Annotated in this window: 40 protein-coding genes and 1 pseudogene; 25 read left to right on the top strand and 16 right to left on the bottom strand. The window is 71.2% G+C overall.

All coding sequences use genetic code 11. The features are described 5' to 3' along the window. Window positions 1-177 precede the first annotated feature (177 nt). Both BIU98_RS12820 and guaB read right to left on the bottom strand, forming a co-directional pair. Window positions 178-1059: a hypothetical protein gene (locus BIU98_RS12820; RefSeq protein ID WP_139200724.1), complete on the bottom strand. Its 882-nt coding sequence runs from the start codon at window positions 1057-1059 to the stop codon at window positions 178-180. A gap of 188 nt (window positions 1060-1247) precedes the next feature. Further along, window positions 1248-2750 (bottom strand): IMP dehydrogenase, encoded by a 1503-nt coding sequence (gene guaB, locus BIU98_RS12815; protein WP_071276618.1) that lies wholly within the window; start codon window positions 2748-2750, stop codon window positions 1248-1250. Window positions 2751-2979: 229 nt separating this feature from the next. Here guaB and BIU98_RS12810 point away from each other — a divergent pair, with 229 nt between their 5' ends. The 12 genes from BIU98_RS12810 (at window position 2980) to guaA (ending at window position 16000) form a co-directional block, all read left to right on the top strand. Beyond that, window positions 2980-4407 carry a branched-chain amino acid ABC transporter permease gene (locus BIU98_RS12810; protein ID WP_368073043.1) on the top strand — a complete coding sequence of 476 codons (1428 nt, stop codon included), beginning with the start codon at window positions 2980-2982 and terminating at the stop codon, window positions 4405-4407. Between the two features lie 12 nt (window positions 4408-4419). Next, window positions 4420-5406 (top strand): branched-chain amino acid ABC transporter permease, encoded by a 987-nt coding sequence (locus tag BIU98_RS12805; RefSeq protein WP_071276616.1) that lies wholly within the window; start codon window positions 4420-4422, stop codon window positions 5404-5406. Then, window positions 5399-6412, top strand: coding sequence for an ABC transporter ATP-binding protein (locus BIU98_RS12800; RefSeq protein ID WP_254787896.1), 1014 nt, complete (start codon window positions 5399-5401; stop codon window positions 6410-6412). The genes BIU98_RS12805 and BIU98_RS12800 overlap by 8 nt, the downstream gene beginning before the upstream one ends. Window positions 6413-6510: 98 nt before the next feature. Beyond that, entirely contained in the window at window positions 6511-7236 is a 726-nt protein-coding gene (locus BIU98_RS12795; protein WP_254787913.1) for an ABC transporter ATP-binding protein, read from the top strand. Between the two features lie 321 nt (window positions 7237-7557). Next, window positions 7558-7740 (top strand): hypothetical protein, encoded by a 183-nt coding sequence (locus tag BIU98_RS18980; protein WP_071276612.1) that lies wholly within the window; start codon window positions 7558-7560, stop codon window positions 7738-7740. A 277-nt stretch (window positions 7741-8017) separates the two neighbouring features. After that, on the top strand, window positions 8018-9136 hold the full coding sequence (locus tag BIU98_RS12785) for a GuaB3 family IMP dehydrogenase-related protein (RefSeq protein ID WP_071276610.1): 1119 nt from the start codon (window positions 8018-8020) through the stop codon (window positions 9134-9136). Window positions 9137-9214: 78 nt separating this feature from the next. Further along, window positions 9215-11086: a glycerol-3-phosphate dehydrogenase/oxidase gene (locus BIU98_RS12780; protein ID WP_071276608.1), complete on the top strand. Its 1872-nt coding sequence runs from the start codon at window positions 9215-9217 to the stop codon at window positions 11084-11086. Between the two features lie 144 nt (window positions 11087-11230). After that, window positions 11231-11764, top strand: a complete 534-nt coding sequence (locus tag BIU98_RS12775) for a cation:proton antiporter regulatory subunit (protein ID WP_071276606.1) — start codon at window positions 11231-11233, stop codon at window positions 11762-11764. A gap of 5 nt (window positions 11765-11769) precedes the next feature. Continuing rightward, window positions 11770-13179 carry a cation:proton antiporter gene (locus BIU98_RS12770; protein ID WP_071276604.1) on the top strand — a complete coding sequence of 470 codons (1410 nt, stop codon included), beginning with the start codon at window positions 11770-11772 and terminating at the stop codon, window positions 13177-13179. A gap of 5 nt (window positions 13180-13184) precedes the next feature. Then, window positions 13185-13964, top strand: coding sequence for an SURF1 family cytochrome oxidase biogenesis protein (locus tag BIU98_RS12765; protein WP_071276602.1), 780 nt, complete (start codon window positions 13185-13187; stop codon window positions 13962-13964). A gap of 9 nt (window positions 13965-13973) precedes the next feature. Further along, entirely contained in the window at window positions 13974-14420 is a 447-nt protein-coding gene (locus tag BIU98_RS12760; RefSeq protein ID WP_071276600.1) for a DUF3817 domain-containing protein, read from the top strand. Further along, complete coding sequence (gene guaA, locus BIU98_RS12755; protein WP_071276598.1) at window positions 14417-16000, top strand: glutamine-hydrolyzing GMP synthase; 1584 nt, start codon at window positions 14417-14419, stop codon at window positions 15998-16000. Before BIU98_RS12760 ends, guaA begins: the two co-directional genes overlap by 4 nt. 546 nt (window positions 16001-16546) lie before the next feature. On the opposite strand, the gene BIU98_RS12750 is transcribed toward guaA, so the two are convergent. After that, complete coding sequence (locus BIU98_RS12750) at window positions 16547-17401, bottom strand: Bax inhibitor-1/YccA family protein (protein WP_071276596.1); 855 nt, start codon at window positions 17399-17401, stop codon at window positions 16547-16549. A gap of 296 nt (window positions 17402-17697) precedes the next feature. Here BIU98_RS12750 and BIU98_RS12745 point away from each other — a divergent pair, with 296 nt between their 5' ends. After that, window positions 17698-18942 carry a Gfo/Idh/MocA family protein gene (locus tag BIU98_RS12745; protein WP_071276594.1) on the top strand — a complete coding sequence of 415 codons (1245 nt, stop codon included), beginning with the start codon at window positions 17698-17700 and terminating at the stop codon, window positions 18940-18942. A 7-nt stretch (window positions 18943-18949) separates the two neighbouring features. Continuing rightward, the gene (locus tag BIU98_RS12740) at window positions 18950-19963 is read left to right on the top strand and encodes a LacI family DNA-binding transcriptional regulator (RefSeq protein ID WP_071276592.1); all 1014 of its coding nucleotides are present in this window, start codon (window positions 18950-18952) and stop codon (window positions 19961-19963) included. Between the two features lie 89 nt (window positions 19964-20052). On the opposite strand, the gene BIU98_RS12735 is transcribed toward BIU98_RS12740, so the two are convergent. After that, a complete protein-coding gene (locus tag BIU98_RS12735) occupies window positions 20053-20550 on the bottom strand; it encodes a hypothetical protein (RefSeq protein ID WP_071276590.1) in 498 nt (165 codons plus the stop codon). Beyond that, a complete protein-coding gene (locus BIU98_RS12730) occupies window positions 20547-21764 on the bottom strand; it encodes a hypothetical protein (protein WP_139200723.1) in 1218 nt (405 codons plus the stop codon). Before BIU98_RS12730 ends, BIU98_RS12735 begins: the two co-directional genes overlap by 4 nt. Before the next feature lie 157 nt (window positions 21765-21921). On the opposite strand from BIU98_RS12730, the gene BIU98_RS12725 reads away from it, so the two are divergent. Continuing rightward, on the top strand, window positions 21922-22950 hold the full coding sequence (locus BIU98_RS12725) for a glycerophosphodiester phosphodiesterase family protein (protein ID WP_071277059.1): 1029 nt from the start codon (window positions 21922-21924) through the stop codon (window positions 22948-22950). A 27-nt stretch (window positions 22951-22977) separates the two neighbouring features. Here the strand turns inward: BIU98_RS12725 and BIU98_RS12720 are convergent, their stop codons facing one another. After that, a complete protein-coding gene (locus BIU98_RS12720; RefSeq protein WP_071276586.1) occupies window positions 22978-23508 on the bottom strand; it encodes a hypothetical protein in 531 nt (176 codons plus the stop codon). A 153-nt stretch (window positions 23509-23661) separates the two neighbouring features. On the opposite strand from BIU98_RS12720, the gene BIU98_RS12715 reads away from it, so the two are divergent. Then, the gene (locus BIU98_RS12715) at window positions 23662-26118 is read left to right on the top strand and encodes an ATP-dependent helicase (protein ID WP_071276584.1); all 2457 of its coding nucleotides are present in this window, start codon (window positions 23662-23664) and stop codon (window positions 26116-26118) included. 242 nt (window positions 26119-26360) lie between these two features. Here the strand turns inward: BIU98_RS12715 and aqpZ are convergent, their stop codons facing one another. The 9 genes from aqpZ to BIU98_RS12670 all read right to left on the bottom strand — a co-directional run bounded on the left by aqpZ (window position 26361) and on the right by BIU98_RS12670 (window position 34641). Further along, window positions 26361-27146, bottom strand: coding sequence for an aquaporin Z (gene aqpZ / locus BIU98_RS12710; protein WP_083393229.1), 786 nt, complete (start codon window positions 27144-27146; stop codon window positions 26361-26363). A 181-nt stretch (window positions 27147-27327) separates the two neighbouring features. Then, complete coding sequence (locus BIU98_RS12705) at window positions 27328-27960, bottom strand: pyridoxal 5'-phosphate synthase (RefSeq protein ID WP_071276582.1); 633 nt, start codon at window positions 27958-27960, stop codon at window positions 27328-27330. Window positions 27961-27978: 18 nt separating this feature from the next. Then, on the bottom strand, window positions 27979-28698 hold the full coding sequence (locus tag BIU98_RS12700; protein ID WP_083393228.1) for an NUDIX hydrolase: 720 nt from the start codon (window positions 28696-28698) through the stop codon (window positions 27979-27981). Continuing rightward, a complete protein-coding gene (locus BIU98_RS12695) occupies window positions 28695-30284 on the bottom strand; it encodes a nicotinate phosphoribosyltransferase (protein ID WP_083393227.1) in 1590 nt (529 codons plus the stop codon). The genes BIU98_RS12700 and BIU98_RS12695 overlap by 4 nt, the downstream gene beginning before the upstream one ends. Beyond that, complete coding sequence (locus BIU98_RS12690; RefSeq protein ID WP_071276580.1) at window positions 30281-31126, bottom strand: hypothetical protein; 846 nt, start codon at window positions 31124-31126, stop codon at window positions 30281-30283. The genes BIU98_RS12695 and BIU98_RS12690 overlap by 4 nt, the downstream gene beginning before the upstream one ends. Window positions 31127-31170: 44 nt before the next feature. After that, window positions 31171-32061 (bottom strand): oxygenase MpaB family protein, encoded by an 891-nt coding sequence (locus BIU98_RS12685; RefSeq protein WP_175481360.1) that lies wholly within the window; start codon window positions 32059-32061, stop codon window positions 31171-31173. Between the two features lie 28 nt (window positions 32062-32089). Continuing rightward, the gene (locus BIU98_RS19505; protein ID WP_071276578.1) at window positions 32090-32374 is read right to left on the bottom strand and encodes a hypothetical protein; all 285 of its coding nucleotides are present in this window, start codon (window positions 32372-32374) and stop codon (window positions 32090-32092) included. A 37-nt stretch (window positions 32375-32411) separates the two neighbouring features. Beyond that, a complete protein-coding gene (locus BIU98_RS12675; protein ID WP_071276576.1) occupies window positions 32412-32828 on the bottom strand; it encodes an ester cyclase in 417 nt (138 codons plus the stop codon). Window positions 32829-33015: 187 nt separating this feature from the next. Then, window positions 33016-34641: an ATP-dependent DNA helicase RecQ gene (locus BIU98_RS12670; protein WP_071276574.1), complete on the bottom strand. Its 1626-nt coding sequence runs from the start codon at window positions 34639-34641 to the stop codon at window positions 33016-33018. A 272-nt stretch (window positions 34642-34913) separates the two neighbouring features. Here BIU98_RS12670 and sucC point away from each other — a divergent pair, with 272 nt between their 5' ends. From sucC to BIU98_RS12625, 9 genes are all read left to right on the top strand, one after another. Beyond that, on the top strand, window positions 34914-36083 hold the full coding sequence (sucC, locus tag BIU98_RS12665; RefSeq protein ID WP_071276572.1) for an ADP-forming succinate--CoA ligase subunit beta: 1170 nt from the start codon (window positions 34914-34916) through the stop codon (window positions 36081-36083). Between the two features lie 11 nt (window positions 36084-36094). Continuing rightward, window positions 36095-36982 carry a succinate--CoA ligase subunit alpha gene (gene sucD / locus BIU98_RS12660; protein ID WP_071276570.1) on the top strand — a complete coding sequence of 296 codons (888 nt, stop codon included), beginning with the start codon at window positions 36095-36097 and terminating at the stop codon, window positions 36980-36982. Window positions 36983-37092: 110 nt separating this feature from the next. After that, the gene (locus tag BIU98_RS12655; protein WP_139200722.1) at window positions 37093-39141 is read left to right on the top strand and encodes a CshA/CshB family fibrillar adhesin-related protein; all 2049 of its coding nucleotides are present in this window, start codon (window positions 37093-37095) and stop codon (window positions 39139-39141) included. Window positions 39142-39254: 113 nt separating this feature from the next. Then, window positions 39255-41246: a DUF6350 family protein gene (locus BIU98_RS12650; RefSeq protein ID WP_071276566.1), complete on the top strand. Its 1992-nt coding sequence runs from the start codon at window positions 39255-39257 to the stop codon at window positions 41244-41246. A 39-nt stretch (window positions 41247-41285) separates the two neighbouring features. Continuing rightward, on the top strand, window positions 41286-41879 hold the full coding sequence (gene purN, locus BIU98_RS12645) for a phosphoribosylglycinamide formyltransferase (protein ID WP_071277049.1): 594 nt from the start codon (window positions 41286-41288) through the stop codon (window positions 41877-41879). After that, a complete protein-coding gene (purH, locus tag BIU98_RS12640; protein WP_071276564.1) occupies window positions 41876-43501 on the top strand; it encodes a bifunctional phosphoribosylaminoimidazolecarboxamide formyltransferase/IMP cyclohydrolase in 1626 nt (541 codons plus the stop codon). Before purN ends, purH begins: the two co-directional genes overlap by 4 nt. Window positions 43502-44034: 533 nt before the next feature. Next, window positions 44035-45843 carry an ABC transporter ATP-binding protein gene (locus BIU98_RS12635; protein WP_071276562.1) on the top strand — a complete coding sequence of 603 codons (1809 nt, stop codon included), beginning with the start codon at window positions 44035-44037 and terminating at the stop codon, window positions 45841-45843. A 92-nt stretch (window positions 45844-45935) separates the two neighbouring features. Then, window positions 45936-47744, top strand: a complete 1809-nt coding sequence (locus BIU98_RS12630) for an ABC transporter ATP-binding protein (protein ID WP_071277047.1) — start codon at window positions 45936-45938, stop codon at window positions 47742-47744. 119 nt (window positions 47745-47863) lie between these two features. Further along, window positions 47864-48289 carry a DUF805 domain-containing protein gene (locus BIU98_RS12625; protein ID WP_071276560.1) on the top strand — a complete coding sequence of 142 codons (426 nt, stop codon included), beginning with the start codon at window positions 47864-47866 and terminating at the stop codon, window positions 48287-48289. 87 nt (window positions 48290-48376) lie between these two features. Here the strand turns inward: BIU98_RS12625 and BIU98_RS19500 are convergent. Continuing rightward, a pseudogene (locus BIU98_RS19500) lies at window positions 48377-48821 on the bottom strand (hypothetical protein); the annotation flags it as partial.

The following is a 48821-nucleotide window of genomic DNA, read 5'->3' as shown; positions in this document are numbered from 1 at the left end:
GTCTCGCGCAGACAGGGGTGTCTCGCGAGGAGGTCCGACACGCATCCGGGGTGGACTGCGGCGAGACGCCGGTGTCTCGCGCTGACGGGGGTGTCTCGCGGGCTGGTCAGGCGAGGGCACGGGATCGAGCAAGTAAGTCCGTGTGAGACAGGGGCGTCTCGTGTGGACGGGGGTGTCTCAGGCGGAGGGGCGGGCCCAGCCTCGGGAGAGGGGGAGCCCCGCGGCGACGAGGACCTCGGCGAGGCGGACGGGGTCCTCGGCGTCGCGCATGCCCCAGCGCGCGAAGGACTGCACGTCGGGCAGGCGGCGGAGGGCGTCCTCGCGGCGCTTCTCGTCCCACAGAACATCGCGGTCGTCGTACTTCACGCGGCCGTCGAACTCGCCGATCACCCCGGCATCTGGCCACCAGAAGTCCACGCGGAACCGACCCGCTGCCGTGGTGAACTCCTGCTGCAGGACGGGTGGCGCGACCCCGAGTCGTCGCATCGTCACCCGGCTGATCGACTCGCCGGGTGACTCCGACGCCCGGTCGGCGAACGCCAGAGCCGATGCCGCGGTCTGCGATCCACGTCGGCCTCGACGGGCGGTGACAGCGTGCGCGATGGCGTCCCGGTCGAGCTCGCCGCGCCGCAGCACGTGGTCGAGCACCACGACCGCGTGCTCGAAGGGAACGGCGTGCACGAGGTCGACCACCGTCCGCAGCAGCGAGGTCACACGGGTGCCGTCGAGGGACACCACCTCGTCCTCGGCGAGACGGCCCACGTGGCGGATGACGCCTCGGCCGCTGTGGGTCTTGCGGATCCGGGTGTCGATGACGTGGAGCCGCCAGTCAGGGTGGCCGTGGTCGGGGAGCTCCCAGAGCGCAGCGGCAGAACCGTGGGAGACGACGCCGTCGGCCTGCAGCGTGGCGGCGCGGGCCCGGACGACGAGGCGCCGACGCTCGAGCGGCCCGAGCGCGTCCCAGTCGCGGCGCTCGACGGCGGTGCCGTGGAAGAGCCGGACCGGGTCGACCAGTGCCGACGGCAGGCCGGTGAGGACGGTGGGTGCGGGATGCAGCATGGCCACGACGCTGGCGCAACCACCTGACGGGCGTGCGACGGATGGCGGAGGTGGGGAGAGCCTCCCGGCAGTCTGCTCCTGTGGAGGAGGACGCACCCGTCCACGCGAGACGCCCCCTGGTCGGCGAGGCGGTCCCGAGAAGGGCGGCGTCTCGCTGACGAGGGGGCGTCAGGCGTGTAGGTGGTGCGTCAGCGGCTGTAGTTCGGCGCCTCGACGACCATCTGCACGTCGTGCGGGTGCGACTCCTTGAGCCCGGCCGCGGTGATGCGGACGAACTTGCCGCGGGCCTTCAGCTCGGGGATCGTGCGGCCGCCGACGTAGAACATCGACTGCCGGAGCCCGCCGGTGAGCTGGTACACGACGTTGCCGACCGAGCCGCGGTAGGGGACCTGCCCCTCGATGCCCTCGGGGATGAGCTTGTCGTCGTTCGGGACGTCCGCCTGGAAGTAGCGGTCCTTCGAGTACGAGGTCTTCTTGCCGCGGGTCTGCAGCGCGCCGAGGGAGCCCATCCCGCGGTACGCCTTGAACTGCTTGCCGTTGACGAAGACCAGGTCCCCGGGGGACTCGTCGGTGCCTGCGAGCAGCGAGCCGAGCATGACGGTGTCCGCACCCGCGACCAGGGCCTTCGCGATGTCGCCCGAGTACTGGAGCCCACCGTCGGCGATGATCGGGACGCCGGCCTCTCGTGCGGCGAGGGAGGCCTCGTACACGGCGGTGACCTGCGGGACGCCGACGCCGGCGACGACGCGGGTGGTGCAGATGGAGCCCGGTCCGACGCCGACCTTGACAGCGTCCACACCCGCGTCGATGAGCGCCTGCGCGCCGGCACGGGTCGCGACGTTGCCGCCGATCACGTCGATGGCGTCGAAGGACGGGTCGGCCTTGAGCCGGCGGACCATGTCGAGCACGCCTTCGCTCTCACCGTTCGCGGTGTCGACCACGAGCACGTCGACGCCGGCGTCACGGAGAGCCTCTGCACGCTGCCAGGCGTCGCCGAAGAAGCCGATCGCGGCACCGACGCGCAGCCGGCCCTCGTCGTCCTTGGTGGCGTCCGGGTACTGCTCGCTCTTGTCGAAGTCCTTGACGGTGATGAGCCCGCGGAGCTTGCCGTCCGCGTCGACGAGCGGCAGCTTCTCGATCTTGTGCTGCGCGAAGATCGCGATCGCCGACTCGGGGTCGATGCCCTCGAGTGCGGTGATCAGCGGGGCCTTCGTCATGACGTCCCGGACGAGCGTGGTCTGCTGCTCGAACGGGGCGACAAAGCGCATGTCGCGGTTGGTGATGATGCCGACGAGGGTGCCGTCGTCCTCGATCACGGGGAGGCCGGAGACGCGGAACTGGCCGCAGAGCGCGTCGACCTCGGCCACGGTGGCGTCCGGGGTCGTGGTGACCGGGTTGGTGATCATGCCGGACTCGGACCGCTTGACCTTGTCGACGTAGGCCGCCTGGTCCTCGATCGAGAGGTTGCGGTGCAGGATGCCGATGCCACCCTGTCGCGCCATGGCGATGGCCATGCGGGACTCGGTGACGGTGTCCATCGCCGCCGAGAGCAGCGGGACACTGACGGAGATCCGCTTGGTGAGCCGGGACGCGGTCGACGCCTCGCTCGGGATGACGTCGGTGTGCCCGGGCAGGAGCATGACGTCGTCGTACGTGAGTCCGATGAATCCGAACGGATCCGGCTGGTCCATGGGTCCCCTTCGTGGGCGCGAGGCGTGTCGAGACACCGGACGCAGCGTCGGGTTCCGGATGGACCATGCTAACGCGGCAGCCACGATGCGCATTCCGGCTGTGGAGGACTTGCCGACTGTTCCTCCACAGCATCACAGTTGCGGCACGAATCACACAGGGAACACGTTGGAAACACGGGTGTCACAAAAAGCCCATAGGTTCCTCGGCATCCGAACGAGAGGCTCTTCCGTGGGATCCACAACTCCTGCGGGGCCGGCGCTGTTGCGCCGGTTCCGCCCCGGTGCGCCAGGTCGTCGCCGACTGGTGCTCGTCGTCGTGCTCGTCGCGGCCTTCCTGGCGACCTTCCTGATCGACTGGGCGGTGACGATCCCCGCCCAGGGCGCCACCCCCGCCGCGACGGCGAGTGCCAGCGCCAGCTCGGCCCCGTCGTCCAACCAGCCCTGCACCGTGAGCACGTCGAACGGCTGCATCCAGGGCACGATCCTCGACAGCAAGCGAGAGCCCGCCTCGGGTGTCGACGTCGACGTGGCGGGACCGTCGGGCTTCGCGGCGACCTCCACCACGTCCGCGCAGGGACGCTGGGCAGTCAGCGTGCCGGCAGCCGGCGAGTACTCGGTCACCGTCGACCAGGACACACTGCCCAAGGGCCAGTTCCTGACGAACGCCGCCGACGCCAAGCGCACCGTGCAGGCGAACCTCAACGCGAACGCCGGACAGATCTTCCAGCTGTCGGACCAGCAGGGCGCCACCACCTCGGACGCCGGCACGAGCATCACCGCAGCACGGGCATGGCAGCAGTTCGTGTCGGGCATCCGGCTCGGGCTCCTCATCGCCCTGGCGTCGATCGGCCTGTCGCTCATCTACGGCACGACCGGCCTGTCGAGCTTCTCGCACGGTGAGCAGGTGACCCTCGGTGGCCTGCTGGCGTACACGTTCGCGAACCAGCTCCACATGAACATCTGGGTCGCGGGGGTGGTCGTCGTGATCATCTGTGCGGCGAGCGGGTACCTGCAGGACATGGTGATCTGGAGTCCGCTCCGGCGCCGACGGATCAGCCTCACGCAGCTGATGATCGTCACCATCGGGCTCTCGATCGCGGCGCAGTACGCCTTCCAGTACTTCTTCGGCGCCTCGACCGTCCGCATCCAGCAGAGCAACCCCCAGACGGTGACGTTCGCCGGGGTGACGCTGACCGTGCAGTCCTACGTGGCGATGGGCATCGCGCTCGTCGTGCTCATCCTCACGGGGTTGTTCCTCGCGAAGACCCGCTTCGGACGGGCCACCCGCGCAGTGTCGGACAACCCGGCCCTGGCCTCGGCCTCCGGCATCGACGTCGACCGGGTGATCCGCTTCGTGTGGACGCTCGCCGCCGGTCTCGCCGGGCTGTCGGGCGTGATGCTCGGCCTCGTGCTCAACGGCGTCAACTGGCAGACCGGCCTGCAGCTGCTCCTGCTCATGTTCGCGGCGGTGACGCTCGGTGGCCTCGGTACCGCCTACGGCGCACTCGTCGGGTCGATGATCATCGGCGTCGTCGTCGAGCTCACGAACCTCGTGCTGCCGGGTGACTTCAAGTACGCCACCGCCCTCGTCATCCTCATCCTCATCCTGTTGTTCCGGCCGCAGGGCATCTTCGGCCGCGCCGAGCGGATCGGCTAAGGGAGCGCCGCCATGGACTACATCCTCAACCTCCTCAGTTCTCTGACGCAGGAGGCCCTCGCGCCCACGACGGCCGCGTTCGCGCTCGCCGCCATCGGGCTGAACGTGCACTTCGGCCTCACCGGACTCGTCAACATGGGCCAGGCAGCGTTCCTGCTGCTCGGTGCCTACGGGTTCGCCATCTCGATCACGAACGGCCTGCCCCTCGGGATGGCCGTCCTCGTCGCCCTGCTGGTGTCGATCGTGTTCGCGATCATCCTCGGCATCCCGACCCTCCGGCTCCGCGGCGACTACCTGGCGATCGTGACGATCTCCGGGGCGGAGATCATCCGGATGGTCGGACGCTCGAGTCTGCTGACCACGACCACGGGCGGCTCGAACGGCATCACCGGCTCGAGCTACCGCGACCCGTTCAACGCCCTGAGCTTCCTGCCCGACGGCACCACCACGATCCTGTGGTTCACGTACTCCAACAACGGCGTCAACGGCTGGTGGATCCGCATCGTCGGCTGGGGCCTCGTGGCCCTGTTCACGCTGGTGCTCTTCCTGCTCATGCGCAGCCCCTGGGGCCGCGTCGTGAAGGCCATCCGCGAGGACGAGGACGCCGTGCGCTCGCTCGGCAAGAGCGTCTACTCGTACAAGATGCAGGCGCTCGTCTTCGGTGGTGCGCTCGGAGCACTCGCCGGGATCATCTACGTCATCCCGAGTTCGGTGCAGCCGGACGCGATGGGTCGCTCGATGACGTTCTTCATCTGGACGGCGCTCATCCTCGGTGGGGCGGCGACGGTCTTCGGGCCGGTGCTCGGCGCCGTGCTGTTCTTCGTCGTGCGACTCGGCATCCGCACCCTCGCCGGGGACTTCATCCCGAACTCGATCATGAACGCGCAGCAGGCGGAGCAGTTCTCCTACGTGCTCGTCGGCGTCGCGCTCATGCTCCTCATCGTGTTCCGCCCACAGGGACTCCTCGGCAACAAGAAGGAGCTGACGTTCAGTGTCTGATCCGCACGCACCCGCGACCACGGTGTCGCACACGCCCGGGGCATCGAAGCCCGACGCGATCCTGACGGTCGACAACATCAGCCGGAAGTTCGGTGGCATGACGGCGGTCGACGTCGACCACCTCGAGGTCCAGCGCGGTTCCATCACGGCGCTCATCGGCCCGAACGGTGCCGGCAAGACCACGTTCTTCAACCTGCTCACCGGCTTCGACAAGCCGACGAGCGGGAAGGAGGCCCGCTGGCAGTTCAACGGCGCGACGCTCGGCAACACCGGTGCGGCGAAGGTCGCCCGGGCCGGCATGGTCCGCACGTTCCAGCTGACCAAGGCGCTGTCCCGCCTCACCGTGATGCAGAACATGCTCCTCGGCGCGAAGGACCAGCCCGGCGAGAACTTCTTCGCCGCGCTCATCCGGCCGCTGTGGTCGAAGCGCGAGAAGGAGATCACGGCGAAGGCCGAGGACCTCCTGGCCCGCTTCAAGCTCCTCGAGAAGAAGGACGACTACGCGGGCTCGCTCTCGGGCGGCCAGCGGAAGCTCCTCGAGATGGCGCGGGCACTCATGTCCGACCCGACGATGATCATGCTCGACGAGCCGATGGCCGGCGTGAACCCCGCGCTGACCCAGTCGCTCCTCGGCCACATCCAGTCCCTGCGTGACGACGGCATGACCGTGCTGTTCGTCGAGCACGACATGCACATGGTCCGGCACATCTCGGACTGGGTCGTCGTCATGGCCGAGGGCCGCGTCGTCGCCGAGGGTCCCGCCTCGACCGTCATGGACGACCAGGCCGTCATCGACGCCTACCTCGGCGCACACCACGACACCGACCTGGGCGACGACTCGCTCCTCACCGAGGAGACCTACGAGGAACTCGCCGGGGAGGTCGCCGACGAAGCGCACGCAGGACCCGGCTCGACCGCGGGCGCGCCCGTCGGCAACGCGCCCGGCACGACGCACACCACACCAGACGCGGCCGACGCCGCCGACGACGGGAAGGCCACCCGATGACCGACGCGACCAACGGGTCCCACGCGACGAGCGGCGCGGACGCGGGGCGAGCCTCCAGTCCGGCTGCGGCGTCCGGAACCGCGACCCTGGAACCGGTGATGCGGGCCAGCGGGCTCGTCGCCGGGTACCTGCCCGGGGTCAACATCCTCAACGGTTGTGACCTGGAGTGCTACCCGGGCGAGCTCATCGGGATCATCGGCCCGAACGGCGCCGGCAAGTCCACGCTGCTCAAGGCCCTGTTCGGCCTGGTCTCGGTCCGCGAGGGCTCGGTGACCCTCGAGGGCGACGACATCACGAACATGAAGGCCAACAAGCTCGTGCAGGCCGGCGTCGGCTTCGTGCCGCAGTCGAACAACGTGTTCCCCTCGCTCTCGATCGAGGAGAACCTGCAGATGGGGATCTACCTCCGGCCGAAGAAGTTCGCGGAACGGCTCGAGGTCATCTACGACCTGTTCCCCGTCCTCGGCGAGCGGAAGGGTCAGCGCGCCGGATCGCTGTCCGGTGGTGAGCGGCAGTCGGTCGCCATGGCCCGGGCGCTGATGATGGACCCGAAGGTGCTGCTGCTCGACGAGCCGAGCGCCGGACTGTCCCCGGTGCGCCAGGACGAGACCTTCATCCGCACCCGTCGCATCAACAAGGCGGGGGTGTCGATCATCATGGTCGAGCAGAACGCGCGACGCTGTCTCCAGATCTGCGATCGTGGGTACGTGCTCGACCAGGGTCGGAACGCGTACTCGGGCACCGGGCGGGAGCTCGCCGACGACCCCAAGGTCATCGAGCTCTACCTCGGGACGCTCGCCAAGGACGTCGACGCCGCTCGCTGAGTGGAGTCGACTGCCGGTGCCGCTGTGGGGGCGGTACCGGCACGAGAGGGGTCGTGCGAAGTCGCGTCAGCGCCGCACGGCCCCTTTCCCTCGTTGTGAGGGCTCTGTTCTGGTGGCGACCGGTCACGAATCCCCGCTCACGTCCGCCGAGCGGTCACGATTCGTCGGCCCGGAGGCGCGACACCGACGGCCTGCGACCGGTGGGCGCGGAACCGACGGGGTGTCGTGACCACTCGGCAGGTCGTGGGCCGGCGGCACGGCGGCACGGTGGCACGGCCTGGAGGCTCGGCTCGCCCCCGCCGAGCAGGTAGCGTTCCGCAGGTGGATCGGGTCTCGAGCATCGCGATGGACATCCTCGTGTGGGTGGTCTTCGCGGTGCTCTTCATCGGGGCGGCACTGCTCGTGAAGGTCGCGGCGCTCCTGCTCGTCGTGCTCGTCGTGTTGGCGCTCGGGCTCGGCCTGACGCTGCGCATGCTCCGCCGGAAACGCCGACGCCCGCGCTGAGCTGCGCCCCGCGGACGCCCGCCGCGCGCCCGGCGCCCGCCCGCCGCGCGCCCGCCGCCCGCCCGCCGCACGCCCGCCGCCCGCCCGCACCGTGCGCGGTCTCTCGCCCGGTGCCCCGTTGCCCACTCGGTGCGAGCACGTGTACGCGCACGGGGTGGTCAACCTCGCACCTCGCACCTCGCACCACGCACCACGCACCACGCACCACGCACCACGCACCCCCAGCCGCCCACCCGCACCCGGGCACGCCCACCCCCGCGCCCGCTAGGCTTGCCGGGTGAGTGAAGTCGAGATCGGTGCAGGCAAGCGCGGACGTCGGGCGTACGCGTTCGACGACATCGCAGTGGTCCCCTCGCGGCGCACCCGCGACCCGCAGGACGTCAGCGTCCAGTGGTCGATCGACGCCTTCACGTTCGAGGCCCCGATCCTCGCGGCGCCGATGGACTCCGTGTCCTCGCCCGCGACGGTGATCCAGATGGGCCGTCTGGGCATCCTCGGGGTGCTCGACCTCGAGGGCCTCTGGACCCGGTACGAGGACCCCGAGCCCTACTACGCCGAGATCCGGGCGCTCACCGACGGCAACGTCACCAAGCGCATGCAGGAGATCTACGCCGAGCCGGTCAAGGCCGAGCTGATCACCGCGCGCCTGGCCGAGATCCGTGCCGCCGGTGTCCCGGTCGCCGGCTCGCTCAGCCCGCAGCGCACGCAGGAGTTCTCGAAGACGGTCGTCGATGCCGGCGTCGACCTGTTCGTCATCCGCGGCACCACGGTGTCCGCCGAGCACGTCTCGCAGAACACCGAGCCGCTCAACCTCAAGAAGTTCATCTACGAGCTCGACGTCCCCGTGATCGTCGGTGGCGCCTCGACGTACACGGCCGCACTGCACCTGATGCGCACCGGTGCTGCCGGCGTCCTCGTGGGCTTCGGCGGCGGTGCTGCGTCGACCACGCGTGCGGCGCTCGGCATCCACGCGCCGATGGCGACCGCGGTGGCCGACATCGCCGGTGCCCGACGCGACTACATGGACGAGTCCGGTGGCCGCTACGTGCACGTCATCGCCGACGGCGGTCTCGACACCGCCGGCGACGTCGTCAAGGCGATCGCGATGGGCGCCGACGCCGTCATGCTCGGCACCGTCCTCGCCCGCGCCTCCGAGGCCCCCGGCGGCGGCTTCCACTGGGGTGCCGAGGCCCACCACCCGGAGCTGCCCCGCGGCCGTCGGGTCGAGGTCGGGACGATCGCCCCGCTCGAGGACGTCCTCAACGGCCCCACCCCGACGTGGGACGGCCGCGCGAACATCGTCGGCGCCCTGCGTCGCTCGATGGCGACGACCGGGTACTCCGACGTCAAGGAGTTCCAGCGAGTAGAAGTGGTCGTGGCGCCGTACCACCGCTGACGGCGGTGCGCCCGGTCCTCCGGGTGACGCCCGGCGCCTGAGCAGAGCACGCAGGTGCTCGGGTGCGCGGAGGCGACCATGGCAACGACGGTCTCAGGCAAGAAGGCACCGACGGGTGCGTTCGGCACGGCAGGGTTCGATCCTCGGGCGAGGCTCGGCCCGGACGAACGGGCAGCGGCCATCGAGACGCTGAAGACCAAGGAGCTCGACGTCCTGGTCGTCGGCGGCGGGATCGTCGGTGGCGGCAGCGCCCTCGACGCCGTGACGCGTGGACTCAGCGTCGGCATCGTCGAGGCGCGCGACTGGGGCTCGGGCACGTCGAGCCGGTCGTCGAAGCTCGTCCACGGCGGCATCCGCTACCTCGAGCAGCTCAACTTCGCCCTGGTGCGCGAGGCCCTCATCGAACGCGGCCTGCTGCTGCAGCGCATCGCCCCGCACCTGGTGAAGCCCGTGCGCTTCCTCTACCCGCTCAACCACCGCGTGTGGGAGCGCTTCTACATCGGCATCGGCATGGCGATGTACGACGCCTTCAGCTGGTCCGGCGGGCGTCCTCCCGGCGTCCCGCACCACCGGCACCTCACCCGCACGCAGGTGCTGAAGTCGATGCCGTCCCTGAAGAAGGACGCCTTCGTCGGCGGCATGACCTACTACGACGCGCAGGTCGATGACGCCCGCTACGTGTCCTCGCTCGTGCGGACGGCAGCCGCCTACGGCGCGCACGCCGCTGCACGGGTCCGCATCGAGGGCTTCATCAAGGTCGGCGAACGCGTCGTCGGAGCCCACGCGCACGACATCCAGACGGGGGAGCGGTTCGACATCCGCGCGAAGCAGGTCGTCAACGCGACCGGCGTCTGGACCGACGACACCCAGGCGATGGTCGGCACCCGCGGGCAGTTCAAGGTCCGGGCGTCCAAGGGCGTGCACCTCGTCATCCCGCGTGACCGCTTCCAGTCGAACATGGGCATGATCCTCCGCACGGAGAAGAGCGTGCTGTTCGTGATCCCGTGGGGCCGGCACTGGCTGGTCGGCACGACGGACACCGACTGGTACCTCGACAAGGCGCACCCGGCCGCCACCGCTGCGGACATCGACTACATCCTCGAGCACGTCAACACGGTCCTCCGGGTCCCGCTGACGCGCGAGGACGTCGAGGGCGTCTACGCCGGCCTCCGCCCGCTGCTCGCCGGCGAGTCCGACCAGACCTCGAAGCTCAGCCGCGAGCACGTCGTCACCCACACCGCGCCCGGCCTCGTCGTCGTCGCCGGTGGCAAGTGGACGACCTACCGCGTGATGGGCAAGGACGCCATCGACGAGGCCGTCGCCGCGATGGACGGCACGATCCCGGCGTCCACCACGCAGGACATCCCGCTGCTCGGCGCCGAGGGCTACCCGGCCGCGTGGAACAAGCGCGGTCGTACCGCCCGGTCGTTCGGCCTGCACAAGGTCCGCATCGAGCACCTGCTGAACCGGTACGGCACGCTGACCACCGAGGTGCTGCAGCTCGTCAAGGAGGACCCCGCGCTCGCCGAGGCCCTGCCGGGAGCCGACGACTACATCGGCGCCGAGGTCGTCTACGCAGCCTCGCACGAGGGCGCCCTGCACCTGGAGGACGTGCTCGCCCGCCGCACGCGGATCTCGATCGAGGCCTGGGACCGTGGCGAGTCCGCCGCCCCCGTCGCCGCCCGGCTGATGGCCGGCGTGCTCGGCTGGGACCAGGAGCAGACCGAGGCCGAGGTGGCGAACTACCGCAAGCGCGTCGCGGCCGAGCGCGAGTCCCAGCTCCAGCCCGACGACGAATCCGCCGACCGCGTGCGCCTCGAGGCGCCGGACATCGCGTTCGGCTTCGACGAGGACGACGTCGTGCCCGGCGGCGGCCGCAGCGACGGCGCCGAGGGCGCCACCGCGGACGACGAGCAGGTCGTGGGCGAGAAGACCACCGAACCCAGCTGACCGGCTGGGTACCCACCGGACGGGAGGCTCATGGCTGGCTGGCCACGAGCCTCCCGTCCGTCACATGGCCGGCCGACCTGTGGAGAACGGAATGGACGGTCCCCGGCGGTGGTTAGCATGGGAGTCCTGGGAAAGGGAGCCATCATGGTCGACGTTCATCGCGTCAAACTCCCCGGAGTCGGCGTACTGCACAGCTTCTACACCGACGACGGTGGCAAGTGCGGGGTCATCACGCACAGGTCGGGTCACTCCGACCTCATCTCCTTCGCCGACGTCTCGGACGGCGCCGACAAGTCGGAGAAGGTCTCGCTGCGCCTCAGCGACGACGAGGCCCACACGCTCGCCGAGCTCCTCGGTGGCACCCGCATCACGGAGGGCCTCGACAAGCTCGACGAGATCCCCGGCCTGTCCATCGACTGGTTCTCCGTCGACTACGAGGACGCCATCGCCGGCAAGCCGCTCGGCGACCTGCACGACTCGGGCTTCATCGGCCTGACCGTCGTCGCGGTCGTCCGTGGCGACAGTGCCAACCCCGCCCCCTCGGCCGACTTCGTCGTCTTCCCCGGCGACACCATCGTCGTGGCCGGTTCCCCCGAGAAGGTCACGAAGGCCTTCTCCTTCTACCGCAGCGGTGAGCTCGCGGCGGCTGCTGCTGCCGAGGCGCCGCCCGGAAGGTAACCGGCATGCACCTCGGTGGTGAGCTGCTCACCATCGGAGCCCTGTTCCTCATCGCCTACGTCCTCGGACGACTGGGCAAGCTGATCGGCCTGCCGGCCATCCCGATCTACATGGTCGTCGGGCTCATCGCGAGCCCGCACACGCCGTGGATCGGGCTGAGCGTCGAGTCGCACACGATCGAGCTGATCGCGACCTTCGGGTTGATCCTGCTGCTGTTCAACCTCGGGCTCGAGTTCGACCAAGAGGAGTTCTACGGCAACGCCGGCAAGCTCCTGGTCTCCGGCGGCACGTACGTCGCGATCAACATGGCCGTCGGCTTCGCGTTCGGGTTCTCCCTCGGCTGGGGCACCCGCGAAGCCCTGGTGATCGCGGGCATGACGGCGACCTCGTCGAGCGCGATCGTGACGAAGCTCCTCATCGAGCTGCGGCGGCTCGCGAACGACGAGACCCCGATGATCCTCGGGGTCACCGTGATCGAGGACGTCTTCATCGCGATCTACCTCGCGATCGTGTCCGTCGTGCTCTCCGGTGACACGAACATCTGGGGCGTGATCGGCAAGCTCGCGCTCGCGTTCGGCTTCCTCATCGTGATGTTCACCCTGGCGCGGTACGGCGGCAAGCAGGTCTCGAAGCTCTTCGCCACCCGTGACGACGAGCTCTTCACCGTGCTGTTCTTCGGCCTCGCGGTGATGTTCGGCGGCATCGGCGACCTGCTCGGCGTGACCGACGCCATCGGGGCGTTCGTCATCGGCCTGCTCTGCGGGGCGACGCGCTACCGCGACCGCATCGAGCAGCTCGCGCTCCCGATGCGTGACGTCTTCGCCGCGTTCTTCTTCGTCAACTTCGGCCTCGGGCTGGACATCGCGACCTTCGGCGAGGTGTTCTGGCCGGTGCTCGCCGCGATCGGCATGACCGTCGTGCTGAACGCCGTCGCAGGCCAGCTCGTCGCGAGGATGAACGGCTTCAACGTCCAGCAGGGCATCAACACGGCCGTGATCCTGGTGAACCGCGGCGAGTTCGCGCTGATCCTCGCGACGCTCTCGGCTGCCGCCGGGCTGGAGGACCGGATCACCGCGTTCGCGGGCCTGTACGTCCTCGTCATGGCCGTGCTCGGCCCCGTGCTCGCCATCAACTCGGACCGCATCGGCCGCCTGGTGATCCGTCCGGCGCGGGTCCGCAAGCTGCGGGGGCGCGAGCGCGCCGCGGCGGAGGCCGCCGCCGTCCGCAAGGCCGAGCGGGACCGCCGCTTCGCGGAGGAGATCGCGCTCGTGGAGGCGGCTGGCAGGGACGAGCGGGAGAATGGGCAGCCTGTGGCGACCCCCGAGCCCGAGACCGTGAGCCTGGGGACGTCGTCGATCGAGACCCCCGCCGAGCGCCCCGAACGCCCGGCCCGTCCGCGTGACCCGGAGTACTGATACAGATGTGGGCAGTCGCCCGACGACCGAGGTGGATCGCGTTGCTGCTGCTCGCGCTGGTCCTCGCTGCGGTGTTCGCCTTCCTCGGCAAGTGGCAGCTCGAGCGGAGCATCGAGAACGGCAAGCCGCTGCCGGCCAGCACGGAGACCCGCAAGGTGCTCTCCGACGTCTCGAAGCCCGAACGCGGCGTGGGCGACAGCCTGGCTGGCCAGCGGGTGACCGTCACCGGCCGCTTCGTCGCCGGTGACACCACCGTGCTGACCGGCCGCAGCGGGGGTGGTCGCTACCAGACCGTCGGACACATGGTCGACACGTCCACGGGGGCGAGCCTCCCGGTCGTCGTCGGGTGGTCCGACCAGCGGGCAGCCGCCGTCGCCGGTGGTGACCGCCTGGCCGACGGCGCGACCGTCACCGTGCAGGGCCGGTACTACCCGTCCGAGTCCCCGGACCAGGACGCCTTCCAGCGTGACGAGTACTCGGCGGTCGCCCCCGCCCGGTTCGTCAACACGTGGAAGGCGTTCGACGACCGGATGTACGGCGGGTACGTGGTCGCCGACGGCACCACTGCGTCCGCAGCCGACCTCGGCACCGTCGCCGACCGGGCACCCACGCGCGAGGTCCAGTTCGACTGGCTCAACCTGTTCTACGCGGTCGAGTGGGTCGTCTTCGCCGGCTTCGCCGTGTTCCTGTGGTGGCGCTTCGTGAAGGACACCTGGGAACGGGAAGAGGACGAGCGCCAGCAGGCCGACCTCGCCCCCTCCGGCCTGACCACCGAGCGACGATAGGCTTCCCACATGGCTCTGACCGTCCGTACCCGTGACGTCCCCAAGATCCCGGGGGCCGTCCGGTTCTACCGTGCCTCCGCGTACGTGACCGGCGTGCTCCTGCTCGCCCTGGTCGTCGAGGTGGTCATCAAGTACACGCCGATCCAGCGCGAGATGCAGATCGGCGGCGGAGCGTTCTTCGTCCCGAACGGCACCGCTGGCGAAGCCCCCGGCACCTTCAACCTGTCGATCGCGATCCTCATCGCTCACGGTTGGCTGTACGTCGTGTACCTGTTCGCCGATTTCCGCCTGTGGAGCATCATGCGCTGGCGGCCGTCGCGCTTCCTGCTCATCGCGCTCGGCGGCGTCATCCCGTTCATGTCCTTCGTGGTCGAGCACCGCATGCAGCAGACCGCCATGACCACCTACCACGAGCTGACCGCTGCCCAGCAGCGTGAGAAAGAGAGCGCTCGGTGAGCGAGACCGACCAGCGTCCCGTCCTCGTCGTCGACTTCGGTGCGCAGTACGCGCAGCTGATCGCACGACGCGTCCGCGAGGCCAACGTCTACAGCGAGATCGTCCCCCACTCGATGTCGGCGGAGGAGATCCGCGCGAAGGACCCCGCAGCCATCGTGCTGTCCGGCGGCCCGTCGTCCGTGTACGAAGACGGTGCCCCGGCACTCGACGGGGCCATCCTCGAGCTCGGTGTCCCCGTGCTCGGCATCTGCTACGGCTTCCAGGCCATGGCGACCGCACTCGGAGGCACCGTCGCGAACACCGGGCTCCGCGAGTACGGCGCGACCGCGGTCGACGTGACCGGCACCGACTCGGTGCTGCTCGGTGGTCAGCCCGAGTCCCAGACCACGTGGATGTCGCACGGCGACTCCGTGTCCGAAGCGCCCGCGGGCTTCGAGGTCCTCGCATCGAGTTCCTCCACCCCGGTGGCGGCCTTCGCGTCGGACGAGCGCAAGCTCTACGGCGTGCAGTGGCACCCCGAGGTCAAGCACTCCGCGTTCGGCCAGGCCGTGCTGGAGAACTTCCTGCACCGCGCCGCCGGACTGCCGGGTGACTGGAACTCCGCGAACGTGATCGACGAGCAGGTCGCCCGGATCAGGGCGCAGGTCGGTTCTGCGCGCGTCATCGCCGGGCTCTCCGGTGGGGTCGACTCCGCCGTGGCCGCTGCCCTGGTGCACAAGGCCGTGGGCGACCAGCTCACGTGCGTGTTCGTCGACCACGGGCTGCTCCGCGCGGACGAACGCAAGCAGGTGGAAGAGGACTACGTCGCCTCCACCGGTGTCCGACTCATCACCGTCGACGCCGAGCAGCAGTTCCTCGACGCCCTGGCTGGTGTCAGCGACCCCGAGCAGAAGCGCAAGATCATCGGGCGCGAGTTCATCCGCACGTTCGAGGCGGCGGCAGAGGCCCTCGTGCTCGAGGCTCGTGCTGACTCGTCGGACGACGGCCAGGTCGAGTTCCTCGTGCAGGGCACGCTCTACCCCGACGTGGTCGAGTCCGGCGGCGGTGCCGGCACCGCGAACATCAAGTCGCACCACAACGTCGGCGGGCTGCCCGAGGACATGACGTTCAAGCTCGTCGAGCCGCTGCGCACCCTGTTCAAGGACGAGGTCCGCGCGGTCGGTCGCGAGCTCGGGCTGCCCGAGGTCATCGTCGGTCGCCAGCCGTTCCCCGGCCCCGGCCTGGGCATCCGGATCGTGGGTTCCGTCGACAAGGAGCGCCTGGAGATCCTGCGCGCGGCCGACGCCATCGCCCGCGCCGAGCTCAGCGCCGCCGGTCTGGACGACGAGATCTGGCAGTGCCCGGTCGTGCTGCTCGCCGACGTCCGCTCCGTGGGCGTGCAGGGCGACGGTCGCACGTACGGGCACCCCATCGTGCTCCGTCCCGTGTCGTCCGAGGACGCCATGACCGCCGACTGGACCCGCCTGCCGTACGACGTGCTCGCGAAGATCTCGAACCGCATCACGAACGAGGTGCGCGACGTGAACCGCGTCGTGCTCGACGTCACGTCGAAGCCGCCGGGGACGATCGAGTGGGAGTGAGTCTCCCGTCCTGAAGGGGTTCGGCGCGTGAAGCGTCGGGCCCCTTCGTCGTTCGGGGCGGGGTTCCGGGCTGAGGTCGCACTCCGTGTCGCCTCCGCGCTCCGCGAGCCGACACGAAGTGCGACCTCAGCGTGGGCGTCGGCGTCGGCGTCGGCGTGGACGTGGGGGCGTGGGCGTGCGCGTGGGAGCGGGCGTGGGCGGCGCGGGGACGGACGCCGGGTGCCGAGGGCCGAGGCGCGGGGCGCGCGGCCGGTGCGGGCGGGGTACCTGGCGCCGAGTGGTCACGACTCACCGTCTGCGTGTCGCCGGGCGGTCAGAGTTCGTCGGCCGCGGCATCGTCGAGCGACGGTTCGTGGCCGCTCGACGAACCTGAGCGGGGTGTTGCGACCGGTCCGCGGCGGCGGGGGCCGCGGGGCGGGACGCGCTACGACGGGGGCAGGACGCGCTACGACGGGGGGCGGGACGCGCTCCGACGGGCGCGGGCGCCGGCGAGGGCGGGAACGACGAAGGGCCCCGGCGTGTGCCGGGGCCCTTCGGGTGTTCGTGCTAGTTGCGGGAGCTGCTCGCGATGATGGCGAGGATGCGCAGGATCTCGAGGTAGAGCCAGACGAGCGTCACGATGAGCCCGAACGCGGCTGTCCACCCGTAGATGCGCGGGGCGCCGCGCTCGACACCGGTCTTGATCTGGTCGAAGTCGAGGATCAGCGAGTACGCGGCCATGATGACCACGAAGATGCCGATCAGGACGCCGAGCGGGATACCGAAGAAGGTCACGCCGAGGAGCCCGAACGCGCTGTTGGTCACGCCGGTGAGCGAGAGCACGATGTTCACGAGCGAGAACGCCATGTACCCGACCATCGCGATCAGGAAGAACTTCGTCGCCTTGGGCGTCGCACGGACCTTGCCGGAGCGGAACAGCAGCAGGGTGACGAAGAACACACCCAGCGTGCCGAAGATCGCCTGCGTGACGATGCCCTCGAAGGCTGAGTTGTAGTGGCCGGAGATGCCACCGACGAAGAGCCCCTCGAAGAACGCGTAGGCGAGCACGAGCCCGGCGGACGGCTTCTTCTTGAAGGTGTTGACCAGCGCCAGGACGAACCCGATGATCGCGCCCGCGATCCAGACGATCGGGGGGAGGTTCCACCCGGCCACGGCGCCGACGACGAGCACGCCGAACGCCATGAGCGTCTTGACGATGGTGTCCTCGTACGACATGCGGTCCGTGTCGACGGTGTTCGCCGCCGGACGGTCGTACATGTACTGCAGCTGCTCGGGCGTCATGCCGGCGGACTGCTGCGGCGTCGCGCCCCAGCGGTTCTGCTGCTGCGAGCCGGCGCTCCAAGCGTTCCGGCCCGCGTCGTTGAAGGCGGGGGACTGATCGAAACCGGGCTTGAAAGCCATGGTGTCCTCGTGATTCCTCTGGTCGGATCGTGAGCGGGAACGACGGATGCGTTCCTTCGCGTCCTCTCAGCCTAGGTGCGCAGGTCGACGAAAGGCTGAGGATTCGCGGCAAGCGGACGGCGGTGCTGCTGCCGTCGCGAGCACTCTACGGGCGCGTGCTGCGGGAGCCCCCGGCGATCGACGGGAGTTCGCCGAGAGCACTGCGTCCACGGCAGCCGCAGCGGGGGTTGACACGAGTAAACCCGAGCGCGACGATGGGTCCTGCAACGACGCACACCCGCCAGCAAGGAGCCAGCATGACGTTCACCCTCGGCATGGTCGGAGCCGGCCAGTTCTCCAGCCACTTCGCCACCCTCTTCGAGAAGCACCCGGGCATCTCCGCGGTCTACGCCACCGACGTGCTCCCCGAGCGTGCCGAACAGCTCGTCGAGGAACTCCACCTCGCCGGCACGTTCCCGTCGTTCGAGGACATGCTCGCCAGTCCTGACGTCGACGCCGTCGCGATCTTCACGCAGCGGTGGACGCACGGCCCGCTCGTGCTCCAGGCCCTCCGCGCCGGCAAGCACGTGTACTCGGCCGTCCCGATGGCCACCGCACTGACGGAGATCGAGTCGATCATCGCGGCGGTCCAGGAGACGGGCCTCACCTACATGATGGGCGAGACCAGCCAGTACAACCCGGCGACGGTGTTCGCCCGCCAGAAGGCCGAGCAGGGCGCCTTCGGCCGGGTCTTCTACGCCGAGGGCGACTACGTCCACGACATGGACCTCGGCTTCTACGACGCCTACAAGTACAGCGGCGGTGACGAGTGGAAGGCCACGGCCAGCTACCCGCCCATGTGGTACCCGACGCACGCGATCGGCGGCGTCCTCGGAGCGGTCCCGCGGCACGCGACGAGCGTCAGCTGCATCGGTGTCCACGACGACCGCGGTGACGGGGTCTTCGACACCGAGGTCAGCATGTTCGACAACGACTTCTCGAACATGACCGCACTGTTCGAGCTCGACGGCGGCGGGTCCATGCGCATCAACGAGTTCCGCCGCGTGGGCTTCCCCTCGTTCATCCGCGAGAGCCGCTTCCGGTGGTTCGGCACCGACGGCAGCTTCGAGCAGCTCGTGACGAACTCCGTCTGGCAGGACCGTGAGGGCGTGACCGACGTGTCCGACCAGCTCGAGAACCGTCCGACCATGGAGGACGACGACCCCCGCCTGGCCGACGTGTCGCCGGCACTGCGCAGTTCCTTCGTCTCCGGGCACGCGCCCGTGCACGACGCCCTGACGGACCGGCTGCCCGCCGAGTTCGACTTCGCGCCGAACGGGCACGAGGGCTCCCACCAGCTCCTCGTCGACGACTTCGTCCGCGCCGTGAACGACGGCGTGCTGCCGCCGGTCAACGCCTGGCAGGCCTCGCGCTACACGCTGCCCGGCCTCGTCGCACTCGAGTCCGCCCGCCGTGACGGCGAGCGGCTGCCGATCCCCGACCAGGGTGACGCGCCCGTGGCCGTCGGGGAAGCCCTCCCGGCGGCGCAGCGGGTGTCATGATCAGGACGTGAGCGAAGCACCGGAGCGGCCGACCCGCAAGCCGACCCGGCGCGACGTCGCCCGGCTGGCCGGGGTCTCGGACGCGGTGGTGAGCTACGCCCTCAACGGTGGAGCACCCGTCGCCCCGGACACCCGGCGCCGGGTGCTCGCCGCGGTGGCGGAGCTCGGCTACCGGCCGAACCAGGCTGCACGGGCGCTCCGCTCGGGATCGGCCCGCACCCTGGTGCTCGCGGTGCCCGACCGTGACGACCCCGTCTTCGCGAACCCGTTCTTCGCCGAGTACGCCGCGGCGATCGAGTCGGCGGCACGCGAGCGCGGGTACGCCCTCTACTCGACGGCGACCTCCTTCGAGCCCGACGGACTCCGCGCGCGCTTCGAGGAGTTCGCCGCACGGATGGTCGACGGCGTGCTCGTGCTCTCGAGCGGGGCCGCCGACCGGTCCGCGATCGACCCGGTCGGACTGCCGTGGGTGGACCTCAACGCACCGGGGGCACGGGACGGCGTTGCGAGCGTCGGCACCGACCTGCGTGCCGGTGCCGAGCGCGCAACCGAGCACCTGCTGGACCACGGTCGCACGCGGGTGGCCTTCGTCGGCCAGCTCGACGACCGCGAACCCCGCCACAGCGGATGGCGGGCGGCGTGCGCGAGCCGGGGCGTGCCTCCCGGCCGGGTGTACGACGGCGGCTACACGCGTGACGGGGGCTACGTGTCCGGACTCCGGATCGCCGACGAGGACGACCGGCCCGACGCCGTGTTCGCCGCGTCGGACCGGACTGCCGTCGGCGTGCTCCGGGCGTTCCATGAGCGCGGCGTGCGCGTGCCGGAGGACGTGGCCCTGGTGGCGTTCGACGGCTCGTGGGAGGCCGAGTACACGTGGCCGCCGCTGACGACGGTTCGGCAGCCGATCGAGGCGATGGCGGATGCCGCCGTCGCCCGGGTGCTCGACCCCGCTGGTGAGCGCGCTCACGCCGAGTTCGACGCGGAGCTGGTGCTGCGGGCGTCCTGCGGTCCCCACCGCTGACGGCACTGGAGGCCCGGACCGGCTCACCGGTCAGATCGCGATCACGACGTGGCCGGTGCCGCGGTCCGCGCCGACGTCTGCGCCGTCGTTCACGCGCAGGTCGGGTCGATCGACACCGCCTGGTGGACGTCGGCGGCGTACTGGCGGCCGCCGGCTCGGTACTCGATGACCAGGTCGTCCGCGGTGCCGGACTCGGCCGTCCGCCGCAGGTGCACGACGAGGTCGACGTGCTCCCCGGCCGGGACCGTCCTGCCGAAGGCCGTGCGGGGTGTGCCCCAGCGGCGGTCGGGCTCGATCGGCCAGGGTCCGAACCCGGTGCGATAGTGCGACCCGACGTCCACCAGGGCCGCCCCGACGACCTCGAGGTCACGTGCGCCCTCGGCACGGACCGCCTCGATCGTGATCGGACCGTCCGCGTGGTGGTCGACGCTGATGCCGAGGCCGACGTCCCGGTACTGCGCCGACAGCGCGCACGAGGACACGCCGGAGTCCGGGTAGCTGAGTGGCGCGCGGGGCGGGTCCCCGGCGCAGCCGCCGAGCCCGGCCGCAGCGAGACCGACGAGTGCGATCGACCTGGAGCGCCTCACCGCACGACCGCGCGCTTCGGGGTGCCGACCCAGTAGTCGCTCGTGCCGCAGATCTGTCGGGTCTTCCCGTTGATGCGGTAGTTCAGGGCTGCCTTGTCGGTGTACCCGGTCTTCGCGGTCAGGTCGATGCCGAGCGGGCCGACGAAGCGGACGCCGTGGGACCAGACGTTCGCGGCGGTCGTCGAGCGGGTGGTGTCGGTCCCGCTCGCGTACGGGCGGCAGTAGGTGGCCGACGGTGTGGGGGCCGAGACCACCCAGGCCCCGCCGTCGAAGCGGTTCGCCTTGACGACGTGGTTGTAGACCTGGTTCTGCGTGGAGCCGACGGGCCGGCACCACTGCGCGTACTTGCCGAACCGGAACTGCGTCTCGTAGGACCGCCCGCCGGTGCGCTTGCCGAAGTCGATCTCCACGCTGGACGCGCGGCTCGTCGTGCCGGCCTGCGCCCACGTCCTCTTCGAGCCGTTCACCGAGTACGCGACCCCGAGGCTCGTCGCAGCGCCGGCGCGGTAGACGAACCGGCCTGAGGAGCCCGAGACCATCGCGTACGTCGACCCGACGACGACGCGTCGGGAACCGATGTTCTTCAGCAGGGTCTCCCCGCACACCTGCGTCCGTGGTGCGCCGCCGGACGAGCGCGTGCCGCCCACGGGCAGCCCGGCAGCGGCGGCGTCCGGCACGGTGCCGGTGCTCCTGACCGTGCCGGTGGTGACGTCGGTGCCGAGGCCCTCGGCGGGTGTCCTGCCGCGACGCGTGTCCGTCGCCGAGCTGTCCTGGTCGGGGTCGACGAGCGTCGTCCGGCCGTCGACCTGGACGAGCCTGCGGGTCAGGGCGAACGGGGCGAACGCGGTGCCGTCGACGGCGCGGACCTCGAGGTCGACCAGGCCCGCTGGCGACGCCACACCGCGGAGCCGTTCGGTGTCCGCGATCGTGACGGCGAAGCGTCCGCCGGCGTCGACCGCTCCGGCGGCGACCTGCTCGCTCGTGCGCGATGCGCCCTCCTGCGAGGGACCAGGTGCGTCGTCCTGCGGGATCGCGAAGACCGCGACCGGGGCACCGGCTCGGAACGGGGCGCCGTCTGCATGCTGCAGCAGCCCGCGGACGGTGGAGGCGCCAGCCGCGCCAGCCGCGCTGGTGTCGGCGGCGAACGACGGCGACGCGGTCATCAGGGAGGCGGCGAGGCCGACGGGAAGCAGGAAGCACAGAGCAGGGCGCACGGGGCACCTTTCGTCAGGAGCGGGCCGGTCGGCGGTGACCGTGTCGACACCGTAGAAGTCGTCGCACTCACATGTCAACGGTCAGATACGAGCTGGGGACCGATCGCGTCGGTCTCTGTCCACGACGTGGAAACCGTGGGCCCGTATGGTCGGGAGCATGACCACGACGGTGATCGCCCACCGAGGTGCCTCCGGGTACCGGCCCGAGCACTCGCGGAGTGCGTACGAACTCGCGATCGAGCTCGGCGCCGACGCCATCGAGCCGGACCTCGTTCCCACGAAGGACGGCGTCCTGGTGCTCCGGCACGAGAACGAGATCTCGGGCACGACCGACGTCGCCGCACACCCCGAGTTCGCCGACCGTCGGACGACCAAGACGGTCGAGGGGAGCCGGCTGACCGGCTGGTTCACCGAGGACTTCACCTGGGACGAGCTCCGCACCTTCCGCACCCGGGAGCGCCTGCCGGAGCTCCGCCCGGGCTCGGCAGCGCACGACGGGGAGGACACCATCCTCCGACTGGAGGACCTCCTCACCCTGTTGGACGACGCCCCTCGTCCGGTCGGCCTGGTCGCCGAGGTGAAGCACGCCACGTACTTCGAGCAGGCCGGGCTGCCGATGGCGTCGCTGGTCGGCGACGCGCTCGCCGCGACCGGGTGGCGCGGTGACGACCGGCTCACGGTCGAGAGCTTCGAGAAGACCGTCCTGCGCGAGCTCGGCTCGCGGGGCGTCGGTGGTCGGCTCGTCTACCTCCAGGAGGCTCGTGGCAGCGCCGCAGACGAGATCGCCGTCCACGGGTCGACGGCTCCCACCTTCGCGGACGAGCGCACGGACGTCGCGCTCCGGGCGCTTGCCGAGCAGTTCAGCGGGATCAGCGTGGACCTCCGGACGCTGATGGCCGGGGTGGACGCGGTGGCGCTCGACGACCCACGGCCCGTCCGGTCGGACGTCGTGGAGCGGGCGCATGCCGCCGGGCTGCAGGTCTTCACGTGGACCCTGCGGCCAGAGAACCGGTTCCTCCCCGCGCCGCTGCGTCGAGGGGGCGAGGTCGCCGGCCTCGGGGACTGGGAGCGGTGGTTCACGTCGGTCATCCGCACGGGGGTCGACGGGGTGTTCGCCGACCACACGGACCTCGCCGTCCGGGCGCGGGCGCTGGTGGCGGGTCGCTCGACGGAGACCACCGCCTGACGCCTGACGCCCGACGCGCTGGGCGGGTCAGCAGCGGCCGTGGATGCCGACCGTGGTGTGGGTGTCCACGCGCCACCGCGTCGCGCCCTGGCTGTAGACGACGCTGATGCCGCTCGCGGACCCACCCTCGGCGCTCGTGCGGCGGACGTGCACCACGAGGTCGGCGTGCTCGCCCGGGCGGACCAGGGCGCCCGCGGCCGGCTCCACGTCCGGCCAGCGCTCACGGGACAGCGGGAAGTCGGTGGAGCCGATCCGACCGGCGCCCGCCGGGAACCGCACCAGCACGGTCTCGACCACGCGGACGCCGTCGTGGTCGGCGACCTCGACGGCGTCGATCCGCACGGGCTCGGTGATCGGGTGCTCGGTCCCGTCGAGCTGGATGCCGACGCCGAAGTCGCGGTGGCGCGAGACACAGCCGAACGCGTCCTGGCCGCCGCCGTCGAGGTGCTGCAACGCACCCTCGGCGTGGATCGGCCACCCGGATCCGACGGACCCGATCATCGCCGCAGCTGCGAGGATCGCGCCCCCGATCCGCGCAGCGGTCCCGATGCGTGTCATCCGCGTCCCCCCTTCGTCCGGCCCCGACGTCCTCCGCTCATCATGCCGGGCCGAGCCGGCGGGACGGGGCCGCGCCGAGCCTCCCGTCGGTCGTGTCGCCGGTACCGGGCCCCGGTGACGGCTGTCGGGGGCCGCGCCTAGACTGTCCCGGACATGACGATCGTGCTCGACCCATTCGACTCGACGCCCGAGCCGGGCGCCGGGGCCCGCGCCTACGAAGACCCGTTCACCGCCGGTCTGAACCCCCAGCAGAAGGAAGCGGTCGAGTACCGCGGCGAATCGCTGCTCATCGTCGCCGGAGCCGGTTCCGGCAAGACGAGCGTGCTCACGCGGCGCATCGCGCTGCTGCTGGCGAACCGCGAGGCCTGGCCATCGCAGATCCTCGCGATCACGTTCACGAACAAGGCCGCCGCCGAGATGCGCGAGCGCGTGCGTGCGCTCGTCGGGCAGGCGTCAGAGGGCATGTGGATCTCCACGTTCCACTCCGCCTGCGTGCGGATCCTGCGGCGTGAAGCCGAGCGGTTCGGGTTCCCGCAGTCGTTCACGATCTACGACTCCGCCGACTCGCGGGCCCTGCTCAAGCGGATCATCAAGGACCTCGAAGCCGACACCCTCGGGCTGACCGTGGGGGCGGCGGCGTCGAAGATCTCGAAGCTCAAGAACGAGCTGCAGGACGTCGACTCGTACGCACGGAACATCAACGCGAACGACCCGCAGGAGGTCATGTTCACCGAGGTCTTCCGTCGGTACACGAACGACCTGCGGCGCGCGAACGCCTTCGACTTCGACGACCTCATCGGGCAGACGGTGTTCCTGTTCCGGGCGTTCCCCGAGGTCGCCGCGCTCTACCAGCGCCGGTTCCGCTTCATCCTGGTCGACGAGTACCAGGACACCAACCACGCGCAGTACTCCCTGATCCGCGAGCTCACCCGGCCGGTCCCGGTGGAGCAGGTCGACCGGCTCGAGGACGAGGGCCAGCACGTCGCCAGGATGCGCGAGACCGACGGCTCGATCGCCGGGGCGTCCCTGACCGTCGTCGGTGACTCCGACCAGTCGATCTACGCGTTCCGCGGGGCGGACATCCGCAACATCGTCGAGTTCGAGCGGGACTTCCCGAACTCGAAGGTCATCCTGCTCGAGCAGAACTACCGCTCGACCCAGAACATCCTCGACGCCGCCAACGCCGTCATCGCGAACAACTTCGACCGCCAGGTGAAGAACCTGTTCACCGAGGTCGGCGCCGGCGACAAGATCGTCGGGTTCACGGGCTACACCGGGCACGACGAGGCCCAGTTCGTCGCCGACGAGATCCAGCGCCTGCACGAGGACGGCACGGACTACCGCGACATGGCGGTGTTCTACCGCACGAACTCGCAGACCCGTGCGCTGGAGGAGATCTTCATCCGTGCGGCGATCCCGTACCGGGTGCTGGGCGGCACGAAGTTCTACGAGCGTGCGGAGATCAAGGACGCGATGGCGTACCTGATCACCGTCGCCAACCCCGCCGACCCGCTGGCGCTCCGCCGCGTGCTCAACGTGCCGAAGCGCGGGATCGGGTCCGTGACCGAGACCACGCTGCAGCGCTACGCCGACGACCACGACGTGACGATGCGCGAGTCCCTCCGGCACGCGGACGAGCTCGGGTTCGGGCCGAAGGTGCGGAACGCGATCACGGCGTTCGCGGCGCTCCTCGACGAGGTCTCCGCGAAGGCCACCGAGCAGCCCGTCGTCGACACCCTCACCCAGCTGATGGACGGCTCCGGGCTCCTCGAGCAGCTCCGGAAGTCGCCGGACGCGCAGGACTCCGCCCGTGCGGACAACATCGACGAGCTCGTCGCCGTGACCCGCGAGTTCCAGAAGAACAACCCGGACGGCACGCTGAGCGACTTCCTGACCGAGGTCTCCCTGGTCGCCGCGGCGGACGAGCTCGACGACTCCTCCGGCACGGTGTCCCTGATGACGCTGCACACCGCGAAGGGCCTGGAGTACGACGCCGTCTTCCTGACCGGCATCGAAGAGGACCTGCTGCCGCACCGGATGTCCGCGAACGAGCCCGGCGGACCGGCCGAGGAACGCCGGTTGTTCTACGTCGGCATCACCCGCGCCAAGAAGTCGCTGTTCCTGTCGCTCGCGATGACCCGTGCGCAGTTCGGCGACGTGAACGTGGCGATGCCCTCCCGGTTCCTGCAGGAGATCCCCGAGGGGCTCATCGAGTGGAAGCAGTCACCCGGCATGGCGAACAGCCGCGGCGGGACGCAGCCGCGTGCCCTCAACGCCAAGCGTGACGGCGGCTTCAGTGGTGGCGGCGGAGGCGCCGGCGGCGGTGGGTACCGCGGGGGCGGCGGCTGGGGCAGCGGCTCCTACGACCGCGCGGCCGCGGCGGCGAAGACCCGCCCGAAGACCGAGTGGGCGAACCGGGTTTCCGGGCAGGTCCGCGACAACGGCGACATGGAGCTGGCTGCGGGCGACCGCATCAAGCACGTCGACTTCGGCGAGGGCACCGTCGGAGCGGTGTCGGGCCAGGGCGCCAAGCGCATCGCCGAGATCACGTTTGATGCCGCCGGGCGCAAGAAGCTCCTCATCAAGATCGCCCCGATCGAGAAGCTCTAGCGCACCATCCGCGCGGGCCGTGGTCGTCGGTTGTCGGTCGTGTGTCGCGTGTGCGCTCATGCGCGGTGGTGCGTCCTGGCGCCGCACAACGGAAGTCGGCTCGCGCCACGGACATCCGCGGCGCGAGCCGATTCCGGTTGCGCGAGTCCGGTCGGAACCGCCGGGGACGAGCGGCGACGGCGACGGCGGTGCCGCGACGCGACCCGAAGCGATCGCGCGCCAGCTACCGCACCGCGCGCCCGCTACCGGACCGCGCGCCCGCTGCCGAACCGCACGACGAGCCCGGCGATCGCGGCACCCACGAGCGGCGCGACGATGAACAGCCACAGCTGCCCGAGCGGTTCCCCGCCGCCGTAGACCGCGGCGGCGATCGAGCGTGCCGGGTTCACCGACGTGTTGCTGACGGGGATCGAGATGAGGTGGATCAGCGTCAGCGTCAGGCCGATCGCGACCGGGGCGAGCGCGCGGTACTCCGGCTTCGCGGTCACGGAGAGGATGACCCCGAGGAACACCGCCGTCAGCACGACCTCGATGAGCAGGACGGACCACAGCCCGTAGCCGCCGGGGGACGCGGAGCCGAAGCCGTTCGAGGCGAAGCCGCTGTCCCGTGCGGCGGAGAAGGCACCGGGCTTGCCGGCGAGGACAGCCGCCAGGATGCTCGTCGCCACGACCCCGCCGAGGACCTGCGACACCCAGTACCCGACCAGGTGCTTGGCGTCGGTGCGGCCCGCGACCCACAGCCCGAGCGTCACCGCCGGGTTGAAGTGGCCACCGGAGATGTGCCCGACAGCGCTGATGCCGGCGACGAGCGTCAGGCCGAACGCGAGCGCGACACCGAGGTACCCGACGCCGAGGGCGTTGTCGGCGTCGGGGAACGCCGAGGCGAAGAGTGCGGTGCCGACTCCGCCGAAGACGAGCAGGAAGGTGCCGAAGAACTCGGCGCCGTAGAGCTGCAGGGTGGGGCGTGCGGCCGCGTCCTCCTCGCGCTGCTCGGAGGTGGAGTCGTCGACGTCGCGGTCGTCACGCATGGTGCTCCTCGGGGTGGGCAGGCGATGCGCGCCTGCTGTGGTCCACTCAGAGAACCATCGCGGTCCCGTTCTGTCCGCAGAACGCGCCTTCCGACGGACGACGGACGACGGACGACGGAGGACGGACGACAGACGACAGACGACGGACGCCGCACGACGGACGCCGCACGCCGCACCCGTGTCAGGGCTGCAGCACGCTCGACGTCCACCCCTCGTCCGTCGACCGGTACTGCAGCCGGCGGTGCATCCGGTCCCGGCTGCCGTGCCAGAACTCCACCGACACCGGCTCGAGGCGCCATGCCGCCCAGGACTCCGGCCGCGGGACGTCGTCGCCGGCGTCCTCGAGCAGGGCGTTCGCGTCGTCGATGAGGTCCTGCACGGTGCCCTCGAGCGGTGCGGACTGCGCGGCCACGGCGGTCGCCGCGCGGGACTTCGGCGAGCGGGCGGCGAAGAGCTCGTCGGACTCGGCGTCCGACAGGCGCACGACGACCCCCTCGAAGCGGAGCTGCTGCATCGTCTCGCGCCAGTAGACCTGGAGCGCGGCGGCGGGGTTCGCGGCGAGCTGGCGGCCCTTGGGGCTCTCGGTCGAGGTCCCGAACAGCAGCCCGCGGTCGTCGATCGTCTTCACGTCGACGGTCCTGGCGGTGACGATCCCGTCGGCTGCGGTCGCCAGGGTCATCGAGAGCGGTTCGGCGACGTCGTCCTCCTCGGCGCCGGCGAGCCACGCGCGGGCGACGTCGAAGGGCGAGGCGGGCGGGTCGTCGAACTCGGGGAACGAGAACGAGGTGTCACCGGAGAGCGGAGCAGAGGCCATGTCCCCAGCCAACCCGCGTCAGGTCGTCCACGTCCAGACGGCCGGGGGACGTCCGCCGCGAGCGCCGGTCGCCGACGGTTCCGGCACACGCTCGAGCGCCGGGTTCGTCCGCAGCGCCCGGTTGAGGTTGCCGGGGTCCGGGGCGGCGCCGTACAGCGCTGCCTGCAGCCGGGACGCGTCCGCCGTCGTGAACCGCGGCCCCAGGAGTGCGCGGGTCAGCGGCAGGTCGCGCCACAGCCGGGTGCGCACGTCGTCGACGGCGGCCCGGATGATCCGGTCGTGGTCGAACGGGAGGCTCGGCTCACCCCCGGTGGGGTCGCGCCAGACCGGCGAGGGGTCACCGGCAGGGCCGCCGGTCGCCCCGCGCGGCACCGTCGCGTCGGCACCCGAGACGCCCGAGACATCCGAGGCGTCCGCGACGTCCACCACGGCGACGAACGCGATGCTGATCGCCGCACTGCGCGGGTCGCGGTCGGGTCCGTCGAACGCCCCGATCTGCGCGAGGTGCCGGACCGCCGGCCGGCCGATCCCGGTCTTGGTCTCGAGTGCGCGCCGTGCTCCGTCCACCAGGAGTTCCGTGGGCTGCAGGAGCACGCCGGGGAGAGCCTCCTGGCCGGCGTACGGGTCGTACAGCCGACGCGCGGTGGCGACCCGCAGCCCGCCGCCCGTCGTGAACGACATCGGGACGACGTCGATCGCGATGAGCGGCTGGTCGCGGGTCGCCGACGGGTCGGTCACGCCGACGCCGCCGCCCGTCGTGCCGCGCGCTCCGTGCGCTCGCGCCGGAGCGTCGCCCGGACGTCCGCGAACGACTGGTGCACGAGGAACCGGCCGTCGACCCAGACGGGCTGCAGGAGGCTCGTGTCCTCGTCCGCGGCGCTCGCCTGGTCGGTCTGGCGGATCTCGCCGGTCTCGTCGCGGTGCAGGGCGATGCGGCCCTTCGCGCTCTTCTTGCCGCTGCCGGTCTTCGGGTCCTTCTGGATGTCGACGGGTTCGCCGTCCACCAGGGCCCAGGTCGCCTTGACCGCGCTGCCGAGGTTGTCGCGGGTCATGTACTGGTACGTGTACGACCCGATGCCGAGCACGATGTTGTCGCTCGAGTAGCCCTTGGCGGCCAGGCGTTCGTAGATGCGGCGGGCTCGGTCGAGGGTGATGCTGTCGCCGTAGATGACACCGATGTGCTGGTCGAGGACCTTGAAGCCCTGCGCGTTGACGGTGTGACCGAACAGCTCGTCGAGCAGCTCGACGACGCCCTTCTCCTCGTGGCTGCGCGCCGGGTCGGTCAGGGCGGCCTCGTCGACGTCGTGCACGGTGCCGGTGACGATGTCGACCGGGTCGCCGGAGTCCGGGCGGATGACGAGCTTGCCGTCGCGGGCCGTGATGCGGTCCTTGAGCTGGGGGAGCGTCTCGGTGAGGACCTTGAACAGGTCGAAGCCGTCGCTGACTGCCGAGACGATGCCCGTCGGGTAGACGTCGAGGATCTGTGCGAAGGTCGCGAGCTCGCCCTCGGCCCCGCGCACGCACATCACGCTGTGCTCGGTGGCGGGGACGCTCGCGGCGACCATCCCGTTCTCGCCCGGGTAGTACCGGTCCACGAAGTCGAGCGTCGGCATCGAGTCGGTGCCGAGGAACGACAGCAGGTGTCCGGCGCCGCCGGCGGCAGCGGACTCGATGCTCGACTGCCCGCGGAACGAGAAGTCGTGCGCCGCGAAGTCGATGCCCTCGGGGACGGCGCCGGTGCGGGCTGCCCAGTCCTCCATCAGGTCGCGGTACTCGAGCGCCTTCGTGGCGACGGTGGACGGGTGCCAGATCGACGCCGACAGCGCGGTCTCGATGTAGTTCGGCAGCCAGAAGAACTCGTCCACGGTGTTCTCGACGGTCAGGGTCGCGACGCCGATCGGGGCGAGGGTGCCCTCGGGGAGCGCCCGGATCGCGAGCGGCAGGTACCCGAGCCGGTGCAGGGCGCGGACGTGGTCGACGCCGATGTGGTTCGGGCCGAAGTACCCCTGCAGCGCCTGCTCGAACAGCTCGCAGACGAGGTCCTCGTCCGCTGTGAAGAACGGCGCCCAGGACTCGACGAGCGTGCGCTGGATGAAGGCCTGCAGTCCGAAGACGACGGCGTGGGTCGACTCGGGCATGTGCGCGTTCGAGCGGTTCGTCCAGTTGATCAGGATGCGGGTCGTGCCCTCGGGGTAGACCTGCCGGTGCGAGTGCTTGTAGCCGTCGACGGCGAGCAGCGGGGCGATGGGGCTCGGCGCGGTCATCCGGGGCGCGATGCCCGCGGTCGTCGTCGCGGTGGTGGCGGTGGTGGTCTGGTCGGTCATCGGATCTGCTCCGTCAGGAAGGGGGTGAGGGGGACGGTCACGAGGCCGGGGACCTCGGACTGCGCCGGGTAGGAGTCGGTGGTGACGATCTCGCCGAAGTGCTCCGCGAGCGCCGTGGCCCGGCCGGAGAAGACCCCGTGCGAGACCCAGAGGCCCAGGCGGTCCTTCCGGAGGCCCGTGGACCCGGCGAGGCCCATGAAGGTGCCGCCGCCGTCGCAGATGTCGTCGACCACCAGGAAGCGGCCGGTGTCTGGCAGTGGCTCGCAGCTGAAGCCGTCGAGCTTGCCGGTGTCCGGGTTGCGGTGCTTCTTGGCCTTGTACACGGGCAGGTCGCACGCCTCGGCGACGGCCGTGGCCCGGGCGACGGCACCCTTGTCCGGGGCGATGATGCCCTGGTAGCGCTGGTCGGTGCCGGGAGCGCCGACCACGGCGTCACGCACGACCCGCTCGCTGGTGACCACGGTCAGGTGCTCGATGAGCCCGACGATGACCGGCGAGTGCGGGTCGAACGCGATGACCTGGTCGATGCCGAAGCCGTTGATGACGTCGGCGTAGACCTTCGCCCCGAAGGGGATGCCGCGGTCCTGGCGGGCGCCGGGCAGGTAGGGGACGAGCGCGACGGACTTCGATCCCCGCTGCCGCACCGCGTCGGCCCACATGCCGAGCATCATCAGGTCGTCGCCGCTCGCGCCGCGGAGGGTCGCGATCTCGGTGAGCTCCGCCGCGTCGGCGTGGTCGTCCGCGACCTTGACGTGGGCTTCACCCGCGGGGAACCGCATCGTGGAGAACGTCGGTGTCGTCTGGGTGCCCCGGCTGTCCCGGGTGCTGAGTTCGACTGCCATGACCCGACCGTAGCACGGTACTTGTCAGTCTGACAAGAACTTGCTCAGTGTCGGTCGACCATCCGTCGCATCGCGCGGATCAGCAGCGGCCCCGGGAGGCGCAGGAGCGGACCCGGCACGACCGCCCGCACGCGGCGGAGTCCCGCGCTGACCCGGCGGAAGCGCCGCTCCTCGCGAGGGCCCCACGCGAAGCCGTACTGCGTGCGCACGGCGTCCGGCAGCAGTCCGACCGTGACGATCCGGACGAGGGGCATCGCGGCGCGGACCCAGAACGGTGCGAACCGCGGGTGCAGCAGGTCGCGGACGACCCCGCGGGCGTCGTCGGTCACGCGGAGGGTCGCCAGGGTGTGGTCCCAGTAGGCCTCGAAGGCGGCGACCGAGTCGGGCCATCGGTCCGCGGGCACCCGCAGCGCGATGCCGAGGGGCGCGTAGGCGTCGAGCATCCGCTGCGCCAGCTCGGCGGGCACCGGGGCACCGAAGGCCTCGTGCGCCCGGAGCGCCGAGTCGTAGAGCGTCGCCGCCACCCAGAGCTGCCGGTCGACGTCGTCCGCACCGGCCACCGGCACGTGCGCGTGGTTCACGAACGCGGCCGCCGTGGCGGCGTCGGACGGGGTGCCGAGCACCACCGCGTAGACGTACATCAGCGTGTGGGCGAGCCGCTGCTGCGGCCGCCGGGCGAAGTCGGAGTGCCGGCGGACGCCGGCGGCGACCACCGGGTCCGCGATCTGCAGCAGGATCGCGCGACCGCCGGCGACGACCGGCGTGCTGTCCGCGAGGACGTGGGCGAGGGCGCGGTCCCCGCCACGCGACGGACGGGAGGCTCGGTGCGCGTCCGGCACCGAGCCTCCCCCCACGGGCTCGGCCGTCACGGCGCTCCGCAAGCTCCGCGCCGCGCCGGAACCGGCCCGCGTGGGCCCAGTCTGGTCACTGCTCACGGCACCATCATGGCGTGCCGGAGGCAGGTCAGAGCGGCTTCGTACCGAGGTCGTTCCCGAGGTCGGGGCGCTCGGTGTCGTCGTCGTGCTCCCACAGGTCGGCCGAGGCCTCGCGCGGCGCGCCACCCGTGGGGCCGTCGTCGGTGCCGTCACCCGGCTGCGGCTCGACGGTCTCGCCGGCGACGGCGTCGTTCGTGACGGTCTCCAGGGACTCCTCGGTCTCGTCGACCTCGTACGGGCCGACGTGCTCCCGGTCGATGTCGTCGTCGCGGCGTACCTGGTCGTCTGCTGGGCTGATGCCGGGGTCGCTCATGGTGGTGCTCCTTCGGTGGATCGGGGTCAGGGAGGGGTCAGGCGTGCGCGGCCAGGCCGAGCTGCTCGGCGAGGCCCTTCTCGTCGGTGGCACCCCAGCGCTCGGCGATCTTGCCGTCGCGGAACTTCGACACCTGGATGCCGCGCACCGTGAACGCCTTGCCGGTGGCCTCGTGGCCCTGGAACGGACCGGTGTGCGTGCCACGGATGGTGAAGACGGCCGTGATGAAGTCGTCGGTGACGACGAGTGGGTCTGGCTCGAGCGACAGGTCCGGGAACGCCGTCGTGAAGTCCTGCCAGAACGCGACGATGCCCTCGAGCCCGGGGGCCTGGTCGGGGCCCGGGTCGTGGTCCACGACGTCCTCGGCCCACACCTCGGAGAACCGCTCGAACGCCCGCGCCTCCAGGATCTCGCCGAGTCGTTCCTGTGCCTGTTGGTTCTGTTCCGCGCTCATCCGCGCTCCTTCCGTGGGGGGTCCTTGTGTACGCCGCGTCACTGGTGGGGTGCCCAGGATGTCGAGCGTTCACCGGCACGTCACCAGGCGGACACGATGACCGTGCACACTCGCCTCTGCTCGGGGGAGTGGAGCGCGGTCGCCGCCGTCAGGTGGAGCGACCGCGCGTCCCCCCGTGGGCGTCGGCTCAGACGCGTTCGAGCAGCCCGCGTTCCTCGACGTCGGCCAGGGCGAGGGTCCGGTAGCCCGCCGAGTCGAAGAAGACCGTCAGGCGGTCGTCCTCCGTGCTCATCACCGTGCCGTGGCCCCACTGCGGGTGCTCCACCGCGGCGTCCGGCGGCCACTCGGCGTCGTGGCTGCCGTCGGCCGCGTGCGTCTGCTCGGCCGTGCCGGACGTGCAGGTGTCGCAGTTGCCGCAGGGCTCTGGCAGCTCGTCGCCGAAGTACCCGAGCAGGAACTGGCGTCGGCAGCTGTTCGTCTCGGCGAACTGCCGCATCATCGCGATCCTGGACTCCTCGATCTGCTCCCGCTCACGCGCCCGCTCCTTGGCGGCGGTGGCTGCCGCGTCGGCGCTCGCCGGGGCGTCGTCGGCGCGGGCGATGCCGTCGTGGCCGTCGACCAGGACGCCCGCCTCGATGAGGGCGTTCGCGGCGCGGCCGGCGGTGCGGGCGGCCGTGCCGGACGCGTCCGGCAGTGCCGAGCGGGCGATCGCGCCGTCGACGGGCACCGCGTCGAACACCGCGCGCAGCGACTTCGGCGCGGGGCTGCCGGCGGCGAAGAACCGGCGAAGGCCGAGGTCCTCGGCGCGGTAGTGCAGGGTCGCCAGGGCGGGGTCGCCGTCACGGCCGGCGCGGCCGACCTCCTGGTAGTAGGCGTCGACTGACTCGGGCACGTCGGCGTGCACGACGAAGCGGACGTCGGCCTTGTCGATGCCCATGCCGAACGCGCTCGTGGCGACGACGACCTCGATGGACCCGTCGTGGAAGCCGGCGAGGACGCGCTCGCGGTCCTTCACCCGGAGACCAGCGTGGTAGGGCTGAGCGACCCGTCCGCTCTCCACGAGCTCGTCCGCGTAGACGAGGGTCTCCGCGCGGGTGGCGACGTAGACGATGCCGACGCCGTCGAGCCCCGCGACCTGCTCGACGACGGCCTCGCGCTTGCCGTCCTCGTCCTCGTGGCGGCGCACCTCGAGCCGCAGCTCCGGTCGGTCGAACCCGGCGGCGAGCACCAGCGGGTCCCGCATGCCGAGGCGGGCGACGACGTCGTCCCGCACCGGGGAGGAGCCCGTCGCGGTGAGCGCGAGGACCGGCGGACGTCCGAGCCGCTCGATCGCCTCGCCGAGCCCGAGGTAGTCCGGGCGGAAGTCGTGGCCCCACGAGGAGACGCAGTGCGCCTCGTCGACGGCGACCAGGGCGACCCCGACCGCGCGGAGCCGCTCCTGCACGTCCTCCTTCGCCAGCTGCTCGGGTGCGAGGAACACGTAGCGGACCTCGCCCGCCGTGACCGCGTCCCACGCCTCGGTCAGGTCGCGGGAGCGCTTCGTGGCGTTCACCGTGACGGCCCGGGGCGCGTCGGGGTGCTCCGCGAGGCCGACCACCTGGTCCTCCTGCAGGGCGACGAGGGGCGAGACGACGAGCACGAGCGCGTCGAGCGCCAGACCGGCCACCTGGTAGGTGGCGGACTTGCCGGAACCGGTCGGCATCACGGCCAGGGCGTCGCGCCCGTCGAGGACGGCGTCGATGACCGTCTGCTGGTCCGGGCGGAGCTGCCAGCCGAAGACGTCGGCGGCCTGGGAGCGGAGTGCGTCGTGCATCGGTCCACCGTGCCGAGCGGCTGCTTGCGGTCAGCCCGGCGATGCGCGACGCGGCCACGGGTGCGCGACGCGGCCACGGGTGCGCGTCGTGGCCATCGGGTGGTCCGGGGTCGTCCTCCGCCGCTGCCGCAGCACCGCGCACCCGGCGTTCACCCGCCACCGCTAGGCTCGGTCCCGGCCGTTGTCTCGACATCGAGCGACCCTCGACGAAGAGTGCTGCGACCTGCGAAACCGATGCCGATCGCACGACACCGTGCGGGAAGAAGAACAGCGTGGATCTTTTCGAGTACCAGGCCAGGGACCTCTTCGAGTCCTACGGCGTCCCTGTGCTGCAGGGCATCATCGCCGACACCCCCGAGGAAGCGAGGGCGGCAGCCGAGCAGATCGGCGGCGTGGTCGTCGTCAAGGCGCAGGTGAAGGTCGGCGGCCGCGGCAAGGCCGGCGGCGTCAAGGTCGCGAAGACCCCCGACGAGGCCTTCGAGCACGCGCAGGCCATCCTCGGCCTCGACATCAAGGGCCACACCGTCCAGCGCGTCATGGTCGCGCAGGGTGCCGACATCGCCGAGGAGTTCTACTTCTCCGTGCTGCTGGACCGCGCGAACCGCTCCTACCTGTCGCTCGTCAGCGTGGAGGGCGGCATGGAGATCGAGCAGCTCGCGGTCGAGAAGCCCGAGGCGCTCGCCCGCGTCGAGGTCAACCCGCTGACGGGGATCAACCAGGAAGCGGGCGAGGCCATCGCGCGCCAGGCCGGCTTCCCCGACGAACTCGTCACGCAGGTCGCGAGCGTGTTCGTGAAGCTCTACGACGTCTTCGCCGGCGAGGACGCCACCCTCGTCGAGGTCAACCCCCTCGTCCGCACGGGCGACGGCCAGATCGTCGCGCTCGACGGCAAGGTCTCGCTCGACGAGAACGCCGACTTCCGGCACGAGAACCACAAGGCCCTCGAGGACACCGCCAGCGAGGACCCGCTCGAGGCCAAGGCGAAGGCCCACGGCCTCAACTACGTCAAGCTCGACGGCCAGGTCGGCGTCATCGGCAACGGCGCGGGGCTCGTCATGTCGACGCTCGACGTCGTCGCCTACGCCGGTGAGCGCCACGGCGGCGTGAAGCCCGCGAACTTCCTCGACATCGGTGGCGGCGCCTCCGCAGAGGTGATGGCCAACGGCCTCGACGTCATCCTCGGCGACCCCCAGGTGAAGAGCGTCTTCGTGAACGTCTTCGGCGGTATCACCGCCTGCGACGCCGTCGCGAACGGCATCGTCGCCGCGCTGGGCATCCTCGGCGACGCGGCCACCAAGCCGCTCGTCGTCCGCCTGGACGGCAACAACGTGGAAGAAGGCCGACGGATCCTGGCGGAGGCAGCGCACCCGCTCGTCACCGTCGCCGCGACCATGGACGACGCGGCCGAGAAGGCCGCCGAACTCGCCGCTGCCGCGGCCTGAAGGGACTGACCATGTCGATCTTCCTCACCAAGGACTCCAAGGTCATCGTCCAGGGCATCACCGGCGGCGAGGGCACCAAGCACACCGCCCTGATGCTCAAGGCCGGAACCCAGGTCGTCGGCGGCGTGAACGCCCGCAAGGCCGGCACGACCGTCACCCACGGCGACGTCGAGCTCCCCGTCTTCGGCTCGGTGCGCGAGGCCATCGACACCACCGGTGCCGACGTCTCGGTCGTCTTCGTCCCGCCGGCGTTCGCGAAGGACGCCGTCATGGAGGCCATCGACGCCGAGATCCCCCTCGTCGTCGTCATCACCGAGGGCATCCCCGTGCAGGACTCCGCCGAGTTCTGGGCACACGCCAAGGCCCTCGGCGAGAAGACCCGCATCATCGGGCCGAACTGCCCCGGCATCATCACCCCGGGGGAGTCGCTCGTCGGCATCACCCCGGCGACGATCACCGGCAAGGGCCCGATCGGCCTCGTGTCGAAGTCGGGCACCCTGACCTACCAGATGATGTACGAGCTGCGTGACCTGGGCTTCTCGACCGCCATCGGCATCGGCGGGGACCCGGTCGTCGGGACGACGCACATCGACGCGCTCGCCGCGTTCGAGGCCGACCCCGAGACCGAGGCCATCGTCATGATCGGCGAGATCGGCGGCGACGCCGAGGAGCGTGCGGCCGAGTACATCAAGGCGCACGTCACCAAGCCGGTCGTGGGCTACGTCGCGGGCTTCACCGCGCCGGAGGGCAAGACGATGGGCCACGCTGGCGCGATCGTGTCCGGTTCCGCCGGCACCGCCGAGGCGAAGAAGCAGGCGCTCGAGGCCGCCGGCGTCAAGGTCGGCAAGACGCCGTCCGAGACCGCGGCGCTGCTGCGCGAGGTGGTCGCCGCCAAGTAGCGGCGCGCGTCCCCACGGGGACTGCCGGGAGGCTCGGTGCCAGCTGGCACCGAGCCTCCCGTCGTTCCTGTGGCCGGACGCGCCGCGACCGCCCGGGTAGCGTCCTCGCCATGGGGATCAGGGTGCGTCGTCGTTCATGGTCGTTCGTCGGGGCACTTGCTGCCGCCGGTCTGGTGGTCGGTGGGGTGTTCGGTCTGGGACCAGGAGCCGACGCGCCTGCCGCCGCGGCTCCGGCAGCGCCGGGATGCGACTACTCGGCGAGCGGGAGCGGGAGGTACGCCGACACGCTCTGCTGGCTCGATCTGTCGTCCGTCGACCCCGCGGCCGTGGGGAGCCCGCAGCCGCTGCGCCTCGACCTGCCCGGCGGCTACCGGTTGGCCGCCACGATGACGGTGACCGGGTACCCGGTCGCCGCCAAGGCCTTCCCGACCTGGGGTGGCGCCTACCTCGGCACCCGAGGCCACTACACCGGTGTCGACCAGACGATCCGTCCGGCGCTGTACCAGGCGGACCGCACCGGGACCACCGGCCGTGCGACGACCACCGCGACGCTCGCCGACATCGCCGTGACGGACGCTGCCGGACAGTCGGTGCAAGGGTGGTCCCTCGTCGGAGCGGACGCCGAGTCCACCGCACGGGGTGAGTCGATCACGTGGACCTCGGACGCGCCGTTCACCTCGCTCACCACCCGGGCGGACGGCGGGGACGACCTCGGCAGCGCGTGCGGAGCCGGCTTCACCGGGATCGGCACGACGACGGTGTCCTGCACCGGCTCGGTCGACAGCCCCACCGGCACGGCGATCGTCGCGGCCGACACCCCGACGACCTTCACGCAGCGCATGGTCGGCGGTGGCCGCGAGGGGGTCGCGTTCGGCGTCCTCGTGTCCCGCGTGTCCGTCACGAAGCAGCTCGTCGGCGGGTTCGGCAGCGACGCGTTCTCCGTTGCCGTGTCCGATGCCGCCGGGCGACAGGTGGCGACGGCAGCGACCACGGGCAGCACCGACGGCTCCGCGACCACCGGTGACGTGACCGTGCTCGTGTCCGCCGACGGCAACCCGTTGACCTTCTCCGAGCGTCCGGTGGGGACGACCGACCCGAGCCGGTACGCAGCGCCGTCCTGGTCGTGCACGCGCACCGGCGGGAGCGGAGCGTTGCCCGAGGGCGACGACGTCGGCACGAGTGCTGCGATCCCGGTGGGTGTCGGCGACGCCGTGCGGTGCACGGTGACGAACACGGCGCTGCCCCCCGGCCTGACGCTGACGAAGCGGGCCGTCCCCGTCGACGCGGACGGCAACGGGCTGTTCGGTGCGGATGACGCCGTCGGCTGGACCTTCACGGCCACCAACGCCGGGCAGGTGCCGCTGACGTCGGTCGCCGTCGACGACCCCACCGCCGGCGCCGTCGTCTGTGAGTCGGACACGCTCGCCCCCGGGGACAGCACCACCTGCCGCACCACCACGCCCACCGCGGTGTCCGCCGCGGACGTGATCGCTGGTTCGGTCCGGAACACCGCGACGGCTTCCGCGATCGTCTCCGGCACGACGACCGGCGTGACGTCGGCCGCCGCGACCGCCGAGGTCTCCGTCGAGCAGCCCGCCGTGACGGTGGCGGCCGAGGAGCCGGCGACGCCTGCGGCGGGAGCGACGACCGTGGACGTCCCCGTGACCGTGACGAACCCCGGCGACGTGCCACTCGTCGACGTCCAGGTCGACGTCCCCGGAGTCACCCCGACCCCGGTGCCCGACCTGGCTCCTGGCGAGGACACGTCCGTGGTCGTCGCGGTGCCCGTCGACGAGCCACGGACGGTCGAGGTCGCGGTCGAAGCGACGCCCGACGGCGTGTTCGGTGCGTCGGACCCGGTGCAGGCGAGCGTTCAGGTGACCGTCCCCGCTGCCGTGCCGGTCCCCGGTGCCGGCACTCCGACTCCGACCGCCTCGCCGTCTCCGGCTCCGACCGCCTCGCCGTCTCCGGCTCGACCGTCCCCGACGGCGCAGCCCGGGGCGGTGCCGCCTGCTGGTGGCGGAGCGGCGGGTGGGCCTGACGGCAGCCTGGCGTTCACCGGCGCGTCCGGGCTCCCGCTGGCCGGAGGTGCGGCCCTGCTGTTCCTGCTGACCGGCGGGGGACTGCTGTCCGCGCGACGACTCCGCGCCCGACGATGAGGGGGCACGCACGGCGGCGGCGCCGGTGACTCCCGGGCACTCGCGCTGCTGACTCTCCACAGGAGCCGCGCGGCATCGCCGAGCTGCACCGCGGGGCACGTATCCTCGCTGCGATGAACCGCCTGGGAACCGCTCTGCTCGCCGCCGTCGAGGCGCTCGTGACGGTCGGCGTGGGCGTCGGCATCGCGCTGGTGCCGCTCACGCTGCTCTGGGGCTTCGAGTACGGCCTGCAGGTCGACTGGGACGTCTTCTGGAAGGCCGCGGGCAGCGTGTGGCTCGTCGGGCACGGTGTCGACGTGACGTTCGTGCTCGGGTCCACGGTCGCGAAGGCCTCCGGGGTGAGCGGTGCCTCGGCCCCGATCCCGGTGACGCTCGCAGCGCTCGGCTTCGCGGTCGTGACGGTCTGGCTCGGTGCCCGGGCCGGCCGACGCTTCGCCGAGACGGAGCACCGCGTGACCGGGGTGCTCGTCGGCACCGGTGCCGTGGCACTCCTCGGACTCGGACTGGCGCTGTCCTCGACCTCCGCCGCGACCCGGCCGAGCGTGTGGCAGGCCATCGTGTTCCCCGCGCTGTGGTTCGGCATCCCGGCGCTCGTCGCGGCCGAGGTCTGCCGCCGGCGCCGCGGGCTCGGCCCCGATCCCGTCACCGCCCGCGTGCTCGACCAGCTCGACCGCGTGCCGGCCGTCTGGCGTTCGATCGCCGGCTTCGGGCTCCGCGCCGGCACCACCGCCACCGCGTGCGTGGTCGCCGTCGCCGGGATCCTGGTCGGCTTCCTGCTCCTCGGGTCCTTCGCCGAGGTCATCACGCTCTACGAACGCTCGCACGCCGGACTCCTCGGCGGCATCGCGCTCACCGTCGGACAGCTCGCGTTCCTGCCGGACTTCGTCGGGTGGGCCACCGCGTGGCTCGTCGGCCCGGGCTTCGCCATCGGGACCGGGTCGAGCGTCTCGCCGATCGGCACGACCCTCGGCCCGATCCCCGGCCTGCCCGTCTTCGGCGCGCTTCCGGCGGCCGGTCACACCTTCGGACTGCTCTGGGTCCTCGTGCCGGTGCTCGCGGGCTTCGCGGCCGGCGGCCTCATGCGATCGCGGCTCGTCCGCGCGCTCGGGTCGGCCGACAGCGCCCTGCACCGTGCACTCGGAGGCGTGTCCACTGGCATCGTCGCCGGACTGCTGACGGGCGCGATCGCCTGGGTGTCGTCCGGGTCGTTCGGGCCCGGCCGCCTCGCGGACGTCGGACCCCACGCGCTGGTCGTCGGTGCCTTCGCCGCGCTCGAGGTCGGCGTGCCTGCGGTCGTCGCCCTCGCCGTCGGACAGGACCTCGTCCGGCTGCCGGAGCGCTCCTGGACCCGGGAGCGCTGGCACGAGAGCGACGAGCCGGTCGACCAGCCGTCGGAGGGCTCGCTCCTCGACGCCCTCGAGCGTGCCGGGGCCGGGCGCACCACCGACGTGCACCGCTTCGTGGTCGAGGAGGCGCACCACCCGGTGGGCCGGACGACCGCAGCCGAGCCAGACACGAACACGAACACGGACACGGACAGGGTCACGGACACGGACCACCACGTCGAGCTGCCGGACTGGGCGCGGACCGGCGGCGTCGCCGACGTGCCGGCGGACACGGCCGAGCGCGCCGGGGGCATGCGTGACCGGCTCCGCGGCGCAGCCGACGGTGTGCGCGACCGTGCCGGCGGGCTCAAGCAGCGCGCGGGCGGGCTGCGCCAGCGGGCGGACGGCCTCGTGCAGCGCGCCGACGGACTGAAGAGCCGGGCGAGTGACCTGCGCGAGCGTGCCGGTGGCCTGCGTGACCGCGTCACCGGAGCCGATGCCGATCGCGTGGACACGACCCCGGACGACCGCCCGGACCGACACCGCCCCGAGTCGCCCGAGGCCGCAGGGGCCCGTGACCAGCAGCCCGCGTTCCCCTGGAGCACCGAGGAGTTCGTCGCCGGACGCGACGACGTCGACGAGCCGCCGGCGACCCCGGCGCCCCGGACGACCTCGGCGGCACCGACCGCGTCGACGACCCCGCCGAAGCGCTGGGACCAGACCGACCAGGTCCCCGAGGACGAGCTGCCCTGGTGGCGCCGTCCACAGAGCGACCGCTGACGGCGTCGCACGGCGCACCCCGCCGCTAGGCTGGTGGACGTGCTCGAACTGGTCGTCCTGATCTCCGGTACCGGCTCGAACCTCCGGGCCCTGCTCGAGGCGACCCGGCACGCCGACTACCCTGCCCGCGTCGTCGCGATCGGTGCCGACCGCGACGCCGACGGACTAAGCCTCGGCGAGGAGTACTCGATCCCCACGTTCTCGGTGCCGTTCGCGCGCTACGACTCCCGCGCTGCGTGGGGCCAGGCACTCGCCGAGCAGATCCGGCCCTGGTCGCCCGACCTCCTCGTGCTCTCGGGCCTGATGCGCCTGCTGCCGCCGTCGGTCGTGTCCGAGTTCGGCCCCGGGATCATCAACACCCACCCCGCGTACCTGCCCGAGTTCCCCGGCGCGCACGGTGTCCGCGACGCCCTCGCCGCCGGGGTCACCGAGACCGGCGCCAGCGTCATCAAGGTCGACGACGGCGTCGACAGCGGGCCGATCCTGGCGCAGGAGCGCGTGCCGGTGCTGCCGGGCGACTCCGAGTCGACGCTGCACGACCGCATCAAGCCGGTCGAACGCCGACTCCTCATCCAGACCATCCGCGACATCGCCACCGGCACCACCGACCTGAAGGGCACCACGAGCGCATGAGCGTGCACGCAGCCGACCCCAGCCTCTACCGCGACCGGGACGTCGTCGCCGTGCGGCGTGCCCTCATCTCCGTGAGCGACAAGTCCGGCCTGCTCGAGCTCGCCGGCGCCCTCGCCGACAGCGGCGTGGAGCTCGTGTCGACCGGGTCCACCGCGCAGACGATCCGCGACGCCGGGTACGCCGTCACCGACGTGGCGAGCGTGACCGGGTTCCCGGAGTCGCTCGACGGCCGCGTGAAGACCCTGCACCCCGCCGTGCACGCGGGGCTCCTCGCCGACCTGCGGCTGGAGTCGCACGAGCAGCAGCTCGCCGACCTCGGCATCGCGGCGTTCGAGCTCGTCGTGGTCAACCTGTACCCATTCGTCGAGACGGTCGCCTCCGGCGCCGACACCGCGACGGTCGTCGAGAACGTCGACATCGGCGGTCCGGCGATGGTCCGCGCGTCGGCGAAGAACCACCCCAACGTCGCGATCGTCGTGTCGCCGTCGTCCTACGCCGAGGTGGTGGAGGCCGTCCGTGCCGGCGGCACCTCGCTCGCGCTCCGCAAGCGCCTCGCGGCCCAGGCCTTCGCGCACACGGCCGCCTACGACACCGCGGTGGCGTCGTACTTCGCGTCGGACGTGGTCGATGCCGAGCCGGTCGGACACGACCTCGAGACCCCGGGCACGTTCGAGTCGCACCTGTCGTTCGGCGCGGACCTCGCGGCGACGCTCCGCTACGGCGAGAACGCCCACCAGGCCGCTGCGCTCTACACGCAGGCCGGCGGCGCGGGCATCGCGCAGGCGACGCAGCTGCACGGCAAGGAGATGTCGTACAACAACTACGTCGACGCCGACGCGGCGGTCCGTGCCGCGTTCGACTTCAGCGAGCCGGCGGTGGCGATCATCAAGCACGCCAACCCCTGCGGCATCGCGGTGGGGGCCGCTGACGCGGTCGACCCGATCGCCTCCGCACACGCTGCCGCACACGCCTGCGACCCGCTGTCCGCGTTCGGCGGGGTCATCGCCGCCAACCGTCCCGTCACCGTGGCGATGGCCGAGACCGTGAAGGACATCTTCACGGAGGTCGTCGTCGCACCGGGCTTCGACCCCGAGGCGCTCGAGATCCTGTCGCGGAAGAAGAACATCCGCCTGCTCACGCTGCCCGCCGACTTCGCGCTGGCCCCGCGCGAGGTCAAGCAGATCTCCGGCGGCTTCCTCGTGCAGGACGCCGACCGCTTCACCGCCTTCGACCAGTCGACGTGGGACCTGGTCGCGGGGGAGCCCGCCGACGACGCAACCCTGGCCGACCTGGCCTTCGCGTGGAAGGCATCGCGCGCGGTGAAGTCGAACGGGATCCTGCTGGCGAACGCCGGCGCGAGCGTCGGTGTCGGCATGGGCCAGGTCAACCGCGTCGACTCGTGCCACCTCGCCGTGAACCGGGCCGGTGACCGCGCCGCCGGGTCCGTCGCGGCGTCGGACGCGTTCTTCCCGTTCGCGGACGGCCTGCAGGTGCTGCTCGACGCCGGGGTCCGCGCGGTCGCCCAGCCCGGTGGCAGCGTCCGCGACGAGGAAGTGATCGCCGCGGCCACGGCTGCCGGCGTCACGATGTACTTCACCGGGGAGCGCCACTTCTTCCACTGAAGTGAACAAATCGCGGCACCCCATTGCGCTGCGGAGTCCCTCTGAATATCCTGTAAGGCTCCGCGACAGCACCGCCGACGGCCCCCAGGGGTCGGTGGCACCGCGGACACAACGGTGACGATGACGACGACTGGAGTGACGATGGACGACATGACCCGAACCGAGGCGACGCCCGCCCGTGCAGGTCTGGCGTCCACCGTGGGGACCACTCCCGCACGTGGGACCACTCCCGCGCCGCGACGACGAGTGGCGGCCGCCGTCTAGTCAGGCCGTTCCCACGGCCGCGCGTCGCTGCAACCACGACGACGCGAACCACCCGCTGGATCCCCGAGGGACGACGAGTCCCCCGGTGCCCTCCGGCCCGACCGACGTCACCCAGGTGGCGGCGGAGGCGCGACCACGCGCCCGGCCGATGATGACCACGCAACGCACACCGAGCCTCCAGGCCGGTGCCGGACCGGTGACGCCCCCGACAGGGCGGCGCTCGGACGGCCCGACCCCGAGTACCCGGCTGACGCATGAGGACGCAACGCATGTCCAAGTCGCCCACCACGGCGCGCCCGTCCACCTTCCGCGCGATCGCGCGGATCCACCCCTACGTGAAGCCCTACCAGGGCCGCATCATCGCCGGCATGGCCGCCGCGATGGGTGCCTCCCTCGTGGCGCTCGCCATCCCCTACGTGCTGCAGTGGCTCGTCGACGGCCCGATGTCGTCGAAGGACTCGTCGCAGATCTGGCCCGCCGGGCTCGGTGTGCTCGCCCTCGGTGTGCTGGAGGCCTTCTTCATCGCCTCGCGCCGCCGCCTGGTGATGCGTCCGTCCACCCGCATCGAGACCAGCATGCGGAACTCGCTGTACGCCAAGCTGCAGGACCTGCCGGTCGCGTTCCACGACCGGTGGGAGTCGGGGCAGCTGCTGTCCCGGTCCGTGTCCGACCTGTCCCTGATCCGCCGGTGGCTGGCGTTCGGCGTCGTGCTGCTCGTCGTGAACCTCGTGACGATCGTCGTCGGGTTCGTCGTGCTGTTCACCTTCGGGTGGCTGCTCGGCCTGATCTTCCTGATCGCGTCGATCCCGCTGTGGATCAACGGGCTGCTGTTCGAACGTCGGTACTCCGTCGTCGCGCGCCGCAGCCAGGACCAGGTCGGTGACCTCGCGACGAGCGTCGAGCAGTCGGTGCACGGCATCCGCGTGCTCAAGGCGTTCGGTCGTGGCGGCTACAAGCTCGAGGAGTTCAGCGAGCAGGCCGAGGCCCTCCGCGGCACCGAGATCAAGAAGGCGAAGGCCGTCGCGAGCATCTGGCTGTGGCTGCTGCTCGTGCCGGACGTCGCGTTCGCGCTCTGCCTGCTCGCCGGCATCTGGCTGGCGTCGCAGGGGGAGATGACCGTCGGACAGCTGTTCGCGTTCTTCGCCACCGCGACCGTGCTCCGCTTCCCGATCGAGTCGATCGGCTTCCTGCTGTCGATGACGTTCGACACGCGCACCGCGGTCGACCGCTTCTTCGAGGTCATGGACTCCGAGAACACGATCACGGACCCCGAACACCCGAAGACGATCGCTGAGCCCCACGGGGCGCTCGCCTTCAACGGCGTGCACTTCCGCTACCAGGACTCGGCGGCGCAGTACCCGGACCTCATCAACGGGGTCGAACTGCGGCTCGAGCCCGGCGAGACCATGGCGCTGGTCGGTCTCACCGGCTGCGGCAAGACCACGCTGCTCTCGCTCGTGCCCCGGCTGTACGACGTCACCGGCGGTTCGGTCACGATCGACGGCGTCGACATCCGCGACCTGACCCGCGAGGAACTGCGACGCCACGTCGGCGTCGCGTTCGAGGACGCCACCCTGTTCTCGACGACCGTGCGGCAGAACGTGCTGCTCGGTCGCCCGGACGTGACGGGTGACGAGGCAGAGGCGCTCATGCGCGAGGCGCTCGACATCGCGCAGGCGTCCTTCGTGGACGACCTGCCCGAGGGCGTCGACACCCGCGTCGGGGAAGAGGGGCTGTCCCTCTCCGGCGGGCAGCGGCAGCGCCTGGCGCTCGCCCGCGCGATCGCGGCGCGGCCGTCGGTGCTCGTCCTCGACGACCCGCTGTCGGCGCTCGACGTCGACACCGAGGCGCGGGTCGAGGCCGGGCTCCGCCGGGTCCTCGCCGAGACCACGTCGCTCATCGTGGCGCACCGTCCGTCGACGGTGACGCTCGCGGACCGCGTCGCGCTCATGGAGAACGGCGTCATCACCGCCGTCGGCACCCACTCGGAGCTGATGGCCACGAACGACCACTACCGCTACGTCATCTCGTCACTCGACGACGACGACGCGACCGCACGAGAGGAGGCGATGGCATGAGCCAGCAGACTGATCAGAACCTGCCTGGAGGCACGGCCGCCGTTGACGACACGGCTGAGGCCTCGCAGACTTCCGCACCGGTGACCGCATCCATCACCACCCTGGGTGTGCGCGGCGAGGAGCGCGAGGACTTCACCAAGGCCGAGAGCAAGCGCCTGCGGCGCCGGTCCCTCGCCCTGCTCGGGTCCCTCGCGGCACCGTTGAAGATGCGCCTGGTCCTGCTCGGGGTCGTCGTGGTCATCTCGACCGCGGGCACCGTCGCCGGTCCTGCCCTCATCGCGTGGGGCATCGACAACGCCCTGCCGGCGGTCCTCGACCAGAACGACTGGGTCCCGGCGTTCGCGGTCGTGTCGACGTACATCGTCGTCGCGGTCCTCGGTGCCGTCCTGACCGCGTGGTACACCGTGCTCGCGGCCAGGATCAGCCAGGCGATCCTGTTCGACCTGCGCAAGCGGGTGTTCCTGCACACGCAGCGGCTGTCGCTGGAGTTCCACGAGACGTACACGTCCGGGCGGATCATCTCGCGCCAGACGAGCGACCTCGACTCCATCCGCGAGCTGCTCGACTCCGGCCTGAACCAGCTCATCCAGGGCGTGCTCTACATGGCGTTCACCGCGGTGGCGCTCGTGGTGCTCGACCCGACCTCGGGCCTGGTGCTCGCGGTGTCCCTCGTGCCGCTGTGGTTCCTGATCCGCTGGTTCCAGACGAACTCGCAGACGCTGTTCCGTGCCACCCGGGTGGCCTCGGCGCGCGTCATCGTGCACTTCGTCGAGACCATGACGGGCATCCGCGCGGTGCAGGCCTTCCGCAAGGAGTCCCGCAACCGGGACGAGTACGGCGGGTTCGTCGAGGACTACCGGGTCTCGAACACGAAGGTGTTCAACCTGTTCGGGACCTTCGACCCGGTGCTCGTGCTCATCGGCAACGCCACGCTCGCCGCGGTCGTCATCGTCGGCGGCTTCCGGGTCGTCGGCGGGACGCTCGAGGTCGGTGCGCTGCTCGCGGTCGCGCTGTACGCCAAGCGCTTCTTCGACCCGGCGCAGGAGCTCGCGATGTTCTACAACGGGTACCAGTCGGCCTCGGCTGCGATGGAGAAGATCTCCGGCGTGCTCGAGGAACGGCCGAGCGTGCCGGACCCCGCGAAGCCGACCAAGCTGGCCGATGCCCGCGGCAAGATGGACTTCGACGACGTCGTGTTCGCCTACAACCAGGGCAAGGTCGTGCTGCCGGCGTTCGACCTGCACATCCCGTCCGGGCAGACGATCGCGCTGGTCGGGTCGACGGGTGCGGGCAAGTCGACGCTCGCCAAGCTCATGGCGCGCTTCTACGACCCGACCCAGGGCTCAGTGAAGCTCGACGGCGTGGACCTGCGCGACCTCGACACGAAGGACATGCGCCGCGCGATCGTCATGGTCACGCAGGAGGCCTACTTGTTCTCCGGCACCGTGGCGGACAACATCGCGCTCGGCAAGCCCGGTGCGTCGCGCTCCGAGATCGAGGCCTCGGCCAAGGCCGTGGGCGCGCACGAGTTCATCATGGCGCTGCCCGACGGGTACGACACCGACGTGAACAAGCGCGGCGGTCGTGTCTCTGCGGGTCAGCGGCAGTTGCTCTCGTTCGCGCGGGCGTTCATCGCGGACCCGAAGGTGCTCATCCTCGACGAGGCGACGGCGTCGCTCGACATCCCGTCGGAGCGCCTGGTGCAGGAGGGCCTCGAGACCCTGCTCGCCGACCGCACCGCCGTGATCATCGCGCACCGGCTGTCCACCGTCGCGATCGCCCACCGGGTGCTCGTGATGGAGAACGGCATGATCGTCGAGGACGGCACCCCGGCCGACCTCATCGCGGGCACGGGGCGCTTCGCCCAGCTGCACGCGGCCTGGCGCGACTCGCTCGTGTAGGTCGCCCCGTGGTCCCTCGAGGATCGCGCCCCGCACCACACATCGCGCCCCGTCTCGACGGGGCGCGATGTGCGTCCGGGGGCGCGAAGCCCGCCTCCGCGCGTGGTTGAGTTGTGCCCATGAGTGACGACAGCCCGCAGCCCGGCGGTGTGGCCCTCCGGGACCCGTTCATCGGCGCACCCTTCACCGAGGCGCTCCGACGCTTCTGGCGGAAGTACACCGTGTTCACCGGACGGGCATCCCGCTCGGAGTTCTGGTGGTGGTGGATCACGTCGCTGGGGATCGGCCTGGTGCTGCAGCTCGTGCCGCAGGCGTTCACCCCGGACAGCCCGCTCCTTGAGAACCCGGTCGGGTCCTACCTGTTCGTGCTGTGGGTCGTGGTGACGCTGGTCGGGTCCCTCGCGCTCGGTGCCCGCCGGCTGCACGACACGAACCGCTCGGGCTTCTGGCAGTTCCTGCACGTGGTGCCCGGCATCGGGTCGATCGTGCTGTTCGTGATGTGCCTGCTGCCGTCGAACCCGAAGGGCACCCGCTTCGACGCCTGACGCCCGTGCAACGCAAGAACGCCGCCCCCGTGATCGGGGCGGCGTTCTCGTGTGTGGTGCTGCGTGCGGGTTGAACCCGCGGGGGTGTTACTTGATCTGGGCGGTGATGGTGGCGGTCCCGACGAGGAGGCCGGCCTTGACGGCGTCGGTCTTGAAGGTGCTGTTGAGCAGCTTCGCGGCGTCGGCGGAGACGTGGACGGTGGTGCCGGTCAGGATCGCGTTGTCGCCCTCGAGCTGGAGGGGCTTGAGCGAGCCGCCGTGGAGGGAGAACAGGTACGCGTTCGGGGCTGCGACCTCACCGTTGACGAGGACGTCGCCGTAGAGCTTGGAGGAGCCGGGGTTCACGACGAAGTTCTCCAGCGTCACGGTGGTGTCGCCGGCCTTGAGGGTCAGGCCGGAGTCGTCGTGGTTCAGCAGGCCCTGGACGTAGGGGCGGTAGTTGCCGTCCGGGCTCCAGTAGGTGACCGAGCCGGAGGTGATCGGGAACGACACGGCACCGTCGGCGAGCTTGGCGTCGCCGGACACGCCGGGG

The sequence above is a fragment of the Curtobacterium sp. MMLR14_010 genome, from assembly GCF_001865015.1.
Lineage (GTDB): Bacteria > Actinomycetota > Actinomycetes > Actinomycetales > Microbacteriaceae > Curtobacterium.
This window is presented reverse-complemented; position numbering and strand designations above follow the sequence as displayed.

Excerpts from the sequence above, each read along its gene's own strand:
- BIU98_RS12760 (WP_071276600.1), top strand. The coding sequence starts at position 13,974 with ATGGCTCTGACCGTCCGTACCCGTGACGTCCCCAAGATCCCGGGGGCC.
- BIU98_RS12820 (WP_139200724.1), bottom strand. The coding sequence starts at position 1,059 with ATGCTGCATCCCGCACCCACCGTCCTCACCGGCCTGCCGTCGGCACTG.
- BIU98_RS12765 (WP_071276602.1), top strand. The coding sequence starts at position 13,185 with ATGTGGGCAGTCGCCCGACGACCGAGGTGGATCGCGTTGCTGCTGCTC.
- BIU98_RS12745 (WP_071276594.1), top strand. The coding sequence starts at position 17,698 with ATGACGTTCACCCTCGGCATGGTCGGAGCCGGCCAGTTCTCCAGCCAC.
- guaB (WP_071276618.1), bottom strand. The coding sequence starts at position 2,750 with ATGGACCAGCCGGATCCGTTCGGATTCATCGGACTCACGTACGACGAC.
- BIU98_RS12705 (WP_071276582.1), bottom strand. The coding sequence starts at position 27,960 with ATGGCCTCTGCTCCGCTCTCCGGTGACACCTCGTTCTCGTTCCCCGAG.
- purH (WP_071276564.1), top strand. The coding sequence starts at position 41,876 with ATGAGCGTGCACGCAGCCGACCCCAGCCTCTACCGCGACCGGGACGTC.
- BIU98_RS19505 (WP_071276578.1), bottom strand. The coding sequence starts at position 32,374 with ATGAGCGACCCCGGCATCAGCCCAGCAGACGACCAGGTACGCCGCGAC.
- aqpZ (WP_083393229.1), bottom strand. The coding sequence starts at position 27,146 with ATGCGTGACGACCGCGACGTCGACGACTCCACCTCCGAGCAGCGCGAG.
- sucD (WP_071276570.1), top strand. The coding sequence starts at position 36,095 with ATGTCGATCTTCCTCACCAAGGACTCCAAGGTCATCGTCCAGGGCATC.
- BIU98_RS12695 (WP_083393227.1), bottom strand. The coding sequence starts at position 30,284 with ATGACCGACCAGACCACCACCGCCACCACCGCGACGACGACCGCGGGC.
- BIU98_RS12655 (WP_139200722.1), top strand. The coding sequence starts at position 37,093 with ATGGGGATCAGGGTGCGTCGTCGTTCATGGTCGTTCGTCGGGGCACTT.
- BIU98_RS12670 (WP_071276574.1), bottom strand. The coding sequence starts at position 34,641 with ATGCACGACGCACTCCGCTCCCAGGCCGCCGACGTCTTCGGCTGGCAG.
- BIU98_RS12750 (WP_071276596.1), bottom strand. The coding sequence starts at position 17,401 with ATGGCTTTCAAGCCCGGTTTCGATCAGTCCCCCGCCTTCAACGACGCG.
- BIU98_RS12770 (WP_071276604.1), top strand. The coding sequence starts at position 11,770 with ATGCACCTCGGTGGTGAGCTGCTCACCATCGGAGCCCTGTTCCTCATC.
- BIU98_RS12625 (WP_071276560.1), top strand. The coding sequence starts at position 47,864 with ATGAGTGACGACAGCCCGCAGCCCGGCGGTGTGGCCCTCCGGGACCCG.
- BIU98_RS12690 (WP_071276580.1), bottom strand. The coding sequence starts at position 31,126 with ATGGCAGTCGAACTCAGCACCCGGGACAGCCGGGGCACCCAGACGACA.
- BIU98_RS12775 (WP_071276606.1), top strand. The coding sequence starts at position 11,231 with ATGGTCGACGTTCATCGCGTCAAACTCCCCGGAGTCGGCGTACTGCAC.
- BIU98_RS12715 (WP_071276584.1), top strand. The coding sequence starts at position 23,662 with ATGACGATCGTGCTCGACCCATTCGACTCGACGCCCGAGCCGGGCGCC.
- BIU98_RS12650 (WP_071276566.1), top strand. The coding sequence starts at position 39,255 with ATGAACCGCCTGGGAACCGCTCTGCTCGCCGCCGTCGAGGCGCTCGTG.
- BIU98_RS12795 (WP_254787913.1), top strand. The coding sequence starts at position 6,511 with ATGCGGGCCAGCGGGCTCGTCGCCGGGTACCTGCCCGGGGTCAACATC.
- BIU98_RS12805 (WP_071276616.1), top strand. The coding sequence starts at position 4,420 with ATGGACTACATCCTCAACCTCCTCAGTTCTCTGACGCAGGAGGCCCTC.
- BIU98_RS12635 (WP_071276562.1), top strand. The coding sequence starts at position 44,035 with ATGTCCAAGTCGCCCACCACGGCGCGCCCGTCCACCTTCCGCGCGATC.
- BIU98_RS12675 (WP_071276576.1), bottom strand. The coding sequence starts at position 32,828 with ATGAGCGCGGAACAGAACCAACAGGCACAGGAACGACTCGGCGAGATC.
- BIU98_RS12725 (WP_071277059.1), top strand. The coding sequence starts at position 21,922 with ATGACCACGACGGTGATCGCCCACCGAGGTGCCTCCGGGTACCGGCCC.
- BIU98_RS12720 (WP_071276586.1), bottom strand. The coding sequence starts at position 23,508 with ATGACACGCATCGGGACCGCTGCGCGGATCGGGGGCGCGATCCTCGCA.
- BIU98_RS12780 (WP_071276608.1), top strand. The coding sequence starts at position 9,215 with ATGGCAACGACGGTCTCAGGCAAGAAGGCACCGACGGGTGCGTTCGGC.